Origin of the sequence: Limnohabitans sp. (genome assembly GCF_040400975.1) — a bacterium.
Lineage (GTDB): Bacteria > Pseudomonadota > Gammaproteobacteria > Burkholderiales > Burkholderiaceae_C > Limnohabitans_A.
The window spans coordinates 57,572-115,242 of sequence record NZ_JBBAPF010000005.1 but is presented as its reverse complement, the minus strand read 5'-3'; the positions used below and the strand labels follow the sequence as shown (position 1 = coordinate 115,242).

Sequence of the window (57,671 nt, the reverse complement as noted above, 5' to 3'; positions counted from 1 at the left end):
GCCAGTTGGATCTGGCCACGCTCAGCGGCTTCAAACAGGCCCAAAAAACGGGGAGCAAATTCGGCATGGTCTTCGAGCAAGTAAATCCAGGGCGCGGTGTCCACCAGCACCGTAGCCCCTTCGCTCAAGCCACCCCAAAGCGAGGCAGCAGCACGGGCACGCTTGGCCATCGCTCAGGCCCACTCTTCGCGCAACTTCGCCACTGCCGTAGCCGCACCCTGCGGCCACAAGCTGCGCCCCGAACCACGCAAGGCCAGAACACCGCCTTGCTTCAATGAGCGGGCTTGTTCCTCACGCCACTGCTCCACCGGCACCACCACCGCCACCGGTTTGCCGTGGCGCGTGATCACCGTGCTGTACCCCGCTGCCGCCTCCGAGGCGATGAGGGGCAATTGAGCGCGGGCTTGTTCGAGTCCGTATTGCGCGGTATCTGACATGGCCAACTCCCTTGATTTATGTACAGACTGTACAGAAATTTTACAGCACTTGTCAATGGGCCCTGCTCCCTCCACCAACGGTCAGTGGAAAACAAACACGCGGTTTTCAGCGCCCATTCAAAGGGTATGAAGGGTCGTTGTACCCCGGCGTGGACGGGTGCCCTGGTGTCACCAGGCTGTTGACCAAGGCTTCGTCCTCGGAGGTGATCTGCACCGCTAAAGCACCTGCATAGTCTTGCCACTGGGCCAAGGTGCGCGGGCCAGCGATCACTGCGCTCACATGGCGGTTGGCCAACACCCAAGCTGTGGCAAAGTGGGCCAAAGACACGCCTTTGCGCTTGCAATGCTGCAACAAAATTTGGGCCACTTGCAGGGACTCTTCGCGGAACTCGGTCTCCAAAATACGCTTGTCACCCCGCGCAACGCGGCTGCCTTCTTGGGGTGTTTGCCCCGGCGCATATTTGCCCGTCAACACGCCCCGCGCAATCGGGCTGTAGGGCACCACACCCAAACCATAGTGACCGCAGGCCTCCAGAATTTCCACCTCGGGCAAACGGTTGAGCAGGTTGTAATAAGGCTGACACACCACCGGGCCGGGCATGTTCATCTGGCGGGCCATGTTGACCATCTCGGCAATGCGCCACCCCCGGAAGTTGGACACACCCCAATAACGGATCTTGCCGTCGCGCAGCAAAGCCTCGATGGCCCGCAAAGGATCTTCAAGGCTCATGCCGTTGTAGTCGCGGTGCAGGTAATAAATGTCCAAGTGGTCGGTGTCCAAACGGCGCAAACTGTCTTCACAGGCACGCAACATCCAACTGCGCGAATAGCCTTGGTGGTTGGGAAAATCCGACATCGGGTTCCCGACCTTGCTGGCCAAGACCCAGTGCTGGCGCTGGCCCTTCAGGATTTGGCCCACCATCTCCTCTGACTTACCCCGCGTGTACACGTCCGCGGTGTCGATGAAGTTGCAGCCTTTTTCGTGCGCATCGGCCACGATGGCGCGCGCATCTTCCAGCGGCGTTTGGTCACCAAACATCATGGTGCCCAGGCACAGGCGTGAGACTTTCAGGGGGCTCTTGCCCAAGGTGGTCAATTGCATGTCGCATTCTCCAAAAAACAGAGATGCCGAAAGCGCCTTGGGCTCTGGTTCTCGGCACACCAAATATCTTAACCATGCGCCTTGTATTGGACTGTCCAAAACGGACACAAAAAAACCCACGCCTTACGGGCGTGGGCTTTTTTTGGAGGGCAGCTGCCGTGATGCGATCAAGCCATCGGGACAAACTGGTAACCATGGCCAGAGGGCGTGATGGAACCAAAGGCCGGGAACGGAAAGTGAAAACCACCGGCCACCATTTTTTCTTTGACCAGCATGTCAAAGATGCGGCGGCGGCTTTGGCGGGCCATCTCTGGGTTCATGTCAAACACCACAGCCCAATCGGGGTTGCGTGCAAACAAGGATGGCACATTGGTGATGTCGGCCACATAGGCAAAGGACTGACCTTCAGAGCGCGCCGTGAACAAGGTATGCCCCGGGGTGTGGCCAAAAGCGGCCACCGACTGGATGCCTGGGGCCAAGATGCTGCCGGGCTCGAACTTGACCAATTGGTCTGGAGTCAACCCAGTCAATGCACGCCTGACGGCCCCAAAGGCGCCCTGCATCTGCGCTGGCGCGGCTGCAATGCGGGCTTCATCCGTCCAGAACGCGTGCTCAGGTGCGGGCACATGCACGCGGGCGTTGGGATAAACCAAGTTGCCGTTTTTGAAGCGCAAGCCATTGATGTGGTCGCCATGAAAGTGACTGAGCACCACGTTGTTGATGTCTTCAGGCTTGAAACCCGCAGCGGCCAGGTTGCCCAGCAACTTGCCCGTTGTGGGGGGGCCGTTGTCGGCAAAGCCTGTGTCAAACAAATAGCGTTGGTTCCCGTTGATCAACAAAAACGGGGTGTACGGCACATCGATGTAATCGGTGGGCAGGTTTTGCGAAGCCAGCAGAGCCTTGACCTGGTCGAGCGGCACGGCGGGCACGAACTCCTGACCCAACGGGCGGCGCACCGCGCCATCATTCAGGGCAATGACCTCCATGGTCCCAAGTTTCATGCGCCGAAAGCCCACCGAGGGCAAGTCGGGTGCGCCGAACTGTGGCGTGTTTTGTGACCAAACGGAAGAAAAGGTCAAGGCGGTGGCACTGGCCAAGCCTGTACCCAGAAAATGGCGGCGGTTGAGCATGTGTTCTCCAAAAAGTGTGATCACCTTACGCTTTACCGGGCCCCTGACTAAAACCCATCCGATTGACCATGGTCTGAGCTCGGACATGCATCGGGGGGTCAAAGTTGAGTCCCTCACTCAGCCTTACTCTCTTAATGCCCTGTGGAGACGACCTCAAACCCCGGCATTTTCGGCGCCAATCGGCTCCAGATCTACGGGTAACTCGCTTTGATGGCCTTCATCAGGTCAGAGACAAAACGGTTGGCGGCGTTGGAACTCGCGCCAATCCAGCCAAAGCGTTGGGAAGCCGTGGGGCCTGAACCGTAAGTGCGCATACCTCGATCGATCGGCCCCGCCAACAACCCGTGCGCTGCTTCATCGTAGAACCAAAATTCCAGCGGCTGCCCTTCTGCCTGGAGTTGCTCTCCCCATTGGTAAGGCGAAAGTCCTTGCGCAGTTGGATTGATCTGAAGACTGCAGCGTTGGGCCGTGCCTGGTGCCGCGCCCTCAGCGGGCAGATTCACCAAACAGGGGTCGGTGCGCAGGTGCATCCAGTCGTCTGCCGTTCTACCGCCATAGTTGTCGATCTTACCGAACACCATTTTCAGGGGCACCCGGATCTGATCAGGCATGCCGATCCCTGCCGAAGGCGCACCCTCAGAAAACACCATGCGGACATGCGCGGGATCAACCACAGCGGCCATGTTCAGCGCCACACTGCCACCATTGGACAAACCGTGGATATAAAGGCGTGTGGTGTCAATCCGGGCGTTTTGACGGATCCATTGATAAGCGCCCTGGGTGACTTTGAAGATCATGCGCTGGCGCGATTCATTGGTGGTGCCGGTCAAAAACAGCGAAGAGCCGCGGTACTGAAAACCGTTCATCTCATAGGCATCAAACAACAAGGTGGCCACACCTCGCGCATTCATCCGGCGAACCATTTCCAGCTCGGCTGAGCCGGGTCCATTGCCCCCGTGGGCAATGATCATCAAAGGCGGCTTGTCAGCCAGCTTGTCCGCAAAAAGACCTGGCATCGACAATTGAACGGAACGGTGGCAGGGATCGAACTCGGCCAATGGTCCTCGGACCCGATGAAAGCCGGGTCGAATTTCGAGCAACTGGGCCACGCCCGCAGGCGCTGGCCGACAATCGGATTGACCTTGCGCAGAGGTCACCAAGACCATGGCTGTGAGGAAAATGCAGACCTTGAGGCGGTGAAAAGCAAAAGCCATTGAAAAGTCTCCACGAGGCAGTTATGAGCCACCCGTATAGAGGGCAGCAATCGGTCAGAGAATACAGCGCGGCACAATTGGACAAATAGATGCCGTTGATGATCGAGACCCTGTATAGGTTCAACAATGGATAGATCAATCTGGTGGTTTAGGGCCTCAACCAGAGGTCACACCCGCTGTGATCACCAACACAAACGGCCCCGAAGGGCCGATTGTGCTGTCAGCGAGGAACGGTCTTTTAAGCCGTCACGCCCTTGGCGTTCTCCACGTACTCGTCAATCTGGTTGAAGTTCAGGTACTTGTAGATCGCCGCGCCGTCTTTGTTCACGATGCCCATGGCTTCGTGGTACTCGGCAACTGTTGGGATGTGACCCAGCTTGGACGCAATGGCTGCCAACTCGGCACTGGCCAAAAACACGTTGGTGTTCTTGCCCAAGCGGTTGGGGAAGTTGCGGGTGCTGGTGGACACCACCGTGGCGCCTTCGCGCACTTGGGCTTGGTTGCCCATGCACAGCGAGCAGCCGGGCATCTCAGTCCGGGCACCGGCCGCGCCGAAGTTGGCGTAGTGGCCTTCTTTGATCAGCTCGCTCTCGTCCATCTTGGTCGGTGGGGCGACCCACAGCTTGACGGGGATGTCGCGGCTGCCGCCGAGCAGCTTGGCCGCGGCGCGGAAGTGACCAATGTTGGTCATGCACGAGCCGATGAAGGCTTCGTCGATCTTGGTGCCGGCCACTTCGGACAAGAACTTGGCATCGTCCGGGTCATTAGGGCAGCACAGGATCGGCTCCTTGATCTCGTTCATGTCGATCTCGATGACGTGAGCGTACTCGGCGTCTTTGTCGGCTTCGAGCAAGTTGGGCGCAGCCAACCAAGCTTCAACTTTCTCGATGCGGCGCTGCAGCGTGCGTTTGTCTTCGTAACCGTTGGCGATCATGTTTTGCATGAGCACGACGTTGGACTTCAGGTACTCTTCGACCGGTTCCTTGTTGAGCTTGATCGTGCAACCCGCGGCCGAGCGTTCGGCAGACGCGTCAGACAATTCAAACGCTTGCTCGACCTTGAGATTGGGCAGGCCTTCGATTTCCAGAATGCGGCCCGAGAACTCGTTGATCTTGCCGGCCTTGGCCACGGTGAGCAGGCCTTTTTTGATGGCGTACAAGGGGATCGCGTGCACCAAATCGCGCAAGGTCACGCCAGGCTGCATTTCTCCTTTGAAGCGCACCAGGATGGATTCGGGCATGTCCAAAGGCATCACGCCGGTAGCGGCACCGAAGGCCACCAAGCCGGAACCAGCGGGGAAGCTGATGCCGATGGGGAAACGGGTGTGCGAGTCGCCACCGGTACCGACGGTGTCGGGCAACAACAGGCGGTTGAGCCAGCTGTGGATCACACCATCACCGGGGCGCAAGGACACGCCGCCTCGGTTGCTCATAAAGGCGGGCAGTTCACGGTGGGTTTTGACGTCCACGGCCTTGGGGTACGCGGCGGTGTGGCAGAAGGACTGCATGACCATGTCGGCACTGAAACCCAAGCAGGCCAAGTCCTTCAACTCGTCGCGGGTCATCGGGCCAGTGGTGTCTTGTGAACCCACGGTGGTCATCTTGGGTTCGCAGTAGGTGCCTGGGCGCACGCCTTGGCCTTCTGGCAAACCCACCGCGCGACCGACCATTTTTTGGGCCAATGTGAAACCGGCCTTGGTCGATGTGGGTACGGTGGGCAGACGGAACACCGTGGAAGCGGGCAGACCCAAGAACTCACGCGCCTTGGCGGTGAGCGAGCGGCCAATGATCAGGTTGATGCGGCCGCCAGCGCGCACTTCGTCAAAAAGCACATCGCTCTTGAGTTGGAAGGTGGTGATGGTTTCGCCGTTCTTGACGATCTTGCCGTCGTAGGGCAACACGTCCACCACGTCACCCATTTCGAGTTTGCTCACATCCACTTCGATGGGCAAAGCACCAGAGTCTTCTTGGGTGTTGAAGAAGATGGGGGCGATCTTGCCGCCCAAAGTCACACCGCCGAAGCGCTTGTTCGGCACGAAAGGAATGTCTTCACCAAAGCCCCAGATGATGCTGTTGGTGGCCGACTTGCGGCTGGAACCGGTGCCGACCACGTCGCCCACATAGGACACCAGATGGCCTTTTTTCTTGAGCTCTTCGATCATGGCGATGGGGCCGCGCTTGCCGTCTTCTTCGGGCTTGAAGGGTGCGCCTTCGCGGGTGTTTTTCAACATCGCCAGGTAGTGCAGCGGAATGTCGGGGCGGCTCCAGGCGTCTGGGGCGGGCGACAAGTCATCGGTGTTGGTCTCGCCGGGCACCTTGAAGACAGTGATGGTGATTTTCTTCTCGACTTCAGGGCGGCTGGTGAACCACTCGGCCTCGGCCCAGCTTTGCATGACTTCTTTGGCCTTGGCGTTGCCGGTCTTGGCTTTTTCGGCGACGTCGTTGAAGAAGTCAAACATCAACAGTGTTTTCTTCAAAGCTTGAGCGGCTTCGGTGGCCACTTCGGCGTCGTCCAGCAATTCAATCAAAGGGTGCACGTTGTAGCCGCCCACCATGGTCCCGAGCAACTCGGTGGCCTTGGCTTTGGAGATCAAGCCCACCTTGATTTCGCCATGGGCCACAGCGGCCAAGAAAGAGGCCTTGACCTTGGCGGCGTCGTCCACACCGGGTGGCACGCGGTGGGTCATCAAATCCATCAAAAACGCTTCTTCGCCAGCAGCGGGCGCTTTGATCAACTCGATCAATTCGGCGGTTTGCTTGGCATCCAAAGGCAAGGGTGGGATGCCAAGGGCTGCGCGTTCGGCGGCGTGTTCACGATAGGCTTTCAACATGGTTTTCTCCGGTAAGTCGAGGTTTCAAGGGTTATCGTCCCAAGCCTTGGGTATCGATCAGGCTGGGCGGGGGATTGGTTTTCATGGCTTCAGCATAGGCCAACTGATCCGGGTGAGCGCACTCATCTGCCAGTCGTCGGCCCCGTTTTTGGTCCATCAACATGGATTTGTTGGCCAACTGAAGCCAAACGGCACCTGCTTTTTTGTCTTCCAAACGCAGGGCACCCGTACTGGTCTGAACGGGGAACATCCGGTATCGGAAGCCTTTGCCGTGCACATGGAAAAAACCTGGTTGTCGGGCATCGGCCTCAACGCGAACGATGGCACCCAGTTCGCAGGGCAAGTTGCCCTGATGAATTTGCTGGGCAATCAACAACTCGGGCGTCAAAGAGGGCATCCAGGCTTGTTCAGGACCTGCAGACGCCCTGTCAGGTGGTGAGGCCACAACGATGGGATTGGGCCCAGCTTGGGTGCGAGTTAGGCTTTGAGCCCAAACGGGCACGGCCAAAGCTGCCCACAAAAGAAAGCAGCGGGAAAGCCAACGCGCAGCACAATTCAGTTTCATGGGGATCCCTCAGCGCTTGAAGAAGCGAGAAAAAACACCTCAATTTCAGTTGGCAATAAACACCCTGTTTGGTGAGCGCGGGTGATCAATTGCCAAAAAAAACGGTAACTGGCTCGGTCATGCAATTGACCCCCATGGCTGATCGGGGCCCAATCTGCCGCTTGGGCTGCCAAGATGATCTGGGCGGCTTGTTCGATCTGCGCCTCACTGGGGGCCATGGCCTCCAAAATGGGACGTATTTGATCAGGGTGAATGCTCCACATCCGGGTGTAACCCAGCTCGCGGGTCGCTTTTTGGGCCGCCTTGCGGATGGCATCGGGGTTCTTGAACTCGGTCACCACGCAATGCGAGGGCACTTTGCCGTGGGCATGGCAGGCACTGGCAATCTCGAGCTTGGCGCGCAGCACCAGCGGATGGGTGAATTGCCCCTCTATGCCCATGCCGTCGGCTGGAATGGCACCACCGTGCGCGGAAACAAAATCCATCAAGCCAAAGCTGATGGACTTCACACGGGGATGGGCAGCGATGTCAAAAACTCGGTGCACGGCTGCTGGCGATTCGATCAGCACATGCAATGGCAAGTCTTGTGCGCCGGCCTGGTGCAAAGCTTGCTCGGCCTGTCGCACATCGGCCAGCGACTCGACTTTGGGCACCATGATGTGCGTTAAGCGGCCTGCGGCTTGGCCTGCAATGACCGCCATATCGGCCTGAAAACTGGGGTGATCGACGGGGTGCACCCGCACACCCACACGGGCTTCGGGCGCTGCCCCCAAGGCCAGCTCAGTGACCAAGGCGGCGTGCTCAGCTTCGCCACCCACAGGCGCGCCGTCTTCACAATCCAAGGTGACATCAAAAACGCAAGTGCCGAACTCTTGCGTCATGTCTGCTTGCAGCTGCAAGCTTTTGCGCATCCTCGCCTCTACGCCGCTGTAATGGTCACAAACCGGCAGCTGAACGCTTCCGGCTTGCGCTCCCAACAGGACGTCGCGAGGATGGCTCACTGAGAGTCTCAGAACGGCAATCAGATCAAGTGGGCGACGCCAGCTTGCTCGTCGGTCAACTCTTTCAACGTCTTGTCGATGCAGCCTTGGCTGAACGCGTCGATCTCCAGACCCTCAACCACTTTGTACTCGCCGTTTTCGCAAGTGACAGGGAAGCCGAACATGACATCTTTGGGGATGCCATACCAACCCTGCGACGGAATGCCCATGGTGACCCACTTGCCATTGGTGCCCAGAGCCCAGTCGCGCATGTGGTCAATGGCGGCGTTGGCTGCCGAGGCAGCCGAGGACAGGCCACGGGCTTCAATGATGGCCGCGCCGCGCTTGCCCACGGTGGGCAAGAACACGTTGGCGTTCCACTCCTGATCGTTGATCATGGCCTTGACCGACTCGCCCTTGATGGTGGCAAAACGGTAGTCGGCATACATGGTGGGCGAGTGGTTGCCCCAGACGCACAGTTTTTCTATGTCGGCCACGGCTTTGCCTGTCTTGGCAGCGATTTGGGACAGTGCGCGGTTGTGGTCCAGGCGCAGCATGGCAGTGAAATTGCCGGGTTTGAGGTCGGGCGCAGCCTTCATGGCGATGTAGGCGTTGGTGTTGGCAGGGTTGCCCACCACCAGAACCTTGACGTCACGCGACGCGACCGCATTCAGGGCCTTGCCTTGAGCGGTGAAAATGGCACCGTTGATGGCCAGCAACTCGGCACGCTCCATGCCAGGGCCGCGTGGGCGCGAACCGACCAACAAAGCGTAGTCCACGTCCTTGAAAGCGGTCATGGGGTCGCCATGGGCTTCCATGCCCATCAGCAATGGGAATGCGCAGTCTTCCAATTCCATCATCACGCCCTTGAGTGCTTTTTGCGGGCCTTCAACAGGCACTTCCAGCAATTGCAAGATGACGGGCTGGTCTTTGCCCAGCATTTCGCCTGAGGCGATGCGGAACAACAATGCGTAACCGATTTGACCTGCTGCGCCGGTAACGGCAACGCGGACGGGCTTTTTCATGTGGAGAACTCCGAAAGGTTGAAAACAAGGGTTGCATTCCATTGCCAACAATCGTGTCGGCAGGGCCATCCGGCGAACCAGATACACGCCTGTGAACCTGAAAGAGCTCACTGCGCAAGCAAACAGCCGCAAAGTGTACCCGCGAAAACCCCACATCGTCAATTTGTCTTATGTCTTATATAAGATATGATGCACCACCTGACTTGCATACAACACGCATGCTTGGCTTTCCCAATGAATAACCACATCACTTTGAACGAAGCACCCACTGGCGCGAGCGAACCGTCGCCAGCCACACCTGCTTTCAGCCCGCTTTACCAGCAGATCAAGGGTTTGATCTTGCAAAGCCTTCAGGCCAGCGAGTGGAAGCCCGGCGAATCCATCCCCAGCGAGATGGAGTTGGCATCGCGCTACCGCGTCAGCCAAGGCACGGTGAGAAAAGCCATCGACGAGTTGGCCAGCGACCACCTGCTGATCCGCAAGCAGGGCAAGGGCACCTTTGTCGCCACCCACGCAGAGCACCAGGTGCAGTACAGATTTTTGAAACTGGTCCCTGACCAAGGCGACCTCAACACCGAGGGACCCGCGCAACGCCACATCGTGGACTGCAAACGCCTGCGGGCCTCGGCCGAAATCTGTCGTGCTTTGTCGTTGCGCTCAGGCGACACCGTGTTGCAAGTTCGGCGCGTCCTTTCGTTTGCAAACGTGCCCACCATTCTGGAAGACTTGTGGCTGCCAGGTGCGCCCTTCAAGGGACTCACCGCCGAGAGGCTGTCGGCTTACAACGGTCCAATGTATGCCCTTTTTGAGACCGAGTTTGGCGTGCGCATGGTGCGGGCCGATGAAAAAATCAGGGCCGTTTTACCTGACAAAACCCAAAGGGAATTGCTGCATCTACCGGCCCACACCCCCCTCTTGAGCGTGGAACGCATAGCCTATACCTACAACGACACCCCAATGGAGTTGCGGCGAGGCTTTTACCGCACCGACACACACCACTACCACAACGCATTGAACTGAAACCCGCCTTTGACCTCACAAAAATGTTCAAACTGTCACTGAAATGCTCATGTCAGTTTGCTGCGTTGCAATAGAATCCAGCCGTTTGTTATCCATGTCACGAACGCGTTACACCCAGAAAGCACTCACATGACTGAACTCGCCCGCAAGCGGCCTGAATTCCGCAACATCAATGCCCTGAAAGACCTGCCTACTTACCGCCTGCCGGCTGCTGGCATTGTCTCCATCCTGCACCGCATCAGTGGCTTTTTGATGTTTGTGCTGATGCCTTTGATCATCTGGATGTTTGACAGCTCCATCACTTCTGAGATTTCTTTTGCCAAACTCTCATCGGCCTTTAGTCTGGGTATCGGCTTTGTGCCCGGATGGTTCTTCAAATTGTTGGCCCTGGCGTTGATCTGGGCTTATTTGCACCACTTCATCGCAGGTCTTCGCCACATTTACATGGACGCTTTTCATGCCGTGAGCAAGGAATTCGGCAAATCCTCTGCAGTGGTCACTTTGGTATTGAGTCTGGGCTTGACCGCCGTACTGGCCGCCAAGCTGTTTGGCTTGTACTGATTTCACGTCCACCCTCCATCACAACAAGGAATTCCAACATGTCGTCTGTGAACTACGGCTCCAAACGCATCGTGACCGGTGCTGGCTATGGCTTTCGTGACTGGCTGGCCCAACGCGTGACTGCCGCCCTGATGGCTTTGTTCACCGTGATCTTGCTGGCCCAAGTGATTTTCACCTCGGGCCCCATTGGCTACGAAGAATGGGCTGGTATTTTTGCCTCACAGTGGATGAAGGTGCTGACTTTCTCTGTGATCATTGCCCTGCTTTACCACGTCTGGGTGGGCATGCGTGACATCTGGATGGACTATGTCAAACCTTTGGCCGTGCGCCTGGTTTTGCACGTCTTCACCCTTGTCTGGCTGATCGGCTGTGCTGGCTGGTCTGTTCATGCTCTGTGGCGCCTTTGATGCGGCAGCCCTCATTTTCATTGCGCTGAAACCACACCTACCCATTTACCCATGAGCTATACCAAAGACAAAATCACCACCCGCAAGTTTGACGTCGTGATCGTCGGCGCCGGTGGTTCGGGCATGCGTGCCTCGCTGCAGCTGTCCCGTGCTGGCCTGAATGTGGCCGTCCTGTCCAAAGTGTTCCCGACACGATCACACACCGTGGCAGCCCAAGGCGGCATTGGTGCCTCGTTGGGCAACATGTCCGACGACAACTGGCACTACCATTTCTACGACACCATCAAGGGCTCCGACTGGCTCGGCGACCAGGATGCGATCGAATTCATGTGCCGCGAAGCGCCCAAGGTTGTCTATGACCTAGAGCACATGGGCATGCCGTTTGACCGCAACCCTGATGGCACGATTTACCAACGCCCCTTTGGCGGCCACACCGCCAACTACGGCGAAAAGCCTGTGCAACGCGCTTGCGCAGCCGCTGACCGAACCGGCCACGCCATGCTGCACACGCTGTACCAGCAAAACGTCGCGGCCAAAACCAGTTTCTTCGTCGAGTGGATGGCGCTTGACCTGATCCGTGACGTCGAAGGCGATGTGGTGGGCGTGACCGCCTTGGAAATGGAAACCGGTGACCTGCACGTCCTGCATGCCAAAACCGTGCTGATGGCCACCGGTGGCGCAGGCCGCATTTATGCGGCCTCCACCAACGCCTTCATCAACACCGGCGACGGCCTGGGTATGGCAGCGCGAGCGGGCATTCCTTTGGAAGACATGGAGTTCTGGCAATTCCACCCTACTGGCGTGGCCGGTGCTGGTGTGCTTTTGACCGAAGGCTGCCGTGGCGAAGGCGCCATCTTGCTCAACAGCAATGGCGAGCGCTTCATGGAGCGCTATGCGCCCACCTTGAAAGATTTGGCCCCGCGTGACTTCGTGTCCCGCTGCATGGACCAGGAAATCAAGGAGGGCCGTGGCTGCGGTCCCAACAAGGATTACGTGCTGCTCAAGTTGGACCACTTGGGCTCGGACACCATCCACAAACGCCTGCCCTCGGTTTACGAGATCGGTGTCAACTTCGCCAACGTCGACATCACCAAAGAGCCGATCCCGGTGGTGCCCACCATCCATTACCAGATGGGCGGCATCCCCACCAACATCAACGGCCAAGTTGTGACGCAAAACGCCACCGACCACAACGCCGTGGTCAACGGTTTGTACGCCGTGGGCGAATGCTCGTGCGTGTCGGTCCACGGCGCGAACCGACTGGGTACCAACTCGCTGCTCGACTTGTTGGTGTTCGGCCGCGCGGCTGGCAACCACATCGTCGATTTCGCCTCCAAAACCAAGTCGCACAAGCCTTTGCCCGCCGATGCGGCGGATTACACACTGAGCCGCTTGAATAAACTCGAAGGCCGTGGCGGTGAATACGCGCAAGACGTGGCCAACGACATGCGTGCCACCATGCAGCAACACGCAGGCGTGTTCCGCACCCAAGCCTCTATGGACGAAGGCGTGCAAAAGATCGCCGCCATCCGCGAACGCGTCAATGCCATTGGCCTGAAGGACACCTCCAAAGTGTTCAACACCGCCCGCATCGAAGCCCTGGAAGTGGACAACCTGATCGAAGCTGCGCAGTCCACCATGGTGTCTGCCGCTGCCCGCCGCGAGTGCCGCGGTGCCCACACCGTGAGCGACTACGAGCGTCCAGTGGATGACGCCGTAGCCCCATTGGGCCGCGACGACGCCAACTGGATGAAGCACACCCTTTGGCACAGCGCCGACAACAGCCTGACCTACAAGCCCGTCAAGCTCAAGCCCCTGACTGTGGACTCCGTGCCACCCAAGGTTCGCACGTTCTAAAGATTGTCTGGGCCGCTCACCCTCAGTGGCGGTCCATTACCCTATACACCAGGAGTTCTTTCATGACCCTACGCACTTTTCAGATCTACCGTTACGACCCTGACAAGGATGCCAAGCCCTACATGCAAACCATCCAGGTTGAACTGGATGGCAACGAACGCATGTTGTTGGACGCCTTGATGAAACTCAAGGCAGTGGACCCCAGCATTTCGTTCCGCCGCTCTTGCCGTGAAGGCGTGTGCGGTTCGGATGCCATGAACATCAATGGCAAAAACGGTTTGGCGTGTCTCACTAACATGAACACCTTGCCCGGCACCATCGTGTTGAAGCCCCTGCCCGGCTTGCCCGTGATCCGCGACGTGATCGTGGACATGACCCAGTTTTTCAAGCAGTACCACTCGATCAAGCCCTACCTGATCAACAGCACCATTCCGCCAGAGACCGAACGCCTGCAAAGCCCTGAGGAGCGTGACGAGTTGAACGGTCTGTACGAGTGCATTCTGTGCGCCAGCTGCTCCACCAGTTGCCCGAGCTTCTGGTGGAACCCTGACAAGTTCGTGGGCCCCGCCGGTTTGTTGCAGGCTTACCGCTTCATTGCCGACAGCCGCGACGAAGCCACCTCTGAGCGCTTGGACAATTTGGAAGACCCTTACCGTTTGTTCCGCTGTCACACCATCATGAATTGCGTCGATGTCTGCCCCAAGGGTCTGAACCCCACCAAGGCGATTGGCAAGATCAAAGAGTTGATGGTTCGCCGCGCCGTCTGATGACCGTCACCCCGATCCTGGAAGATGCGTCGCTGGTCGACGCTGACCGCCTTACCCCTTTGAGCGAGCGCTCGCTGAGTAAGCTACGCTGGCGCAGCAGACGCGGTTTGCTCGAAAATGATTTGTTCATCGAGCGCTTCTTTAACCGTTATGCACCAAGCTTGACGGTTGGTCAGGCCCGGGGCATGTACGTGCTGATGGACCTGTCTGACAACGATCTCATGGACTTGTTGCTGTGCCGAAAGGAACTGCAAACCGAGATCAGCACCGAAGAGGTGCTTGAAGTCCTGAACATGCTGAGAGCGTGAACCCTGAACGGTTCGCACCTGGAAACTTAGAGGAAACCCACTATGAAACTCGCCGATAACAAAGCCACCCTGTCGTTTTCCAATGGCAGCCCCAGCATCGACATGCCCGTGTATTCGGGCAGCATCGGCCCAGATGTCATCGACATCCGCAAGCTGTATGGCCAAAGCGGCATGTTCACCTATGACCCCGGTTTCCTGTCCACGGCTTCGTGCCAATCTGCCATCACTTACATCGACGGCGACAAAGGCGAGCTGCTGTACCGCGGCTACCCCATCGAACAGCTCGCCCACAAAGCGGACTACTTGGACACCTGCTACCTGCTGCTCAATGGCGAGCTGCCCGTCGGCCAGCAAAGCAAGGACTTCCACAAGTTGGTGAACAACCACACCATGGTCAACGAGCAGATGCAGTTTTTCCTGCGTGGCTTTCGCCGTGACGCCCACCCCATGGCCGTATTGACGGGTCTGATTGGTGCCCTGTCTGCGTTCTACCACGACAGCACCGACATCAACAACCCTGAACACCGCCACATTGCAGCGATCCGTTTGATCGCCAAAATGCCAACCCTTGTGGCCATGGCTTACAAATACGGTGTGGGTCAGCCCTACATGTACCCCCGCAACGAACTGTCGTACGCGGGCAACTTCCTGCGCATGATGTTCGGTACACCTTGCGAAGACTACGTGGTCAACCCCGTGCTCGAACGCGCGATGGACCGCATCTTCACTTTACATGCCGACCACGAACAAAACGCATCCACATCCACCGTTCGACTGTGCGGCTCCTCCGGTACCAACCCGTTTGCTGCCATCGCTGCTGGCGTAGCATGCTTGTGGGGCCCTGCCCACGGTGGTGCCAACGAAGCTTGCCTGAACATGTTGGAAGACATTCAAAAAATGGGTGGCATTTCCAAAGTGGGCGAGTTCATGGAGAAGGTCAAAGACAAAAACTCTGGTGTCAAGCTGATGGGCTTCGGTCACCGTGTCTACAAAAACTACGACCCCCGCGCCAAGTTGATGCAAGAAACTTGCGACGAAGTCCTCAAAGAATTGGGTCTGGAAAATGACCCGCTCTTCAAGCTGGCCAAGGCCTTGGAAAAAATCGCCCTGGAAGACGATTACTTCGTCAGCCGCAAGCTCTACCCCAACGTGGACTTCTACTCCGGCATCGTGCAACGCGCCATCGGCATTCCAGTGAATCTGTTCACCGGTGTCTTCGCCCTGGCCCGCACTGTGGGCTGGATTGCCCAATTGAACGAAATGATCAGCGACCCCGAGTACAAAATCGGCCGCCCACGTCAGTTGTTCACCGGCTCTCCTCGCCGCGATGTGATGCGTTGATCGGTTAACCACCGAATACCGAAAGCCCGCTTTGTGCGGGCTTTTTTTTGACATCTTGGTGTTGTCGACATCCCGATGTGGTGACACTGCCATGGCCCGGCAGGCCGATTTGCTGGCGCGAAGCGACTGATGAGGCCTGGCGGGCCATGGCGCTGGCGCCACAAGCCTGCACGATGCTTGAAGGGTCGCGCGCAAGAGTGACTTTGAAAGCCTGCGAACCGCATAAAATGGCAGGCTGCTCAGCAAGGAAACCCCATGGCCCGCACGCTTTACGACAAGATCTGGGACGAACACGTCGTCCACACCGAAGAAGACGGCACCTCCGTCTTGTACATCGACCGCCACTTGGTGCACGAAGTCACCAGCCCCCAGGCCTTCGAAGGCATACGCCAAGCGGGCCGCAAAGTCTGGCGTGTCAGCTCCATCGTGGCCACGGCCGACCACAACACCCCCACCACCGGCTGGGAGTTGGGCTACGACGGCATCACCGACCCGATCAGCAAAGAACAAATCACCACGCTGGATGCCAACATGAAGGAGTTCGGCTCTGCCGCCTTCTTCCCCTTCCTGTCCAAGCGCCAGGGCATCGTGCACGTCATTGGTCCTGAAAACGGCGCCACCCTGCCCGGCATGACGGTGGTCTGCGGCGACTCGCACACCTCCACCCACGGCGCATTCGGCGCGCTGGCCCACGGCATCGGCACCTCCGAGGTCGAGCACGTCATGGCCACCCAAACCCTGTTGGCCAAAAAAGCCAAGAACATGCTCATCAAGGTCGAGGGCAACCTGGCCAAAGGCATCACCGGCAAAGACATCGTGCTGGCCATCATCGGCAAGATCGGCACCGCGGGCGGCACCGGCTACACCATCGAATTCGCAGGCTCGGCCATCCGCAGCCTGTCCATGGAAGGCCGCATGACGGTCTGCAACATGGCCATCGAAGGCGGCGCACGCGCTGGTCTGGTCGCGGTGGACGAGAAAACCATCGAGTACGTCAAAGGCCGCTTGCTTTCGCCCACGGGTGTGGAGTGGGACCAGGCCGTGGCCTACTGGAAGACCTTGCAGTCCGACCCGGGTGCTCACTTTGACGCCGTGGTCGAGCTGGACGCCAGCGCCATCGTGCCGCAAGTCACCTGGGGCACATCGCCCGAAATGGTGCTGGGCATCGACGGCCAGACGCCCGACCCCGACAAAGAAAAAGACGACGTCAAGCGCGACGCCATCGAGCGCGCGCTGACCTACATGGGCTTGCAGCCCGGCAAAGCACTGGCCGACATCACCATCGACAAGGTCTTCATCGGGTCGTGCACCAACAGCCGCATCGAAGACATGCGCGAAGCTGCGGCCGTGGTCAAAAAGCTCGGCCAAAAAGTCGCCAAGAACGTCAAGCTGGCCATGGTCGTGCCTGGTTCGGGCTTGGTCAAAGAACAAGCCGAGCGCGAAGGCCTGCACGAGATCTTCAAGGCCGCAGGTTTTGAGTGGCGCGAGCCTGGCTGCTCCATGTGCCTGGCCATGAACGCCGACCGCTTAGAGCCCGGCGAGCGCTGCGCGTCCACCAGCAACCGCAACTTCGAAGGCCGTCAAGGCGCGGGTGGCCGCACCCATTTGGTCAGCCCCGCCATGGCTGCCGCCGCGGCCGTGCACGGCCACTTTGTTGACATCCGCAAATTCGCCTGAAGCGTTCGAGGAACCTAACATGCAGAAATTCACCCTCCTCAAAGGCATCGTGGCCCCAATGGACCGCGCCAACGTGGACACCGACGCCATCATCCCCAAGCAGTTCCTCAAGTCGATCCGCAAGACCGGCTTTGGTCCTAACTTGTTCGACGAATGGCGCTACCTGGATGTCGGTCAGCCCGGTGTGCCCGAGTCCGCCCGCAAGCCCAACCCCGATTTCGTGCTGAACCAGCCGCGCTACAAAGGCGCATCGGTGCTCTTGGCCCGCAAGAACTTCGGCTGCGGATCATCGCGTGAACACGCGCCTTGGGCCATCGACCAGTATGGCTTTCGCTGCGTGATCGCCCCCAGCTTTGCCGACATCTTCTTCAACAACTGCTTTAAAAACGGCCTGCTGCCCATCGTCTTGCCCGAGGCTGCCGTAGACCTGCTGTTCAATGAAGTGGCGGCCTTCCCCGGCTACGAACTCACGGTCGATCTGGAACGCCAAGTGGTGGTGCGCCCCCAAGGCGAAGAGATCCCCTTCGAGGTGCAGCCATTCCGCAAGTACTGCCTGCTCAACGGCCTGGATGACATTGGCTTGACCTTGCGCCACGCCGACAAGATCAAGGCCTTTGAAGCCGAACGCCTGGCCACCAAGCCCTGGTTGGCGCACACCGCCGTCAACGCCTAAAAGAACACGAGAACCCCCATGAAAATCGCAGTCCTCCCCGGTGATGGCATCGGCACCGAAATCGTCGCTGAAGCCGTCAAAGTCCTCAACACGCTCGACTTGAAGTTCGAGATGGAAACCGCCCTGGTCGGCGGCGCCGCTTATGACGCTTTTGGCCATCCCCTGCCCGAAGCCACACTCAAGCTGGCGATGCAGTCTGACGCTGTGCTGTTTGGCGCGGTGGGCGACTGGAAATACGACAAGCTCGACCGCCCGCTGCGCCCCGAGCAAGCGATTTTGGGTCTGCGCAAAAACATGGGCCTGTTCGCCAACTTCCGCCCTGCCATTTGCTACGAGCAGCTGGTGGGCGCCTCCAGCCTCAAGCCCGAGTTGATCTCGGGTCTGGACATCCTGATCATCCGCGAGCTCACGGGCGACATCTACTTTGGCCAGCCACGCGGCCGCCGCATCGCGACCGATGGCCACTTCCCTGGCGCCGAAGAAGCCTTCGACACCATGCGCTACTCCAAGCCTGAGATCGAGCGCATTGCACACGTGGCCTTCCAGGCCGCCCGCAAGCGTAAGGCCGCAGGCACTGAAGGCCGCGTGACCAGCGTCGACAAAGCCAACGTACTCGAGACCTTCCAGTTCTGGAAAGACGTGGTCACCGACGTCGGCAAAGAGTACCCCGACATTGCGCTGGACCACATGTATGTGGACAACGCCGCGATGCAGCTGGTCAAGGAACCCAAGCGCTTTGACGTGGTGGTCACCGGCAACATGTTCGGCGACATCCTGAGTGATGAAGCGTCCATGCTCACCGGGTCGATTGGCATGCTCCCCTCGGCCAGCCTGAACACCAAGAACCAAGGCCTGTACGAGCCCAGCCATGGCAGCGCCCCCGACATCGCAGGCAAAGGCGTGGCCAACCCACTGGCCACCATCTTGTCAGCCGCCATGATGCTGCGCTTCAGCCTGAACCAGCCCGAAGCCGCCCAGCGCATTGAAGCGGCTGTGCAAAAAGTGCTGGCCCAAGGCCTGCGCACTGGTGACATCTGGAGCGAAGGCACCACCAAGGTGGGCACCGCGCAAATGGGCGATGCGGTGGTTAAGGCCCTCGGCTGAGCTTGAAAAAGTCCAACCGGCTGGAAACAGCCGGTCATTAATGCATTAGCATTCATGACTTTCTAATGATGGAACTTCATGTATGGATAAACGTCAGTTCAGCGAACGCGATATCTGCACAAAGTTCATCACGCCTGCTATTCAACAAGCTGGTTGGCAGCAGCATCAATTCCGCGAAGAAGTCAGCCTCACTGCAGGCCGAGTCATGGTGCGCGGCAAATTGGCTTCGCGCATCAAAAATCCAGATGCCAAGGGCGGCCCCAAACGTGCCGATTTTGTTCTGTACGGAAGGCCCAATGTACCCATTGCTATCGTCGAGGCAAAGCAGGCCAAGTTTTCTGTTGGACACGGCATGCAGCAGGCTCTGGCTTATGCAGAAATGCTGGATGCACCTTTTGCGATCAGCAGCAATGGCGAAGGTTTCCTGATCCACGATCGCACGGGCATCACTCAACCCGCTGAACGCGAGCGCCAACTCAGCGAGTTCCCTACTCTGAATGAACTTTGGCCGCTGTACCAACAGTGGAAAGGTTTGACCAGTCCCGCATCCATCAAGCTCATCGAACAGCCTTTTTATACCGACGGCAGCGGTCGAGCGCCCCACTATTACCAGTCTGTAGCCATCAACCGTGCCATCGAAGCCATTGCATTGGGCCAACAGCGAGTGTTGTTGGTCATGGCCACAGGTACTGGCAAAACCTACACCGCCTTTCAAATCATCTGGCGCTTGTGGAAAGCCAAAGCCAAAAAGCGAATCTTGTTCTTGGCCGATCGCAATATTCTTGTGGACCAAACCATGCAACAAGACTTCGCGCCCTTTGGCGAGGTCATGCACAAAGTGACCAATCGCGAGATCAAGAAAAATTACGAGATCTACCTCGCCCTTTATCAGGCGGTGACTGGCAAGGAAGAGTGGAAACAGATTTACAAACAATTTCCTTCTGATTTTTTTGACCTGATCGTTGTCGATGAGTGCCACAGAGGCAGCGCTGCTGAAGATTCAGCTTGGCGTGAGGTGCTTGAATATTTCAGCAGTGCAACCCATCTGGGCCTGACCGCCACACCCAAAGAAACCAAAGAGGTCAGCAACACCCACTACTTTGGCGATCCTGTTTACACCTATTCCCTCAAGCAAGGCATTGAAGACGGTTTTCTAGCCCCCTACAAGGTCATCCGCATCGCAACCGATGTCGACGCGGTCGGTTACACGCCAGAAAAGGGCAAGGTCGACAAACACGGGCAAGAGGTAGCTCAACGCCAATACAACACCAAGGATTTTGACCGCACGCTGGTTCTGGAAAAGCGCACCAAGCTGGTGGCCAGCAAGGTTTGGGAGTACCTCAAAGCCACCGACCCGATGGCCAAAACCATTGTGTTCTGTGATGACCAGGACCACGCCGAACGGATGCGGCAAGAACTTGTGAAACTTATCCCGGCCGCCGCCAGCAACCGCCGCTACGTGATGCGCATCACGGGCGACGACACCGAAGGCAAAGCCCAGCTTTCTTACTTCATAGACAACGACGAGCCTTACCCCGTCATTGCGACCACCTCCAAGCTCCTGACCACCGGGGTTGATGCCAAGACCTGCAAACTCATTGTCTTGGATCAGAACATCAACTCGATGACCGAGTTCAAACAAATCATTGGCCGTGGTACTCGCCTGCGGGAGGATTACCAGAAGCTCTACTTCACCATCATGGATTTCAAAGGTGCTACGCGCTTGTTCGCTGACCCAGATTTCGATGGCGAGCCGGTGGTGATTTACGAACCCAAACCCGATGAACCCGTTGTACCGCCCGAAATTGAGCCACCAGAAGGAACCCATCCGCCCGGTGTGGCCGAACCCGATCCTCCGCCGTATGGCCCCAGCCAAGAGGGAGAGACTTCAGGGGAAGGTGGGGGAGGCACTGGTGAAGGCCGAATCAAGTACGTGCTTGATGATGTGGATGTGCGCGTGGCCGTTGAGCGTTCGCAATACCTCGACGCAGATGGCAAGCTCATCACAGAAGACTACCGGGTTTTGCTGAAAGACGACATCAAAAAGGCACTGCAAACCGAGTTCGGTTCCATGACCGATTTCCTGCGTCGATGGAACAGCACGGAGCGAAAGCAAGCCGTTTTGGAAGAACTGGCCGAACAAGGCGTACCGTTGGTAACACTTCAACAGGCCGTGGCAAACGGCAGCGAGTTGGATGTATTTGACCTGGTTGCCCATGTTGCCTTTGACCAAAAACCACTCACCCGCCGTGAGCGTGCCAACAACGTCAAAAAACGCGATGTGTTTGGCAAATATGGCGATCAGGCTCGCGCTGTACTCGAAGCCTTGCTCGACAAATTTGCCGACCACGGTGTGCAGGACATTGAAGACGCCAAAGTATTGGAATTGCCTCCTTTTGACCAATTCGGCAGCAAAACCCAAATACGGCGCGGTATTTTTGGCGGCGTTGATCAATACACTCAGGCTGTTCACGAGCTCGAACAAGCGCTTTACGACACCACCGATCAGAAGCAGGCCTGAGCATATTGCGCAGGCCAAACAATAAGAACAGAACCCCATGAATCTCAGCAGCACCATCAAATCCATTCAGGACATCATGCGCAAGGACGACGGTGTTGACGGCGACGCACAGCGCCTCGGTCAGCTCACCTGGATGCTTTTCCTCAAAGTGTTTGACCAACGCGAAGAAGAATGGGAAGACGACAACGCCAAATACAAATCGCCCTTGCCCGAGCGCTACCGCTGGCGCAACTGGGCAGCACATGTGGCTGGCGCAGAAGGGAAGAAAGCCCCGCAAAAGACCCCGACCGAAATCGTTGGCTTCATCAACAACGAACTGTTTCCCGCACTGAAAGAGCATATTGATGCGAGCAAAAGCCCGCAGCACAAGGTCATCAAACAGGTCTTTGAAGACGCCAACAACTACATGAAGTCTGGCCCCCAGATGCTGGCCGTGATTGAAAAGCTAGAAGAGGCCATCAACTTCCACGACTTCAAAACCCGCGCCAGTTTGGGTGATGTGTACGAGCAAATGCTCAACGACCTGCGTGGCGCAGGCAATGCGGGAGAGTTTTACACACCGCGTGCCATTACCGCGTTCATGGCCGATCGCGTTAACCCGCGCTTGGACATACGCGAAACCGTCATGGACCCAGCCTGCGGCACAGGCGGCTTCCTGACCGCCGCGATTGACCATTTCCGCAACCAGCTCAGCACCAAGTCCAGCGCCGAAGACAAACGCGCTATTGAAGAACTGATCTACGGCATTGAAAAAAAGCAGCTGCCCCACCTGCTGTGCACGACCAACATGCTGCTGCACGGCATTGACGTGCCCAGTCAGATCGAGCACCGCAACACGCTAGGCATTGGTTGGAACGAGTGGAGTGCCAACAACAAGATGGACTGCGTCATCACCAACCCACCCTTTGGCGGCTATGAAGACGACGGTGTAGGAAGCGACTACCCTGCAGACCTGCGCACCCGCGAAACCGCCGACATGTTCATGGCGCTCATCATCAAAAAGCTCCTCAAAGAAAACGGCCGCGCCGCTGTGGTGCTGCCCGATGGCTTCCTCTTTGGCGATGGAATCAAGGGCTCCCTGAAAAAGCTGATGTTGCGCGACTGCAAACTGCACACCATCATCCGTCTGCCCAAAGGTGTGTTTGCGCCTTACACCTCCATCAAAACCAACCTGTTGTTCTTTACCAAGGGCGCCACGGTGGACGATGGCACCGAACGATTCCATACCGACACCATTTGGTTTTACGAGCACCCTTATCCAACTGGCTACAAAAGCTATTCCAAAACCAAGCCGATCCGGCTTGAGGAATTCAAGCCCGAACAAGAGTGGTGGGGCAATGAGGCCAACGACTTTGCAGACCGCGTGGAAAACGAATATGCCTGGAAGGTCAACTTCAAAACCAAACGCGAACAGGCCGAAGCCGCCGCACAACCCCATTGGCAACGCGCCGAAGACCTGAACAACCAAGCTGCAGCTCTGGAAGGCCATGCCACCGACCTGCGCAAGAGCTTGGTGGGCACGACCGACGCCGCACATCGCGAAAAGATTGACGCCGCGATCACCGAGCTGCGAGCCGCGGCAGAACCACTGCGCCTGCAGGCGCGCGATGCCCAGGCAGCAGGCGACCGTATTTATTGGCCGATCTTCAACCTCGACATCAAAAACCCCAACGCGGCCGAGGAAGAAATCCACGACCCCGACGTGCTGCTCGAAAAGTTCAAACAGCTGCTAGGCGAAATTGAAGAAACCGAGAACCAGCTCAAAGGCGAGCTGGCTGCCGCCTTGGCCCACCACTTCAGCAGTCCAGAGGCCAACGATGCCTGACATCGTTCCCTTGCCCCCAGGTTACGCCGACTGGCTGACCAATCTCAAAACCCGCATCCACCAAGCCCAGCAACGCGCTGCACTGGCGGTTAACCGCGAGCTGGTGCTGCTGTATTGGCAAATTGGCCAAGACATCCTGGCACGTCAGGCCCAACAGGGCTGGGGGGCCAAAGTCATCGATCGGTTGGCGCAAGACCTGCGCGCCGCATTTCCAGACATGAAGGGTTTTTCACCCCGCAACCTCAAATACATGCGGGCCTTTGCTCAAGCCTGGCCAGATGCCGACTTTGTGCAAGGGGTGCTTGCACAATTGCCTTGGTACCACCATCTGGCCCTGCTGGATAAACTGCCCAGCCCCGAAGCGCGCCGGTGGTACGCAGCCAAGGCCATTGAACACAACTGGTCGCGCAATGTGCTGGTCATGCAGATCGAAACTCAGCTGCAAGAACGCAGCGGCACGGCGGTGACGAACTTTGAGGTCCAACTGCCCAAACTCGATTCCGACCTGGCACGAGAATCCCTGAAAGACCCCTACCGATTTGACTTCTTGGGTCTGAGCGAAGAAGCGCAAGAGCGTGAAATTGAACACGCCCTGGTCAAACACCTCACCGAATTCTTGCTGGAGCTGGGCGCGGGCTTTGCCTTTGTTGGTCGGCAGGTGCTGCTCAATGTGGGGGGCGACGAGTTTTTTATTGACCTGTTGTTCTACCACCTCAAGTTGCGCTGCTATGTGGTCATTGAACTCAAGGGCGGCAAGTTCAAGCCCGAACACCTGGGGCAACTGAGCTTTTACCTGACCGCCGTGGACACACAAATTAAAACCGAGCACGACAAACCCACCATTGGCTTGCTGCTGTGCAAAAGCAAAAACAAGGTGGTGGCCGAATACGCCCTGCGCGATAGTGCCCAACCCATGGGGGTGGCGGAGTACCAATTGATTGAATCTTTGCCGACAGAGCTGCAAACCAGCCTGCCCAGCATCGCACAAATCGAGCAGGCACTGGCCGGGGATGAAACAGCTGAAAAGGAACCAGCCTGATGGACGCACAAAAGTTTTTGGCGGAATTTGGGCATATTGCGAGTGCGCCCAGGGGGGTAGCCAAGTTGCGGGAGTTGATTCTTGAATTAGCTATCAGAGGCAAACTGGTTACCACTTCTGCAAGAAGTACCCACGCACAAAATTTACTCGCGGAAATAACCAGTTTTCGTATGGAGTTAATTAGCGCAGGAAAACTTCGCAGGCCAACACCGCAGCCCGAAATCGAAGAATCCGAGCTGCCCTTTATCTTGCCTGAAACCTGGGCTTTTGAGCGTTTAGGAAACGTATGTGAGATTGTTCGAGGCATCACATTTCCATCTTCGAAGAAGCAAACGAGTCGCTCATCTGACGTAGTGGCCTGCCTCCGAACTAGCAACGTCCAATCTGAAATCGACTGGGATGATTTGATTTTCATTGAGCCAGGATTCGTAGGCAGAGAGGATCAGTGGGTGCAGAAAGGGGACACCATGATCTCAATGGCCAATAGCTATGAGCTCGTTGGCAAAGTTGCGCTGGTCAGAGACGTCAGAGAGCGCGCAACATTTGGCGGATTCATTGCTGCGATACGTCCGCATGTCCTTGAGCCCGAATACCTTTATTTGTTATTGCGAAGTCCATACATGCAGGCTCAAATGCGCGTTACAGCCAGCCAAACAACGAATATTGCCAATATCTCTCTTGGTGGGATGCGGCCAATACCAACGCCAATTCCACCGAAGGAAGAGCAAACCCAAATCGTGGCCAAAGTCGATGAACTGATGGCCTTGTGCGACAAGCTGGAAACACAGCAGCAAAACCGCCGAAAAATACAAAACAACCTGCGGCAGTCCACCCTGCAAGCCGTCGCCACCAGCCAAAGCCCGCACGAACTGCAAACCAACTGGACACGACTGGCCGGTAATTTTGGCCACTTGAATGATGCGCCGGAAGATGTGGATGAAATGTTGGGAGCGTTGAAAACTTTGGCGGTACGGGGCTTGCTAGTGGATGCTTCATCTACGCCTCCGAACCTTGACTCCATCAAGGCCGATTGCGTCAAGCTGCGCGAGAAATATATTTCCGATGGGTTGATGCGTCGTCAAAAGCAGGTCGACATGGCTGATGCCGCCGAAATCTACCCTGATCATTGGGCGGTCGCAGCATTCGACGAATTGGCTGTTGTCATTGGCGGAGTCACTAAAGGTCGAAACCTTCGTGGAAGGCAGATGATCGTCTGCCCATACTTGGCGGTTGCCAACGTTCAACGTGGCTACTTCAAGTTAGAAAACTTAAAGACCATTGAAATTGCTGCTGACGAACTGGCGAAGTACCAAGTCAGTGAAGGCGATCTTCTGATCACCGAAGGCGGTGATTGGGACAAAGTGGGTCGTACGGCTATCTGGCGTGGTGGTGCAATGAACTGCTTGCATCAAAACCACGTGTTCAAAGCACGTGTCCCTAGTGCATATCTGCTCAATGACTGGATTGAATTGGTTTTTAACTCCGACATTGGACGCAACTACTTTGCCGGAGCCTCCAAGCAGACGACCAATCTCGCGTCTATCAACATGACCCAGTTGCGCAGCTTTCCAATACCGATTCCGCCTATTGACGAGCAGCGTCGAATCCTCTCGATGCTTGCCAGGCTGGGGAACCGATGCGGAGAGTGGCGGAGTCAACTCAAAAAGAAGCATTCACTTGCACGGGTTTTAGCCGATGCTGTGGTGTCAGGATTTACCGGTATAGCCATTGAAAAGGAAGAGGAACCCATGAAAGCCCCTCAAACTGAATTGATCGCCATGCTGCACTTGGATAAAACCCCCGACATCAAGGATCAAGCGCCGCTGGCCACGCTCTTGGCTCGCCACAACGGCGCAATGAGCGCCAAGGATTTGTGGCGGCGCTTTGGTGGCGAGATTGATGCCTTCTATGCGCAACTCAAAATCGAGATTGCGCACGAGTGGATTCTTGAACCCATGCCTGCAGAAGTACGTGGGGTGAGTGCCTGATATGCAATTGAAGCGCATCTGCATTCCAGCCTTTCGCAACCTGCACGATCTCGACATTGCGTTCGATACGCACTTGACACCCTCTGCCAGCGCGTCGACTGACGCCAAGCCCAAGCCCATCCGAAGTCATGCGCTGATAGGCCAGAACGGCACAGGAAAATCCAACCTGATTGAGGCGCTGATCACCATTTTTCGGGACATCGACTTGGGCAATAGAGCGTCCTTGGCCTACACGCTGGAATACAGCATTCGCGGTCATGCGGTGCGTATTGAGGCCACCGAACAGAAGACCCCTCTTGTCTGGGTAGATGGTGACAAAGTCACTCAAGACTATCTGCGCACCAACGATGATCGCTACCAATTTCCCCGCGATGAGCGCCGTGGGCCACGGCTGTTGCCCACACACGTTTTTGCGTATTACTCGGGCCGAAATGAGCGGATTGAGGTGCTATTCCAGGAGCACCAGCGCCGTTTTAACCGCCGCCAAGAAATCACTACATACGAGGTATTAGACGAACACTTATTGGAAAAATTCGCAGGCTCTGAAGCTGACATTCGCTCCATTAAAGAGGCCACACGCAGGCACGACTCTAGGTTGAAACAAGCAGGTGATGATCGCCTGCGTCGCTTGTTTTACTGTCGTGGCGGGCACAGTCAATTGGTGTTGCTGGCCTGCCTGCTGTCTGATGACCCTGTATTCAAGAAGGTTCTGAAAAATCTGCACATCGAATCGCTGGAGTCAGCGCTGTTCGTTTTGAAGGAGCCGCATCGTCTTCGTGAAAAGCGCCGAGGCGGCAAGTTCGACGACCAGGATTTGACCGAGGGCGATCCACGCTTTTGGTATGCGCGCGGCAACGTGGTGAGCGAGTTTCTCGACAAGCTATGGCAAGTTTCTTGGGCACCCATTGAGCAAGAGGCCACTAGGCAGATCGACTTCAGGGGGCGAAGCGAAAAGCAAAAGCAGCTTTATCTGTTCGTGCCCAGTCAGGAAAAATTAAAGAAACTTGGCGAGCTGGTGGGAAGCCCAGATAGCTTTTTCCGTTATGCCGAGGGCGCGTACATCGGCGACCTGATCGATGAGGTGCGCATCACAGTCAAGAAACGAGACGAATACGGTGGCAAGGTGAGCTTCACCCAACTCTCTGAAGGTGAGCTGCAAATGCTCACCGTGCTTGGTCTGATGCGCATTACCCGTGAGGACAATTGCTTGTTCTTGCTCGACGAGCCCGACACCCACCTCAACCCCATTTGGAAGCTCCGCTATTTCGACGACATCGAGGGCGTTCTTTCGCCCGATGACGCCATGGTGCAGGGTGAGTCACAAATCCTCATCACCACGCATGACCCAATGATGGTGGGCAGCCTCAAGCGTGAACAGGTTCACATTCTGAGGCGGCAAGCAGGAACAACCGTGGTTCAAACTCCGCATGAACACCCACAAGGCATGGGTGTTGCGGGCCTTTTGAAGAGTGAGTTATTCGGCTTGCCTTCAACCTTGGACCCTCAAACTTTGGACGATCTGCAACTTCGAAACGAGTTGGTTGCCAAGAAGGCCAGCGTGGGGCTGTCAGCAGAGGAAGACACAGCACTAGAGCGCTTGCGACGTTATTTAGAGGAACTGGGATTTTCTCGCGAGCACCGTGACCCGATGTATCAACTCTTTGTAGAGAAGATGTACCAGGCCAAGTCTCAGCCAATCAACAAGTTACTGACGCCGTCAGAGCTTGCAGAGCAAGAAGCATTGGCTGAGTCGATCATCAAGGAGCTTGTCAAAACTGAGCGAAAAGATGAGTTGGCCGAATTGGCTCGGCAATTGAAGCAAGGGGTGGCATAAACCATGCGCATGGTTCACGTCCCAAAAGATCTGGCTCCACCGGCAGACTGGCTGACTAAGGCTGCCGCTGCGAGTGCGGCTCTCAATAATGCGAAAACAAAAGATGAACGCGATGCTCTGATCGAGGCGAAACAAGCTATTTGGCGTGACGATCGCATCCGAAACTGGCTCCTCGGCCTGTTTCATAACAAGTGCTGGTACAGCGAGGCTCAAGAGGCCGTATCGGCTTACCACGTTGATCACTTTCGACCCAAAGGCCAGGTAACTGACGTGGGACGCATCAACCCGGAGCCGGGTTACTGGTGGCTTGCCTTCGATTGGGAGAACTACCGAATTTGTGGACAGCTCATCAACGTCAAGAAAAACGACGTATTTCCGTTAATTAATGGTCATCGAGCAACGCCTAACGACACCAACAGTATGAAACTAGAGGCTCCGGCCCTGTTGGACCCCACCACTGAGGATGCTCGCCTGATTAGCTTTGATATGGACGAGGACGGGTGTCGAGCGGTTCCCACTGGTGGTGCCGACGAAGAAGACTGTGCCCGCGTTATGACCACGATTGAGGTTATTGGGCTGAATCGCCTTGATAGGCTCAACAGCAAACGTGCTCAGGTCTGGCAAGATTGTCGAGAGAAACTTGCTAGCTACGCTGCCGCATCAGGGGAACCTCCCGCCTTGAAGAGGCTACACCGTGCTCTCATGATCACTGAGCTGAAGAAGCGAGTGGCCTACGAAAGCGAGCTGTCCTCAGTTGCTGAAGCTTGTATTAGGAAAAATGGGTCAGAGTTGGTGTGTTCGCAGGTATTTGGATAAATAGATTTCGGTTTATTTTCCGACCTAGTGCGGGAACAAGACTGCTTCGATTCAAACACTGGGGAAAATTGACCACAAACAATGCCCGGCACCTGCGAAGGTGACCGGGCTTTTTATTTCGGACGTTTCAAAAATGAATCGCGTCAGTTTTGGCCCAAGCGCACCAAGCGGCCTGGGCGGGCCTCGGTGATCTCGCCATCGCGCTGCACCTGCTCGCCCGCCACCCAGGTGGCCACATAACCTTCGGCCTTTTGCACAAAGCGCTTACCGCCTGCAGGCAAGTCGCGCACCAGTCGGGGCAGGCCCACGCTCAGGCGCTCAGGGTCGATGGCGTTCAGGTCGGCACGCATGCCCGGCGCGATCACGCCCCGGTCGGACAAGCCCAGATAGCGGGCATTGCGGCTCGTGAGCATCTCCACCGCTGTTTCAAGCGGAATACTGTCACGACCTCGGTCGCGCACCCAATGCGTGAGCATGAAAGTCGGAAAGCTGGCATCACACACCGTGCCCACATGAGCACCCGCGTCGCTCAGGCTGCTGAGCGCTCTGGGGTGGGCCAGCATGCGGCGCACCGCATCGAGCGAGCCCTCGTTGTAATTGAAGATCGGGAAATAAATCAGGCCTTCGCCAGTGCCCGCACTCAGGTGGTCGTAAATCGCCTCCAGCGGCGTGATACCCGCCTGCTTGGCACGCACCAAAAAGCTCTGCATGACCGAGGGCTCGTAATTGAGTGTGTCCTCCAGCGCAAACATGCGCCCACTGATGAGGTCAATCTTGGCCAGCAAAATGTCCACCAGCGGTGGGATGGCGCTGCCGTCTCCAGCCAATCGCTCTGACTTTTCCGACAAGATGCGGGCCTTGCGCGCCGGATCGCGCAGCGCCTGGGCGCGCTCTGGCAAGGGCAAATGCGCCACTTCTTTGTAAGACGGAAAGCCCATGAAGGGGTGAAAACTCGCGTCCAGTCCATTGAGCACGCCAATGCCCCGAACCGCCGTCTGCATGAACAGCGGCAGGCCCGCCTGCACCGCCGCTTCGACCCGCTGCTGGATCTTCAGGTACTGCTCGCCGCCCGGGTCGCGCTGCAACCAGGTCATGGACACCGGCTTGCCGCTGGCCCGCGCCAGCGCTTCCACGCTGTCGAACTCGGCGTCGAACTGGTCGGGGCCGTTGAGCAAATTGAAGTCGCTCACGATCTGCACCACACCGTGGCCCAAGCCTTCAAAGGCCTGGGCCAGGCCCGTCAATTCGTCGTTGCCTGCATTCGCGGCAGGGGTGTCCTTGCCCTCGGAGGTGCGGTGGTTGTCGCTGCGCCCGGTACTGAACCCGGCGGCGCCAGCCTGCAGGGCCTCACGCAACAGCGAACGCATGGCCTCAATGTCTTGCGCCGTAGCCTTCTCGTGGGCCAGGGCGCGTTCCTTCATCACATACATGCGCAAGGGGTCGTGCGGCACCTGCACCAAGTAGTCCAAGCTGCGCGGCGTCACGGCCAGTGCATCCATGTACTGCGGAAAGCTTTCCCAATTCCAGCGGATGCCCTCGTGCAACGCGGCGCCGGGAATGTCTTCGACGCCCTCCATCAGCTTGATCAGGTCGCCCTCGTGGCCGGGTCGCTTGGGCGCAAAACCCACACCGCAGTTGCCCATGAGCAGCGTGGTCACGCCATGGTAGATGCTGGGGGTGAAGCACTCGTCCCAGGTCACTTGCCCGTCGTAGTGGGTGTGGATGTCCACAAAACCCGGGGTGACCCACAGGCCAGTGGCGTCCACGGTTTGCATGGCGGGCTCATCCACCTGGCCCACTGCCACAATGCGGCCCCCGCGCACACCCACATCGGCCACACGGGCGGGCGCGCCCGTGCCGTCCACCACGGTGCCGTTTTTAATCAAGCAATCGAGCATCTTTTCTCTTCCAATAAAAAGCCAGTCCCAGGCCGCTGACGATGTGCCAAATGCCCCACAGGCTGGCCAGGGTGACCATGCCCAGATCGCTGCCAAACTGCAAGGCAATGATGCCCAGCGCCAGGCCAGAGTTCTGCATGCCGCCTTCGATCATGATGGCCCTGCGGTCACGCTCGCTCATGCGCATGGACTTGGCAGTGGCCCAGCCCAAAAACAGGCCACTGGCGTTGTGCAGCACCACAATCAAAAAGGTGGGCAAAAGGCCCAGCGTCAGCAGCTGCCGCTCCTTGATGAGCCCTGCCACGATGAACAAAATCAAAGCGCCCACGGCAAAGTTGCCCAAAGGTTTGCGGATGCGCTGCGTAAGCGCAGGTAACTGGTGCGAAAACAGCAAACCCAGCGCCAGCGGAATGCCCAGGACCATCAACAAACTCAGCCAAATGCCAGACGGGTCGATGGACAACTCGCGCAGCCACGACGCGGTCTCAGGGTTGGCCGCGATCATCCAGCTGAAGTTAAAGGGCGTGGCCAACAGCGCGATCAAACTGGCCACGGCCGAAATGCTGACCGACAAGGCCGTGTTGCCGCGCCCCAAGTGGGTCACCACATTGCTCAGGCTCCCACCCGGGCAGGCCGCCACCAAAATCATGGCCGCCTCGACGTTGGCGGGCAAATCCAGCGCCAAAGTGGCCAACCAGGTGCCCACCGGCAGCAAGATGAACTGGGGGATCAAGCCGCACAGCACCGCACGCGGGGCTTGAGCGACCCGCCGGAAGTCCTCGATGCGCAATTCCAGCGACACCGAAAACACCATGGTGGCGAGCACCAAACTCAAGATCAATTGCTGTGAAGTCATGCTTTTTTCCTTGCGAAAAGTATAGACAGCCGCAACACCCTGAACACAAAGGGTTTACGCGCAGGTCTACCGCCAACACCACCGCCTCGCCGTCAGGAGCACGCCAGGCCAACCGTTATAATCTCGGGCTATGTTTCACCCAGATTTGTTCTCTTTGAACCGCACCAACACCGTCCAGGTGGGTGTCGCTGTGGGTGCGACCTCCACAAAAACCACGACCATTAAGGGCTGATCCAGTCTGGTTCGTCGTGCGCCCCCCGGCCAGACGAGCCGGGCAAACAGTCTGGTCTGACACTGTTTTAAAAACTGAAAGGGCGTTGAAATGAGCAAGTTAGTAGGTTTGGTTGGCTGGCGCGGCATGGTCGGCTCGGTGCTGATGGACCGCATGATTCAGGAAAAAGATTTTGACCTGATCGAGCCCCTCTTCTTCTCCACGTCCAACGCAGGCGGCAAAGCCCCCGCGATGGCCAAGAACGAAACCACGCTGCAAGACGCTTTCAACCTCGAACAGCTCAAGCGCTGCGAGATCATCATCACCGCCCAGGGCGGCGATTACACCTCTGAAGTCTTCCCCAAGCTGCGCGCTGCCGGCTGGAATGGCCACTGGATCGACGCGGCCTCGACCCTGCGCATGGAAAAAGACGCCGTGATCATTTTGGATCCGGTCAACATGCCCGTGATCCAAAACGCACTGGCCCACGGCGGCAAGAACTGGGTGGGCGGCAACTGCACCGTCTCCTGCATGTTGATGGGCGTGGGCGCCCTCTACAAAGCTGGTTTGGTGGAGTGGATGAGCACACAGACTTACCAAGCGGCATCGGGCGGCGGCGCGCAGCATATGCGCGAACTGCTGACCCAATACGGCACGCTGAACGCCGAAGTTAAAGCCCTGCTGGACGACCCCAAGAGCGCGATTCTGGAAATTGACCGGCTGGTGGTGGCCAAGCAACGCGCACTCACAGCGTCTGAGACCGCCAACTTTGGCGTGCCACTGGGTGGCTCATTGATCCCTTGGATCGACAAAGACCTGGGTATCGGCAAAAGCCGGGACGAAGCCGGTTGGGGCATGTCCAAAGAAGAGTGGAAAGGCATGGCCGAGACCAACAAGATTTTGGGGCTCGGCGAGGCATTCAACTCTGCGGCCATTCCGGTGGACGGCTTCTGCGTACGCGTGGGCGCCATGCGCTGTCACAGCCAGGCCCTGACCTTCAAGCTGAAAAAAGACGTGCCCGTGGCCGATATCGAAGCCATGATCGCCGCCGACAACGAGTGGGTCAAACTGGTGCCCAACACCCGCGAAGCCACCATCCGTGACCTGACCCCTGTGGCCGTGACCGGCACCATGACGATTCCTGTGGGTCGTGTGCGCAAGCTGGCCATGGGCCCCGAGTACGTGGGTGCATTCACCATTGGTGACCAGCTGCTGTGGGGCGCGGCCGAACCGCTGCGCCGCATGCTGCGCATCTTGCTGGACGCCTGATCTCCCCATGATCTGCGTGTCCTGTGCACTGAACACCTGGCATGGGCTGTTCATGCGCTGGACACCACAAAGGCCTGCACGATGAGACTCGCGCTGGGTATTTGCTATTCAGGCACGGCTTACCAAGGCTGGCAAAGCCAGTCCACCGGGCTGACGATTCAGGACAAGCTTGAAAAAGCCTTGTCCAAATTTGCCGATGTGCCCCGTATCAGCACCTTGTGCGCCGGCCGCACCGACGCCGGAGTGCATGGCCTGATGCAGGTGGTGCACTTTGACACCGAGCTGGACCGAGACACCCATTCTTGGGTGCGCGGCACCAACCGTTATTTACCCTCCGACATCGCCGTGCAATGGGCGCAGGTGATGCCCGAAAGCTTTCATTGCCGGGCCAGCGCGACGGGCCGGCGTTACATCTATGTGGTGCTCGACTCGGCTGTGCGGCCCAGCTTGGAGAGCGGTCGCGTCGGCTGGGTGTACAGACCATTGGCCCACGAGGCCATGCAGCAAGCCAGCCAACACCTGCTGGGCGAACACGATTTTTCATCTTTCAGGGCCAGCAGCTGCCAGGCCTTGTCACCCATCAAAAACCTGCGCCACATCCGCATCACCCGGCACGGCGCTTATTGGCGGTTTGAGTTTGAGGGCAACGCTTTCTTGCACCACATGATCCGCAACATCATGGGTTGCTTGGTCACGATTGGCCAAGGCCAACAACCTCCCGACTGGATGCGCGAAGTCTTGTTGGCCCAAACCCGCGATGCTGCGGCCCCAACTTTTTCGCCCGATGGCCTTTACTTTGCTGGGCCAATTTACAGCCCTGAATGGGGCTTGCCCGACACCACCCCTGCTTTTGATTGGTTGCCATGAGCCTAGCCAACACTCCAACAGACATCGCCCCACAGCAACGCACGCGCATCAAGATGTGTGGTTTCACCCGCGAGGCTGATGTCTTGGCCGCCTGCGCCCTGGGTGCCGACGCCATTGGTTTTGTGCTGTACCCACCCAGTCTGCGCAGCGTGAGCATCGAACGCGCGGCCGAACTGGCCCGCCTGCTGCCTGCTTTTGTGATGCCTGTTCTGCTCTTCGTCAACGACACACCCGAGCGCATTGAGGCGGCATGTGCAGCCGTGCCCGGCGCTTTGCTGCAGTTTCATGGTGACGAATCGGCCGAGTTTTGTGCCGCCATGACGCTGCGCACAGGCCGCCCCCACCTCAAAGCCGCCCGAATCCCCCTGTCCGAGGTCCATGAATTCGACTTGCTAGAATTTGCCCACATTCATCACGCAGCCCAAGCCCTCTTGCTCGACGCCCATGTCGACGGATACGGCGGCGGCGGAAAAAAATTCCATTGGTCACTCCTGCCACCAAACGTCAATGCTCACCTCGTTTTGTCTGGTGGACTCACACCTGCAAACGTGGGCGATGGCATGCGGGCGCTGCGCACGCATGGCCTGTCTCTGGCCGTTGACGTGAGCTCGGGCATCGAAGCGGGCAAGGGCCTGAAAGATGCCGACAAGATGCGGCAGTTCGTCCAGGCGGTGCGCACCGCAGACAACGGCTTACCCCTTTAAAGCTTTCCCCGGGCTGGTCTCGATCCCCTTTGCAGCATTCAGCACTGCAAGCACCGAGCGGCTCCACCCAAACTGAGCACCACAGCATGTTTGAATACCAACAACCCGATGTCAAAGGCCATTTCGGCATCTATGGCGGCAGCTTCGTCAGCGAAACCCTGACCCACGCCATCAACGAACTCAAAGCCGCCTACGCCCAATACCAGCACGACCCGGCCTTCATCGCCGAGTTCAAGTCCGAGCTGGCGCACTTCGTGGGCCGCCCGTCACCCATTTACCACGCAGCCCGAATGAGTCGCGAAATGGGCGGGGCGCAAATCTTCTTGAAACGCGAAGACATCAACCACACCGGCGCGCACAAGATCAACAACACCATCGGCCAAGCCATGCTCGCCAAGCGCATGGGCAAGCCGCGCATCATTGCCGAGACCGGCGCTGGCCAACATGGTGTGGCCACAGCCACCATCTGCGCGCGCTACGGCCTGGAGTGCGTGGTGTACATGGGCGCTGAAGACGTCAAACGGCAAAGCCCCAACGTCTACCGCATGAAGCTCTTGGGTGCGACCGTGGTGCCAGTCGAGTCCGGCAGCAAAACCCTCAAAGATGCACTCAATGAAGCCATGCGCGACTGGGTGGCCAATGTGGACAACACTTTCTACATCATCGGCACTGTGGCGGGGCCACACCCTTACCCCATGATGGTGCGCGACTTCCAAAGCATCATCGGCGAAGAGTGCCTGACACAGATGCCCGAGATCTTCAAGAGCCTGCAAATGGCTGAGCAGCAACCTGACGCGGTGATCGCCTGCGTGGGCGGTGGCAGCAACGCCATGGGCATCTTCTACCCCTACATCCAACACGATAAAACCCGATTGATTGGCGTGGAAGCCGCAGGCGAGGGCCTGGACACGGGCAAGCACTCCGCCTCGCTGCAGCTGGGCACACCTGGCGTGCTGCACGGCAACCGCACTTACATCTTGCAAGACGAGAACGGCCAGATTACCGAAACCCACAGTGTGAGCGCGGGCCTGGACTACCCCGGCGTGGGCCCCGAGCATGCCTTCTTGAAGGACATCGGTCGCGCCGAGTACGTGGGCATCACCGACAAGGAAGCGCTCGAAGCTTTCCACTACCTGTGCCGCGCCGAGGGCATCATCCCTGCGCTCGAATCCAGCCATGCCATCGCCTACGCCATGAAACTGGCCAAAACCATGCGCCCGGACCAAAGCATTCTGGTCAACCTGTCCGGCCGTGGCGACAAGGACATCGGCACCGTGGCCGACTTGTCGAACGCCGACTTTTTCTGCCGCCCCAGCTGCCAGGGTCAGTCGGTCAAAGGTGGCGAGCAGCCCGTGAATTTTGTGAAGTGAGGACTGAATCATGAGCCGCATCGATGCCACCCTCTCCGCACTGAAATCCCAAGGCCGCAAAGCCCTGATCCCGTATGTCACGGCAGGTTTCCCCCAAAAAACCACCACCGTGCCCCTGATGCATGCCATGGCCAAAGCTGGGGCCGACATCATCGAGCTGGGGGTGCCGTTTTCTGACCCATCGGCCGACGGCCCCGTGATCCAAAAAGCCGGTGACAAAGCTTTGGCGCTCGGCATTGGCACGGTGCAGGTGCTGGCCATGGTGCGCGAGTTCCGCCAGACCAACACCACCACCCCGGTGGTGCTGATGGGTTATGCAAACCCGGTGGAGCGCTACGACCAAAAGCACGGCCCAGACAACTTCATCCGCGACGCCTCTGCTGCCGGTGTGGACGGTGTGCTGATCGTGGACTACCCGCCGGAAGAATGCGTGGAATTTGCCGCCAAGCTGCGGTCCTACGGCATGGACCTGATCTTCTTGCTGGCACCCACCAGCACGGATGAACGCATGCAACAAGTGGCCCAAGTCGCCAGCGGCTATGTGTATTACGTATCGCTCAAGGGCGTCACAGGCTCTGGTTCGCTGGACACCGATGCGGTCGAAGCCATGCTGCCCCGCATCCGCCAGCACGTCAGCGTGCCTGTCGGCGTGGGTTTTGGCATCCGCGACGCAGAAACCGCCAAGGCCATCAGCCGCGTGGCCGATGCGGTGGTGATCGGCTCACGGCTGATCCAGCTGATCGATGCTGCGCCTGCTGAGCGCATCAACGACGTGGCGGGGGAGTTCCTCTCGGGCATCCGGCAAGCGCTGGACGCCTGAGCGCAAGGGCCTGTCCCGGCTGCCGTCAGCAGGCCCACGCCTCCTTCGCCATATGAAATGAAGCCAAGCCTGTTTCAACGATAATTCGCCGCACAAGGAGAACCCCTCATGAGTTGGCTCGAAAAACTGCTCCCCCCCAAGATCCAGCACACCGACCCGGCCGATCGCCGCACGGTGCCAGAGGGCTTGTGGGTCAAGTGTCCCAGCTGCGAAACGGTGCTCTACAAGACCGACCTGGAAGAAAACCAGAACGTCTGCCCCGGTTGCTCGCACCACCTGCGCATTGGGGCCCGCACTCGCCTGAACGCTTTTCTGGACGGTGAAGGCCGTTACGAAATTGGCCAAGAAGTCGTGCCGGTGGATCCCCTCAAATTCAAGGACAGCCGCAAGTACCCCGAACGCCTGAAAGAAGCCATGGACAACACGGGCGAAACCGATGCCCTGGTGGTCATGGGTGGCTCGGTGCACAGCATCAACCTGGTGGTGGCCTGCTTCGAGTTCGACTTCATGGGCGGCTCCATGGGATCAGTGGTGGGGGAGCGTTTTGTGCGGGGCGTGGAAACCGCCATCGCGCAAAAAGTGCCCTTTGTATGCTTCACAGCCACGGGCGGTGCGCGCATGCAAGAAGGCTTGCTTTCGCTCATGCAAATGGCCAAGACCAACGCCTCCTTGACCCGCTTGGCCAAGAGGGGCCTGCCCTACATCAGCGTGTTGACCGACCCCACCATGGGCGGTGTATCGGCCGGCTTTGCCTTCTTAGGCGATGTGGTGATTGCCGAGCCCAAAGCTCTGATTGGCTTTGCTGGCCCTCGTGTGATCGAAAGCACCGTGCGCGTGACCCTGCCTGAAGGCTTCCAGCGTGCCGAGTTCTTGCAAAGCAAGGGCGCGGTGGATTTCATCTGCGACCGCCGCGAACTGCGCAAAACCATAGCCACCACACTGGCCATGTTGCAGCGCCAGTCGACAGACGCCGTTAGCTAAAGAGCACAGCACACACCCATGACAAAGGCCCTCTGTCGAGGGCTTTTGTCATGGGCTTGCTTCAACGCAAGGTCTCAGCGCAAACCGTCCATTTGCAAGCCGATCAACACAATGCCCACCATTTGCAGGGCCAAAAGCAACACCAAGGGCGACAAATCAATGCCACCCACCAGCGGCACCACACGCCGAAACGGGCGCAACACAGGCTCAATCAGCCTGGTCACGAAATCGTTCAAGGGCGATTGTGGGCTGACCCACGACATGACCGCATACACCAGCACCAGAGCACTCAGTCCCGACACCACCAACTGAATCAAACTCAATAAGCTGAACCAAGGCAGCAAAAGCCATGGTGCATGCCCACCCGACATCAGCCACAACAAGGACACTTGCGCTAACTTGATCAACCAAGCGCCAGCCAAGCTGGACAAATCCCAAGCCGACCAAGACGGAATCACCTTGCGCAAAGGCAACACCAGCCAATCGCTCAATGCAAACACGAATCGGCCCACGGGTTGGTGAAACGAAATCCGTTGGCGCTGCATGAGTAAACGCAGCAAGCAAGTGCCTGCCAACAAGCCTGCCACCACGTCCAAGACCAGACTGACCATTTGAAACCACATCGATTTTTCTCCTGCTCGTGCGATGATACCCAGATGCCTTCAAGCCCCTCCCCAGACAAGCCGAGCCCGATGGAACTGCCCCTTTTCCCATTGGGCACGGTGCTGTTTCCCGGTGCTTTGTTACCCCTGCAACTGTTTGAGTTGCGCTATCTGCAAATGATCGGTGCCTGTGAGCGCCACGGCACCGACTTTGCCGTGGTCACCCTCACCCAAGGCCGTGAAGTTCACCGCCCCGGGGACAGCGCCGAGCAGTTTGAAGCTCTGGGCACGCGGGTGCACATCGAGCGCATTGAACGACCCCAAGCAGGGCTGGTCCGGGTTTGGTGCCGAGGGGAAGAAAAAATCAGCATTCAGAACACGCAGCAACGCAGCGATGGCTTGTGGACGGGCCAAGTGCATGCCCTGCCCCCTGAACCGTCTGTACAAGTGCCCGAAGACCTGCAGCACCTGTCGGCACAAATGCACGAGGCACTGACCCAGCTGAGCGCTCAGCCCAGCCTTGTACCCCATTGGGCCGAGGCTTGGCGGCTGCAAGACTGCAGCTGGCTGTCCCACCGCTGGGCTGAGCTGCTGCCCTTGCCGCTGCAGATGAAGTACCGCTTGTTTGCCCTGCAAGAGCCCTTGATGCGCCTGGAGTTGATCGGCGACATGGTGGTCCCCTCTGCGCCTCCCTCTCAACGATGACCGCGACTGGCGACTCCAGCCCCAATCCCCCCGCAAACTCATAAAATAACGGGTTTTGCGCTCTGGCGCAGCCTCTCTTTCTTTTCGCAATCCAGGTTCAAACCCTCCCTGAGCCCAACCACCGCCCGCCATGTCCGACACGAACGCCACAGCCGCAGCCGCACCAGCCCTACAAGATGAAAACCAGCTGATCGCCGAGCGCCGCGAAAAACTCAAGGCCATGCGCCAGGCGCAGGCCGACGGCAAGGGCGTCGCCTTTCCCAACGACTTCAAGCCCGAGCACCACGCGGCCAACCTGCATCAAGCGCACGGCGAGAAAGCCGCTGAAGAACTGAACGGCGAAGGCGTGGCCAAGACCACCGCCAAAGTCGCGGGCCGCATGATGCTCAAACGCGTGATGGGCAAGGCCAGCTTTGCCACACTGCAAGACGCCACCGGCCGCATCCAGGTCTATGTGACCCGCGACGACGTGGGCGAAGACCTGTACGCGCTGTTCAAGCACTGGGACTTGGGCGACATCGTGGGCGTCGAAGGCCATTTGTTCAAAACCCGCACGGGCGAGTTGTCGATCCACGCCACCAGCATCCGCATGCTCACCAAGAGCCTGCGCCCCATGCCCGACAAATTCCACGGCGTGGCCGACCAGGAAGTCAAGTACCGCCAGCGTTACGTGGACCTGATGACCGACGAATCTGCCCGCAAGCGCTTTGCAGCACGTAGCAAGGCCGTGAGCGGCATTCGCGAGTTCATGGTCCAGCACGGCTTTTTGGAAGTCGAAACGCCCATGCTGCACCCCATTCCCGGTGGTGCCAACGCCAAGCCCTTTGTCACGCACCACAACGCGCTGGACCAGGAGATGTTTTTGCGCATCGCGCCCGAGCTGTACCTGAAGCGTCTGTTGGTGGGCGGCTTTGAGCGCGTGTTCGAGATCAACCGCAACTTCCGCAACGAAGGCATCTCGGTGCGCCACAACCCCGAGTTCACCATGATGGAGTTCTACGCAGCGTACTGGAATTACCAGGACCTGATGGGCTTTACCGAAAGCCTGATCCGCGACGCGGCCATGACGGCTGCAGGCACGCTGGATTTGACCTACAACGGCAAGCCGGTGGACCTGAACAAGCCGTTTGCCCGCATGACGATCCGCGAAGCCATCGTCAAACACACCGAAGCCGGTGACAACGTGGACAAGGCCGAATGGTTGATCAACGCCCTTAAGAAGTTGGGCATGAGCGAAGCCAAGGACAAGCTGTCCACCCGCAGCTTGGCCAGCTTGCAGGTGTTTTACTTTGAAGAAACCGTCGAAGACAAGCTCTGGGAGCCGACCTTCATCATGGAGCACCCGACCGAGATCAGCCCGCTGGCCCGCGCCAACGACACCCGCCCCGAAGTGACCGAGCGCTTTGAGCTCTACATCACGGGCCGCGAATTCGGCAATGGCTTCAGTGAGCTGAACGACGCCGAAGACCAGGCCGCACGCTTCCAAGCCCAAGTCGCCGCTAAAGACGACGGCGACGACGAAGCCATGTACTACGACCACGACTTTGTGCGTGCCCTCGAATACGGCATGCCGCCTGCCGGCGGCTGCGGCATCGGCATCGACCGCTTGATGATGTTGCTGACCGACAGCGCGAGCATCCGCGATGTGATCCTGTTCCCGGCCCTGCGGCACGTGCAGGAGTAAAAGCGATTCAGCCATCGGGCAGGGCCATGTCAGAGATCAACCGCCTCTACCAGTACAAAACCCTCCTGAGCTCGCGGCGCGTCATGAGCCGTGAAGACCTGCTTCAAAAGCTGGAAATTTCGCTGGCCACCTTCAAGCGGGACATCGCCAAACTCAGAGACCAGCTGAACACGCCCATTGTGTTTGACCGCGATCTGGGCGGCTACCGACTTGAGCAAACAGACGGCACCGAGTTACCGGGCATGTGGTTCAGCCAGGACGAGATGCTCGCCCTCATGACCATCCAGAGCATGATCGTGCAGCTGGAACCCGGCTTGCTCGGCCCCAAGCTCAAACCCTTTCAAAAGCGGCTGGACGACATGCTGGCCAGCCAAGGGCTCGATGCCGCCACACTCACCCAGCGCGTGCGGGCAGTGCACGCGGGCAAACGCCGCTTGCCCCTGACCAGCTTTGAAACCTTGGCGAAAGCCACCTTGGAACGCAAGCAGGTCCAAGTGGTTCACTTGAATCGCCAAAACGGCGAAACCGTGCTGCGCGATATCTCGCCTCAGCAATTGGTGCACTACCGGGACAACTGGTATGTGGACGCTTGGTGCCACCTGCGTGGTGGCTTGCGCAGCTTTTCTGTGGATGCCATCACAAGCGCCAAGCTGTTGGAAAAACCCACCAAAAACATCGACCTGATCGCCATGCGCGAGCAACTGGATGGTGGCTACGGCATCTTTGGCGGCATGCCCAAAGCCTGGGCACAGCTGCGATTCTCAAAAATCCGGGCCGCATGGGTGCAAAACGAAATTTGGCACCCGGAACAAAAAAGCCAGCGCTTGAGCGATGGCCGCTACGAACTCGTTATCCCCTATGCCGACGAGCGTGAACTGCTGGGTGACATCCTTCGTTTTGGGGCTGATGTTGAGGTGCTAGGCCCGCCAAGGTTGCGCGAACAAGTCCAGGCCGAGGTCCGCAAGCTCGCCGAACTATACGGACGCTGAGGCCAGCTCTGACACGCTCAAGCCCTTGGCCATCAGGGCCGATACATACACATTCCGCAAAAACTCACTGGCGACACACACCCGAATGCATTCCAGGTGCGGCGCAATGGCCGCTGAAGCAGCCAACACCTTGGCGGTGATCTCTGCGGCCAACTCAGGTGGAAAAGCAAAAACCCCTGTGCCTATCGCAGGCATGGCCAGGGCGCGGATGTCGTTGTGGTGGGCGGCTTTCAGGGCTGCCTCTATCGCCTGCTCCAAAATTTGTTCGGCGTTGTCATGGTTGGTGTACGAAGCCGCCCGCACATGAATCACCCACAGGTTGGGCAGCTTGAACCCCGGAGTGACCAAGTAAGCACCAAAAGCCAAGGGAGCAAAAGGCTTGCAATACTCCTCCAGCTTGGGGCCAGCAGCGGTATGAATCGCCCCCGCCACACCCGAGCCCAAACGCAAATTGGCATTAGCACTGTTGACCACCGCCTCCATGTCGGGTTGTTTGACGATGTTGCCAACGATGACTTCGATCTTCATGATTTCTCTCCTGCTTTACCCTCATCATGAATTCACTCAGGCTCATAGGGAGAGCCCTCCCCATCAGACAACTAACGGGCGGCGCAAATCATCAAATCGATCCTTTCCCTAGCTTAACTACGATCTCCGAGAGGACTTGCCCAAACCCGGCGCACCACCCTGGAGTGGTGGCGCACCAGGCAATAGAGTTGACGCGCCAAATAGACCATGGGCTGTTTCAGGGTTATTAGTGCGTTTTGCCTGCCGTTTGATTCTTCTTGATTCTTTAGCTATTTCTTCTGCGAGCGACGCCAACGAACCAGCATCAGAGAGCATGAGGTTGAGTGCTTCGAGAGAAGATTTCCCTGTCGCCTTGGCTCTGTTGCGAGCCTCAATCTTGATCGCAACAGAAAGATCTAATCGTCCAAACTCCTCCAGAACTTCACGCTTGAATCGGAGGATTTGAGAATCGACACTTTCTTTTTTTGATCGCGATTTCATACTAAGCACACGTGAATCAGTGCAATGAGTTAGATCTTTATCTGCTCAGCTTTTTGAAAGGCAAGCTCCATTGCAGTCGGTATTTTTTTATCCTTAACCACGGCAAATGGTTGAGTACCTGGCTGAGGTTTTTTGGGCTTAACCGCATTCACTTTTAAGTGCTTTGCGTCAATAACAAATTTTTTTGATTTTTCGTTTTTTCTTCTGCATCTGGGGGTGCCGATTTTCTAAACTGCTCTGGAATAAATTTGATCGCAGAACTAGTGGCTTGAAATTCGACAGGTAACGCATCATCACCGCTGAACTGTACGGTCGTGACCAAAAAATTCTTACCCGATTCGTCGTTCTTTTTAATCAAATACGGAGCTCTAACATTTAGACCATTTTCTCTACAAAAGAGCTTAAGTTCAGCATGGTCATATAAGCCCTCAAGCACAAATACGCCAACTCCCACAAGAGGTGCCGGATGGATTGCAGTGCATATGAACGGCAACCACTCGGAAGGCTTCAACTCATTGCGACCAACTGAAAATGGCTCTACTTTCTCAACTGCTTTCGCTGCATTGAGCGTGCAAGGATGCTTAGGCCATGGTTTACCGAGGTGATCAAAAAAAAACTCTACCTCCCTCTGGAGACTGGTAAAAATAAACACCGGTTTTGCAAATTGGACACTTGGCATTAGGGTTAACAAAAGCTCGTGCTTCCTGCCGGTAACGAATGCGGACCAGATCAGAATATTTTGTCAGCCCATTCCCCTGCTCAGAAAATCCGCGACCACCGCTTAGTGTCCCCTCGCCACCCCACCCACAAGTGCAACTCGGAGAATGGTTCCAGGCGTTACACATTTCCGAACCGATCCCGATGGAAAGCCAGATACGGCCCATGAGCCGGAGCCACCCAGCGCAACTTGAGCGCACCGTCCAACCCCAACAGATGACGGTCTGGCGAGGAGAGCTGCGGGCTCACCAGCAAATCACCCGCATCGCTGAAAGTGATCAGGAATTTGTCGAACAGGGCATCCAGATTCGCGCTGAGCAAAAAGCCATTGAACACATCCAGCCGCTCGGCATCGGTGGCGCAGTCGGCCCAGGGCTTGGCGTGGCTGGCGCGCAGTGCCGGGGCCAAGGTCAAACCTGTGACGGCACAAGCACCGCCCCAATAGTCGAGCATGGCCTGGCGGTAACGGTCTTGGCCCACACGCTGGCGCACCAAGCGCTGCACCTCGGTGCTCAGGCTGTCGGCAGTAGGCAGCGCGGCCAAGGCCTGCTGCACTTGGGCATCAAAATCCACCGCTGCCTGATTGGGCAGGGACTGGGCCAGCACAGCTGCCCGGTGCAGCCACTGGGCCAATTGAGCATCGGTGGCGGCCACGTAGGCATCGCCCGCACGGGGCCAGTCGGCAAAGCTGCGGGCCAGTTCGGACGGCAAAGTGGCCGGACCTTGCACAAGGGCCATGGCATAGCCCTGCTGAGCCCAAGAAACCTCGGCTTTGGCCGGGTGTCGGGCCGAGCCCAAAGTCACGGCAGTGCCCGTTTCAGACACGGTGTGTTCAAAACCGTGGTCGTGACCTGCTTTTTCGATGAGAGCGCGCTTGAGAGATGTCATATGTCCGGCAAAAACCCTCGTTTATTTTGATCCACAAGAACCTGACCAACGTGAAATTTTGAAAAAAACCATAAAAATCAATGCCTTATCGAAATTGAATGATCCGCAAATGATCCGCAAATGATCCGCAAATGATCCGCAAATGATCCGCAAATGATCCGAATCCGGCAGCTTGAGGGTCACTCTGGCTCCACATACACGGTGCTTTTCCCCTGTCCGCGCATGACAATTTGCCCCGCAGCCAGCATTCTTTGCAACAGCCGCTTGACCTGCCCGTCCGTAAGCCGGCACAGTTCCATCACCTCTGCCCGCTTGATCTGCCCGTGCTGACGGATGTAGCTTAGCAACATCTGCTCGTGCTGAATGGGCCCAAACCCTACTTGCCGGGTGTACGCCGCCTTGTCGCTCACCACCGAATACACGGCCGCCGTCAAGGTGTAGCTGCGGCCACGGGTGTTGCCGTGCGCCTCTACCAAACCGGCTTCGGTCAGCGCCTCCAGCGTGCGCTTGGCGCTGGCCGCGTCGCGCTGAATGTGCTTGGCCAGCGCGTCGGCTGGCAAGCGCTTGAACTCACGCAACGCGGCCAGGGCGATCAGTGAATCAATAGGCAGCTCGGCGTTGCGGTTGCGCTCGGCATCAACCACCATGCGCCTGAACGCCACATCGGCGGGCACCGTGGGCAGGCTCAGCACCACGTTGTGCAAGTCGGTGCGGCCATAGTCTGGCGCGGGGCGACCAAACTTCAGCATGCCGCGGTAAATGGTGTCCACGCCGCGTCCAGAACGCTCCACCACGCCAATACGCTTCATGGCATCGGCCAAGGCGCGGTTGCGAGGGCGTGGCTCGGTCACCAGCAGATTGGCAAGCGTCACGCCATCCACCAAGCCGCCAGGGTTGCTGATCACCAAGGCGTCGTCCTCCAGCCGCACATGCACCGCGCCCATGCGGTGGTAGTCGCGGTGAATCAGGGCATTGGCCACCGCCTCGCGAAACGCGGCCATGTCTACCAAGGGCACAGGCACACGAAACAAGCCCACCTGCAACTCCTGCTCGGGGTTGTAGGGGCGAAAGTTGGTCTCCAGCCAATCCAGCGCTTTAAGCAATGGAAAACGCCGAAACTCGTTGAACCGCACCGCCTGCTGCGCCAGCACCTGAAACGCCAGCTCGTGGGTGGCCACGCGCTGCTGCAGCACCGACTCGCGCCCAATCAACAACAAACCCGTCAGCGTAGGCACGCGGGTGCCATCGGCCAAACGCTGCGTAAAGCCCAGCGCACCATCCATGGCCTCGTCGTCCAGCTCCAACAGCACACGGTCGCCGCCGTATTGCTGCACCGCTTGGCGCAGGCGCTCGCGCTCCAGCGGGTCAAAGTCGGCCAGGGTGCTGCCCGCCACAGGCTGGGCCGACACATCCACCAAGCCAAAACTGCTGGCGCGGCTGATGCGCTCGTGTGGCAGCATGGGCACGCACTCGGGCGTGCCGTCGTGCTTGATGCGGCGGCGCACATACACACCCGCCTGCGTGGCCACCTCGCTCTGCGCTTTGGGCACAGAGATTTTGGCCACAGACACACCGCCCACTTGCAGCGCCTCTACCCTCACCTGCAAAGCGGGCGAGGTGCGCGCCGCCGCCATGCCCGCCAAACCCGTCAGAGCCATGTGCTCGGCATGCAGGCCCGTGGCTTGCCCGTCGTCCTCCACCCCCAGCCACAGCTCGCCGCCCTCGGTGTTGGCCAGGCACACCAAGGCCTCGACCAGGTCGGCATCCGACAGGCGTTTGCGGTCGCTTTTGAACTCGACGGTGAGGGATTCGGAGGCGGGAATCAAGCGTCGTCTTTCATTGCTGGTATGGCCTTTTCCTTATGCCAACAACTCTCTCAGGTATAGGCTCGCTGGATTCATTACCTTTCTTTTGTAAGGCTTGTCCGGTTGGGTTTTCCCCAGTTTTTCAAGTTTCGGGACGGTCGTCGTTTTATTGATCAAAGCGGGTTTCCCCCCGTAAAGGATCACGTATCGCTCTTCATCTGGTGAAAGAACGTGACCATGAAACTCCTTGAGCAAACCCAAGGCATAGCGAACAAATTGGCGAGTACTCCTGAACTGCGTCTCATAGCCCTTGGCACTTTCTGACTTCAGGTCAATATAAAGAACGGTCAACTTTCCCTCTCGCCTGATCATCACCACGCAGTCACAAGCGCGGTGATGATCATGTGTCTTACCAACAGTCAGTAGCGGCGACATCAAGCGCTCTTTGCCCACAGCGCGCCCCTTGTCAGGATCAAAGCTGAACCAATCACCGTTAGATGCAACAAGAGTGACTTTTCTCAACTTTGCCAAGACATCCTGCTCGTCGATCAGCACATGCGTATGCTGATCCCCACGATGGGTGCAGCAGGAAAGCGATGAATGTAAAGCGTCGAGTTCAGCACTGAGGGCCATCAAAGTTCGCCCCCGTACAGGATCTCGCTTTGAATAGTGTTCATGGTCTCAATGGTGTCATCGAAGGTTTCAACCTCGATACCCCGGTCCGCATGGATATTGGCCAGCCTCAACGTCCTGATCTTGCTGCTTCGAGCCGCACCAGAAAGCTTCACACTCTCTAAAGCGGTTATATAAAGCCGAACTCGATTCGGATTAATCAACTCATTGTCAGCATAGCCATGCTGATTCTGGACAGCGCGTGTGTGCGCCGTCTGTTGGTTGAGCATGATCAATGTGTTGATCTCTTTCACCAAATAGTCGCTGTGGGTGGTAATGAAAACTTTGATGCCAGCGTTGACCATCTTGGCGACCAAACGCGCAAAGGCCCGCTGATTTTTGGGGTGCAAATTGAGTTCAGGCTCGTCCAGTATGAACAAGTCACCCGGCTCTGCTTTGCAGCGCAGGTAAAAACCTACATCCAGAAGAGCACGTATCGAGCTTGATGCCTCGTTCATGGTGAAGCGTTGCTTGGCCGCACCTTTGGCCTGAAAAAACAACTGATTCTTCACGACCTTGTAGCTGCCACCGATGATCGCGTCGAAGGACTGGAGTAACTCAGGATTGTCTTCAGCTAGTTTGCCCGTTCGCTTATCAATATCCTCCAGTTGACGGATGAACTCGACGTTATCCTCCACCGGCCAAGCGTAATCCGCATCCATGGCGGCCTTGATCACGGTCTTGAAAGGATTACTTTTAAACTCTTTCGGGTCAACCTGGTGAAGCGCCTTGATCATGCGCGTGCGGGCCATGTCCAACTCCTTGCGGAAAATGGCAACACCTGTCCGCTCGGCACTGGCGATATGGACACTCGGCAAATGGTCTGCAAACACGATGTCTGCAATCGCCTCTGCGATGAACTCGGTCAACCCACCAAATGGCAGCTTCAACACCTCTGGATCGGCAACCAACACTTCCAACATGGCGCTGCCAGCGCTTTTATTCAGTGTTGCCAACACTTTTCCACTGGGCCCTGACTGGACACTGTGCTGATAGGTTTTACTGAGCAGATCAAGATGCAAATCTGAGCTAGGCACACATACCGTGTGTTCGAAAACACTGCTGTCTGTGGCGAATGCACGCGGTAGCCTTTTAACGTAGTGCTTACCCATGCGTTTGAGGTAATCGTTGACCTTATCCTCAAACATCTGCATCAAATCAATACGGTACTCACTTGCGTCTTTGAGCAATTGATCAATCTCGGGCTCGATCAAGCTCCTGAGAATGTCACGCCAGTCTCGAATGAAACCATACACCGCATAAGTGGCATAAGTTTTACCCGTATTGTTCTCGCCGCAGATCAAGGTCAGATCGGACAATTTCAAATCCACTCGATCCAAGAGTCCTAGTTTTTCAAAATGGAAGTGCATCAGTGCAAATCTCCTGTTTGTGTCAGTCTATCCCACGCCTCTAGCACCAAGCGCTGCGTCCTGAATTCACCAAACTCACGCAGCTCGCCGTTTTTGAGGACGCGGAAGGTCTCAGAGGGGTAGTCGTCGCCCATGACGTCGGCGGGGTCGAGGATGTAGCGCAGTTCGTCGCGGGTGAGGCCGTAGAGGCGGGCGTAGTAGGCGTCGAGTTCGGCGCGCAATTGGGCGCGGCGCTCGGGGTTGAAGGAGAATGGTGGGCCGCTGTGGCCGAGGTCTTGGGCCCAGGCGGCCAGGTCGTGGGAGGTGTAGGTCAACTCCAGCACACGGGGGACGATGTATTCCAAGTCGGCTTCGGTGTAACGGTCGGGCGACAAAACTGGTAACTGCTTCGGTATGAAGAAATTGAAATTGACACCACCAATTTTTTGTCTCGCGACAAAGTCAAACACAAGACTAGTAACGTTAACGATAAACAAAGCAATCAACGACGTTTTGATGCCTGCGCTAAATTGAAGCAAATGACAGCTGTTGCCCATTCCCGATAGCGGAACTACAGACCCAATTACGCTTCGCTCATTTGTAGCGTTCGTGATGCCACGCCACCCGAAAATCCACTTTGGGCTGCGGCGCTTCAGCCACACATCCACTACGCCCAGCAGAGCATCCAAGCGTTCGTGTTCAGTCGACCGCGCTACGTCAGAACTCATCCAGCTTTTCACATCGTCTATCTCGTGTTGCGAAATCGGCACGCCGCGATCCTCTTCGCTCCAAGTGGCAAAGACTTTGGCGGCTGACTTGCCTTCGACACCTGCAGCACGCAGGGTTGCTGCCAGCGACGGGTAGCGCTCTTCAAGCGCATTTTGCGCACCTTGCAGGACTTGGGCGAATTCGTTTTTGGTCAGGCTGTCCGCGGTGGCATCATGCGCCATGGTCTGGCGCATGAACTGTCCTACCAGCCAGCTGGCCACGGCAAATTCAAGGGATTTAGGCAGTGGAATGTTGGCGCTGTTCGCCCCTTCGGAGTGCGTGAGCAACCACGCCTTAGCCAAACGTGCGGGAACATTGGCAACACGGACCAGCACTTCACGCTCGTCCACCCAGTAGCGCGGGCGGGCGGTTTGGGCAGGATCTTGCTTTTCGGCCAGCGTCATGTCACGACTGTCACCACCCTCTGTGTAGGTGGCCCAGCGGTGATCAAACTGGTGGATGAGCTTGGCCTCAAACAGCGGCAACACTCCTGGTGCAGGGTGGTTGACGAACTTATTACTGTCGGTGTTCATCATGAACATCAGCATGAACTTCAAGCCCCACGGATTGACCTCTGACACGATCTCTGTGGCCTCACGCCAAAGCACAGGAACATTTCGGTAAATCATCTTGGTCAGCTCAGCGTCTTGGTTCGACCTAAAAACAGGGCAGGCACCAGTGTTTGGGTTCAGCAGCTCGAAATCGTTCTTCGAAAGTCTGAAAATTCGCCTTGTGTCAGAGAGCTGGCTCACATTTGTGAGAAAACACCCGAAAGAAGCCTCTGTTGATTCACCCAGTGTCAACAAACAAAATTTGTAGCTCCTGTGGACACCAGGAAAAATAGCAGCTGAATTTTCAAAGTCAAAAAAACTCACCAAATTGCCATCAGCAATCTTGTTGAAAAGATGCTGACTGAAGGAGTCCGTGGCGATACCGGAAGGTACGACCACACCAGAACGTCCTGCGCTGCGCTTCAAGTCCAGGAATAGTTCTGCGAAAAGGTAGGCCAGATTCAGTCGCCCAAACCCTGAAGTGGGAAAGCGTCCGCTGATATGAATAAAAGCTTGAGAGGCCTCGGTACGTCTGACCGCACCTTTATAGGCCGTATGTAGGACGGGGTTGTTAAGCCGAAGTAGCTCGATCATCTTGTCTCGAGCCGCCATGTGCTGCGCATTAGCAATTTCTGGGGCACGGGTAGCAAAAAACTCCTGAGGGTCCAGCTGAAGCATTTCCCACGGCGGATTGCCCAACAAACAGTCGAAGACGCCAGATGCAAAGACTTGAGGAAAAGCCAAGGGCCAGTGAAACACATAGGCCTCTTTGCACGCTTGGATCGCAGCCATCACCTGCAGGTGATGGGCCTCGTCTTTCTCTTCAAGGCCAAACTCGTTGATGAGCGTTGCTGTTGTGGGCACCTGCAGTTCTGTGGCGAGTGTTTTGGGCAACAGATATGCGGCCACAAACAAGTCCGCCGCACGGGCCAGGTTGGTGTTGTGACTCTGCTGCAAAAACTGGCGGTATGCCTCTTCCTTGGCAGTCAGCTGTTCTGGCGTTTCGCTGGCCATGGATTCAATGACTCGCAAAAGCTCAAGCCCGCCCTGGTTTGTAAACTTCAAGGACAGTTGCCCAGAGTCCCTTTCGCGTTGAATCTGTCGAAGTGCAGCTGTGTTGATTTTGGACAAGTTTTTACAGACTTCTTTGTCGTCGTCGGTCAACTGTTTGAAAGCGTCACTAGCGATACCGTTTTCGAGTGCTTTGAGGTCGGTCAAGCCCAAGAGCGCATCGCCCACTTGCAGGTGGTGGTCCAAAAAGCTCAGCGGCCTGCCCTCTTCAAAGCCTTCGAGCCACAGCGCGGTGCGGGCCAATTCAATGGCCATGGGGTTGCGGTCCACACCATAGATGCAACGGGCAATGACTTCGCGCAGGGCGTGGCGGTAGGCGGCGGGGGTGACCACGCCGTCGTCTGACCGAAGCGCGGCCAGGCGCTCGGCCAGTTTTCGGGCGGCGGCCAGCAAAAAGTGGCCGCTGCCGCAAGCCGGGTCGCACACCTTGATGCTTAGCAGTGCGTCCACTGGGTTGTCTGGCTGGGCGGCAATGCGCTGGTCAATGACGGGCACCAGGGCGGACTGGATGAGTTCTTGCACCAGGCTGTCGGGGGTGTAGTAGCTGCCGGTCAGCTTGCGTTCATTGCCTGCGGTGCTGCCCTCGCTGGTCAGGCCCACGAAGCCAAACGTGCGGGCGGGCAGGTCCACTTCGGGCACCAGTTCGAGCAGGCTTTCGTACACGCTGCCCAGCTCTTCCACGCCCATGTTGCGGTAGTCGATGGGGGCCAGGCTACCGCCCGCTTGCGCGGTCCAGCGCATGCTTTGCATGGTGGCCAGCAGGTGCGCGTTGCTCAGTTCGGCCACATCCAGCGCGGGGCATTGGCTGGTGCTGAACAAGCCGCCCAAGGCGGGCAGGCCTAAGCGGGGCTCGCCATGGTTGAGGCCTTTGAACACGATGCGCATGCTTTGCCACAGGTCGTCAAAGCGGTTGCGGGCACGGCGGCGCAGGGCCATGTCGCGCAGGCGGGCCAAGGCATAGCCTTGGGTGTAGGCCGCGTTGGTTTGGCCATTGGCGTCTTTGAGCAGGCCGCGCTCTTCGATGCTGAAAACGAAGATGAGGCGGTAAATGAGCCGCAGCAGCTGGGCGAAGTAGGCTTCTTTGGTCAGCTCACCGTTTTGCAGGGCCAGGCGCAGTGCGTCGTTGGCGGAGTGCTGCAAAAAGCCGTTGCCAAAGGTGAGCAGCGCTTGCGTGACGCCCAAGCGCAGGCCGTTGCGCACACGGGTGCCCTCTTCTTGCCCGGCTTCGCGCCAGGCCTCCCACACCACGGGTGCGTGGGCTTGGCTGTCGCTGGTGGCTTGCAGGCCTGCGCGGCTGGCGTGCAGCAAGCGCCAGGCGTAGGCAAATTCGGCATAGCGCTGGCCGCTGAGCAGATCGGCCATGTCGATGTCGAGGTAGCTGGGTCGGGTGAGCGTGGCGGCGTCGCGCAACAGGCGAATGGTTTTGCCGTTGGTGACCAGGCCCCATTGGTGGTCGGGGCTGGCGTTGAGCAGTTCTTGCATCAACTGGAAAGGGGACTTTTTGCGGGTGCCACTGGCCGAGCCGTCGGCATGGCGCACGCCGTAGCGCGGGTCGGCTTCGTCTAGGCCCAAGCTGTGCGGGGCAATGACGATGGGTAGCTGTGCGCCCAGGCCGTTGCTGGCGATGTGGGTGACGGTGTAATGCCGGTCGCCCACGGTGATGCCGGTGCTTGCCCCCACGGCGGGGTAGCCCAAGGCGTCACGCAGCAGCTCGGTCACAAAGGTGGCGGTGGCGTGCGCGGCATCCAGGTCGGCGCGTTCCATTTGCTTTTCAAAATGCTTCCACTGGGCGGATGCGATTTGAAAGGCGCGGCTGTATTCGTCTTTTTGCTTCAGCCCTTTGGGGATGCCGTAGTCGGCATCGGCTTGCAGGCGGGCGGTGCCGAGGGCGGCTTTTTCGAGCACGTCGGGCAAGAACAAGCCACCTTCCAGGCGAAGGGTGGGCAGGTTCAGGGTGGCTAGCTTGTGGCGGGTGACGCGTTTCATGTTCTTGTTCTTTTCAGATCACAGCAATTCGGGCAGCAACACATAGACGCCGATCACATCCACCGGCAAGCAGGGGGTGACGCTGTATTGACCCACGTCACGGGCGGCTTCGCGGACGCGGCGGTGGTCTTCTAACAATGCTTGGGCACGTTCTTTGGCCAATTGACCAAGGTATTCTTGATTGGCCTGCGCAAAGTCCAGCGATTGCTGGATCTCGCGGGTGATCAGCTCACGCGGCAAGTTGCTGGTGGGTGTGCTTTGCAGCAACTGAGACACGCCCTCGTCGCTGAGCCAAACCGGGTTGGTGCGGCCCTGAACAGCCACGGCCACGGTTTCTTCGGCCATCATTTGGTAGGGCTCTTTGCGGCGCACGTAGCTGAGCTGGTGGCGCAAACGCAGCAAGTACACCGTGGTGACCACCTGCACGGCATCGGTCTCGGTGGCAGCGCAACGGGCGGTGATGCTGGTTTCGCCCTGCAAGGCGGTTTCGATCAGGTGGTCGGCCAGCACGGTCACCAGCGGGTGGCTTCGGTGCAGTTCGGCAAAGTCGATCAGCAAGCCTTTGGTATCGCCCTCTTTGACCAAACCTTCATCATCCAGGCGTTGACGCAGGGCCTCAGGCAAGTGGACCGTGGGCAACTTGAAGGACTGGCGACGGGCTGTTTCCAGCGGAGCGTTCAAGCGGGCGCAGGCGCTTTGCACAAAGCGCTGCACATCGTCTTGGGTGCCGAGGGCTTGTTGCTGCTTTTGCCATTCGGGCATGACTTCGTCGGGCCGAATGGCACGCTGGGCAAACACGGTGCGGTTGGCTTTGGCTTTTTCGAGTGCGTCGGTCCACTGCGCTTGCAGTGGAGCCAAAATTTCTTCGGCTTCTTCAAAACCCAAACCCATTTGGCGGCTTTCGGCGCTGACACGCTTCATGAGCGCGGCCTTGACCATGGCTTGGTTGATGCGGGTTTTGTCCTCGGGCATGGGCACGAGCACGCCCAGCTCTTTTTGGATGGCTTCGCCTTTGCGCAAGATGACGTTGAGCACAAAGCCATCGACTGGGTTGTCTTGGCCGTAGAGCATGGTGCAACGCACTTCGGGGGCCTGCTGGCCAAAGCGGTCTACCCTGCCCTCGCGCTGTTCGTGCCGCGTCGGGTTCCAGGCCAGGTCGTAATGCACCACTGCGGTGAACAGGTGCTGCAAGTTGATGCCCTCAGACAAACAGTCGGTGGCCACCAAAATGCGCGTGTCGCCGTCTTCCATGTTCTCCACCCGATCACGGCGCTCTTCGGGGCTGAGCTCACCAGTGACCGATAAGACAGTGGCTTGTTTGAAGTGTTTGCGCAGTTCATCGGCCACGTAATGGGCCGTAGCCACGTAGCGGCAGAACACAACGGGATGAAAGCCATCTTTAACCAAACCATCGAGGTGGGCGATGAGGTTGGCGAGTTTGGGGTCGCCCGACTTGCCGCTCAGGCGCTTGGCGTCTTCAATCAGGGCTAGCAGTCGCTGGGCATCTTGCAGTTGCGGGCTGAGCTGACCGGCGGGCTCCAGATCGGTGCCGGCCATGTCGTCGGCTTCGCCGTCGTGCAGGCGGTCGTCTTCCAGCAGGTCTTCGCCATCGGCTTCCAGCGCGGTGCCGGTTTTACCTTCAAGTCGGGTAGTCAGCGCTTTGACGGCAGCGGCGGGTGACGAAGCCACACAGCGCAACAGGGCCAAGGTGGCGTACCAAATCAGGCGGGCTTGGCCGGTTTGCTGCCCCTCCACCGATTCGGCCATTTCGCGGCAGTAGGTTTGTACGTTGTCAAAGAATGCACCCCAGTCGCCCGTGAGCTTGTAGGTTTGCTCGGTCTTCATGCGCCGGGCAAAGCCACGCAGGTCTTGGGTTTGGGCTTGCCATTCCACAATGTCTTTGCGTCGGCGCTGCACAAAGTGTCGCGCCAACAATTGGCGCAAGGGGTCTTGTGCCGAGGTCCGGTTTTGCAGCTGCGCAAAGTCGGGGTTGAGTAAGGACAGCAGGTTGTAAAACGCGGTTTCGTCACCCGAGTGCGGCGTAGCCGTGAGCAAGAGCAAGTGGCGGGCATCGTCTTTGGCCAAGCGCTGCAACAACTCAAAACGCAGTTGCTTGCCTGCGCCGCTGCTGGCACAGGTGTGGGCTTCGTCCACGATGATGCATTCGGGGGCAATGGACAAAAAGTGTTCGCGGTGGCGTTCGCTCTTGATGTAGTCCAGGCTGACGACAACGATGGGGTAATGGTCAAACAGGCTGACGCCGTGGGGCAGCTCGCGCTCCACACGACTGGCACTGGCCGAAGTGAGGGCCACGGCTTGAAGGTTGAAGCGACTGAGCAGTTCGCTTTGCCATTGCTCCACCAAGTGCGGGGGGCACAAAACGGCAAAGCGGGTGATTTCGCCACGGTCCATCAACTCGCGCACGATGAGGCCAGCCTCCACCGTTTTACCGATACCCACGTCGTCGGCAATCAGCAAGCGCACCGTGGTCAGGCGCAAGGCCATGAGCAATGGCACCAGCTGATACGCACGGGGTTCCACAGCAATGTTGCCAAACGAGCGGAAAGGACCACCGCCAGCACGTAGCTTGAGGCGAAGGGCGTCTCGCATGAGCAAGGCAGCCGCATGGTTACCGGGTTGGTTGGCATCTGGCCAAGGGAATGTGGCAGGCACCACAGGCGTGAATTCCAGCTCAGGAATCAGGGCGATGGTGTCTTCGTCTGACCCGCCCAAGGGGCGCAGGCGCAGCAGACTGGTGGCTTCGTCAAACGAGGAGTCTGCCTGAACGACCCATTCGCGCCCACGGGCGCGAACCAGGTTGCCGGGTTGGAAGTGTGCGGTGGCTGTGGTCATGGGGTGTTCTGATTTCCAGGGCCAAACACTTGGGTGTTGGCGGCAAACTGTTCGGACCATTGGGCGGGGTCGGACATGACCAGCACGTCACGGCCTTTGTCGCGGAGGTGGCCAACGATGTCGTCACTGACTGCGCTGAGGAAGACCACTGTTCTGGCCGATTTGTAGAAAGCATCAGCAACAGCGTTGGTGCCTGAGATAGGCACATTCACATCTGAGGGCATGGCGAAACCACCTGTCTGCAAGGCTTGTTGCCAGTGGCTGAGCAAACTTGTCACGGCTGCATCACTGATGGGAGCAAGGGTTATGGGCAAAGTGGATGCGCCTTGCGGCGCAGGCACCACTTGCGCATTGGCCAATGCCACCAAAATCTTGAGAGCATCGTCATTGCGGCGGTTGATGTTGTCGTGGTCCGGTTGGTTGAAATAAGACAACAGACATTGGTAACAGCCCGCTTCGCAAATGTGATGACCGTTTTTGTCCAGTTGCTCCAGGGCGGGCAGTTCATCAAACGTCCACGGGCCTGTGGGCGCGTTGTAGTGCAACAGCTTGAGGGCCGATGCAGCCACTTGGGCAAGGGCTTGGGGTTCGGTGGCCAAGCGTGTGAGCACACCTGCACCGCCCTCCGCTGCCTCGTAGAACATGATGGCTTGCCGGTTGTCTTGCGTGGGCAGGGCTTCGGCCACCAACTCAGATTCTTCGATCTGGTAGGTCATCTCGATGCCGCGCTTGAGGGCGGCTTGCAAGGTGGCCATGGTTTCCAAGTCCAGGGTTTGCTTTGCAGGCTGAAGGATCAGGATGTTGCGGTAGTCCTCTACGAACGGAACGATTTGCTGGTTGGGCACCTTGTCGAGCAAGTTGTCTTCAGCTTCGTTGGCTTCGGTTGCACCTGGTTCGTCTTTTTTGCTCCACTGCCCCGTGACGGGATTGATGTAGAAGCCCAGTTGGTTTTTGTCTTTGCGGCGACGCCAGCCCCGGTTGATGCGCCAAATGAGCGCGGCGGGGGCGTAGGTGAGTTCGGCCAGGGGTGCCTCGTTGGCATCTGAGCTCGGCTGGACGATGGTTTTGACTTTGGAGATTTGACCATTGGGGCCGGGCAAAAACTTGTATGTGGTTTGAAGCTCAAAGCCTTGACGCTGACGGTCTTCGTCGTTGATGGAAATGCGCTCGACGGCCATGGTCTCGACCGTTTCGATGCGGTAAAGGTTTTTGACCCAATCGTTGTCGGTCAACAAGGCATCGCAGTTTTCGCAGCGGTCAACGATGGGGTCACTGCCACCGAGCTGACTCATGTGGGCATAGCCACAGGCACTGCAAACACGGCTGGTAACGGTAGCCAGAGAGCTGTTGCCCGAGATGTGGTCGGTGTTGCCGACGTTGAGCTTGGCACGCACTACACGGTACATGCGGCCTTGGTGGTAAATGAGGCTGCGCGGGCCAAACTCGGACAGAGCAAGAAAGCGTGGTCGGCTGACCATGCTGCCGTCGTCGTCCTTGCCCCCTGCACCGCCTTTGGCGGGAATCCACGCCATGAGGGGCAAACGCGGGAAGTTGTAGCCGGGCAAAAAGCCTTGGCTGGCCAGGTAGCGGTAGGTGTAGAAGTCGTTGTTTTGGGCGTTGCCGGTTTTGAGCAGCAAAGCGTATTGCTTGGCGGCATCGCCGTAACGGCGCTGTGAGTTGAGTTTCTCAGCGTTGCTGCTGGTGTAGCTTTGGCTGACGGTGTTGGCCATGTCCATTTGCTTGCGCGTGGCCTCGACCAGGGTGCGCCAACGCTGGAAGGCTTCTGAAAAGTCCTTCGGTGCTTTATCAATGGTGTTTTTCGCATGTTCGGGCGAATACCATGGGCTGCTTTGGACTTCTGTCACCACCTGCTTCATGAAGGCCTGTGCGCTTTGGGCAGCCCGTTGGTTCACTTCGGGCGAATTGATTTTTTGCCACAAAGCGTCTTTGAGGGGCTGGTCTATTTTGTCCAGCTCCAGCATGGGTGCGATGCTGGTGTCGAGCTGGACTTGTGCTGCTGAGAGCC

General features: G+C 57.8%; 47 protein-coding genes (1 of these 47 cut by a window edge). 25 read left to right on the top strand and 22 right to left on the bottom strand.

Annotated elements, in window-relative coordinates; genetic code table 11:
• The 9 genes from ABWQ00_RS05360 to ABWQ00_RS05320 all read right to left on the bottom strand — a co-directional run.
• On the bottom strand, positions 1–170 hold the beginning of the coding sequence (locus tag ABWQ00_RS05360) for a type II toxin-antitoxin system VapC family toxin (protein WP_353237645.1). Its footprint begins 280 nt before the window's first position; the window shows 170 of its 450 coding nt (coding positions 1–170); the start codon lies at positions 168–170; the stop codon falls past the left edge of the window.
• Between the two features lie 3 nt (positions 171–173).
• The gene (locus ABWQ00_RS05355) at positions 174–437 is read right to left on the bottom strand and encodes a type II toxin-antitoxin system Phd/YefM family antitoxin (protein WP_353237644.1); all 264 of its coding nucleotides are present in this window, start codon (positions 435–437) and stop codon (positions 174–176) included.
• 106 nt (positions 438–543) lie between these two features.
• Positions 544–1,539: an aldo/keto reductase gene (locus ABWQ00_RS05350; protein WP_353237643.1), complete on the bottom strand. Its 996-nt coding sequence runs from the start codon at positions 1,537–1,539 to the stop codon at positions 544–546.
• Between the two features lie 167 nt (positions 1,540–1,706).
• Positions 1,707–2,669 carry an MBL fold metallo-hydrolase gene (locus ABWQ00_RS05345; RefSeq protein ID WP_353237642.1) on the bottom strand — a complete coding sequence of 321 codons (963 nt, stop codon included), beginning with the start codon at positions 2,667–2,669 and terminating at the stop codon, positions 1,707–1,709.
• A 191-nt stretch (positions 2,670–2,860) separates the two neighbouring features.
• Positions 2,861–3,883, bottom strand: a complete 1,023-nt coding sequence (locus ABWQ00_RS05340; protein WP_353237641.1) for an alpha/beta hydrolase family protein — start codon at positions 3,881–3,883, stop codon at positions 2,861–2,863.
• 238 nt (positions 3,884–4,121) lie between these two features.
• Positions 4,122–6,713 carry a bifunctional aconitate hydratase 2/2-methylisocitrate dehydratase gene (acnB, locus tag ABWQ00_RS05335; RefSeq protein WP_353237640.1) on the bottom strand — a complete coding sequence of 864 codons (2,592 nt, stop codon included), beginning with the start codon at positions 6,711–6,713 and terminating at the stop codon, positions 4,122–4,124.
• 31 nt (positions 6,714–6,744) lie between these two features.
• The gene (locus ABWQ00_RS05330) at positions 6,745–7,278 is read right to left on the bottom strand and encodes a hypothetical protein (protein WP_353237639.1); all 534 of its coding nucleotides are present in this window, start codon (positions 7,276–7,278) and stop codon (positions 6,745–6,747) included.
• Complete coding sequence (locus ABWQ00_RS05325; RefSeq protein WP_353237638.1) at positions 7,275–8,189, bottom strand: HpcH/HpaI aldolase/citrate lyase family protein; 915 nt, start codon at positions 8,187–8,189, stop codon at positions 7,275–7,277. The genes ABWQ00_RS05330 and ABWQ00_RS05325 overlap by 4 nt, the downstream gene beginning before the upstream one ends.
• A 110-nt stretch (positions 8,190–8,299) precedes the next feature.
• Positions 8,300–9,283, bottom strand: coding sequence for a malate dehydrogenase (locus tag ABWQ00_RS05320; RefSeq protein WP_353237637.1), 984 nt, complete (start codon positions 9,281–9,283; stop codon positions 8,300–8,302).
• 234 nt (positions 9,284–9,517) lie between these two features.
• Between ABWQ00_RS05320 and ABWQ00_RS05315 the strand changes: the two genes are divergently transcribed.
• From ABWQ00_RS05315 to ABWQ00_RS05240, 16 genes are all read left to right on the top strand, one after another.
• Positions 9,518–10,303 carry a GntR family transcriptional regulator gene (locus ABWQ00_RS05315; protein ID WP_353237636.1) on the top strand — a complete coding sequence of 262 codons (786 nt, stop codon included), beginning with the start codon at positions 9,518–9,520 and terminating at the stop codon, positions 10,301–10,303.
• Positions 10,304–10,432: 129 nt separating this feature from the next.
• A complete protein-coding gene (gene sdhC / locus ABWQ00_RS05310; RefSeq protein WP_353237635.1) occupies positions 10,433–10,864 on the top strand; it encodes a succinate dehydrogenase, cytochrome b556 subunit in 432 nt (143 codons plus the stop codon).
• 38 nt (positions 10,865–10,902) lie between these two features.
• Positions 10,903–11,271 carry a succinate dehydrogenase, hydrophobic membrane anchor protein gene (gene sdhD / locus ABWQ00_RS05305; RefSeq protein WP_353237634.1) on the top strand — a complete coding sequence of 123 codons (369 nt, stop codon included), beginning with the start codon at positions 10,903–10,905 and terminating at the stop codon, positions 11,269–11,271.
• Positions 11,272–11,322: 51 nt separating this feature from the next.
• Positions 11,323–13,128: a succinate dehydrogenase flavoprotein subunit gene (gene sdhA, locus ABWQ00_RS05300; protein WP_353237633.1), complete on the top strand. Its 1,806-nt coding sequence runs from the start codon at positions 11,323–11,325 to the stop codon at positions 13,126–13,128.
• A gap of 62 nt (positions 13,129–13,190) precedes the next feature.
• Positions 13,191–13,895, top strand: coding sequence for a succinate dehydrogenase iron-sulfur subunit (locus tag ABWQ00_RS05295; protein WP_353237632.1), 705 nt, complete (start codon positions 13,191–13,193; stop codon positions 13,893–13,895).
• Positions 13,895–14,203, top strand: coding sequence for an FAD assembly factor SdhE (locus tag ABWQ00_RS05290; protein ID WP_353237631.1), 309 nt, complete (start codon positions 13,895–13,897; stop codon positions 14,201–14,203). Before ABWQ00_RS05295 ends, ABWQ00_RS05290 begins: the two co-directional genes overlap by 1 nt.
• Positions 14,204–14,245: 42 nt before the next feature.
• Positions 14,246–15,544 (top strand): citrate synthase, encoded by a 1,299-nt coding sequence (gene gltA, locus ABWQ00_RS05285; RefSeq protein ID WP_353237630.1) that lies wholly within the window; start codon positions 14,246–14,248, stop codon positions 15,542–15,544.
• 255 nt (positions 15,545–15,799) lie between these two features.
• Positions 15,800–17,221 carry a 3-isopropylmalate dehydratase large subunit gene (gene leuC / locus ABWQ00_RS05280; protein ID WP_353237629.1) on the top strand — a complete coding sequence of 474 codons (1,422 nt, stop codon included), beginning with the start codon at positions 15,800–15,802 and terminating at the stop codon, positions 17,219–17,221.
• A 19-nt stretch (positions 17,222–17,240) separates the two neighbouring features.
• Positions 17,241–17,894 carry a 3-isopropylmalate dehydratase small subunit gene (leuD, locus tag ABWQ00_RS05275; RefSeq protein ID WP_353237628.1) on the top strand — a complete coding sequence of 218 codons (654 nt, stop codon included), beginning with the start codon at positions 17,241–17,243 and terminating at the stop codon, positions 17,892–17,894.
• 18 nt (positions 17,895–17,912) lie between these two features.
• Positions 17,913–18,998, top strand: a complete 1,086-nt coding sequence (gene leuB / locus ABWQ00_RS05270; RefSeq protein ID WP_353237627.1) for a 3-isopropylmalate dehydrogenase — start codon at positions 17,913–17,915, stop codon at positions 18,996–18,998.
• Between the two features lie 82 nt (positions 18,999–19,080).
• On the top strand, positions 19,081–21,519 hold the full coding sequence (gene hsdR, locus ABWQ00_RS05265; RefSeq protein WP_353237626.1) for an EcoAI/FtnUII family type I restriction enzme subunit R: 2,439 nt from the start codon (positions 19,081–19,083) through the stop codon (positions 21,517–21,519).
• A 37-nt stretch (positions 21,520–21,556) separates the two neighbouring features.
• On the top strand, positions 21,557–23,344 hold the full coding sequence (locus ABWQ00_RS05260) for a class I SAM-dependent DNA methyltransferase (protein WP_353237625.1): 1,788 nt from the start codon (positions 21,557–21,559) through the stop codon (positions 23,342–23,344).
• Positions 23,337–24,383 carry a PDDEXK nuclease domain-containing protein gene (locus tag ABWQ00_RS05255; RefSeq protein WP_353237624.1) on the top strand — a complete coding sequence of 349 codons (1,047 nt, stop codon included), beginning with the start codon at positions 23,337–23,339 and terminating at the stop codon, positions 24,381–24,383. The genes ABWQ00_RS05260 and ABWQ00_RS05255 overlap by 8 nt, the downstream gene beginning before the upstream one ends.
• The gene (locus ABWQ00_RS05250; RefSeq protein ID WP_353237623.1) at positions 24,383–26,371 is read left to right on the top strand and encodes a restriction endonuclease subunit S; all 1,989 of its coding nucleotides are present in this window, start codon (positions 24,383–24,385) and stop codon (positions 26,369–26,371) included. Before ABWQ00_RS05255 ends, ABWQ00_RS05250 begins: the two co-directional genes overlap by 1 nt.
• A 1-nt stretch (position 26,372) precedes the next feature.
• Positions 26,373–28,205 carry an AAA family ATPase gene (locus ABWQ00_RS05245; protein ID WP_353237622.1) on the top strand — a complete coding sequence of 611 codons (1,833 nt, stop codon included), beginning with the start codon at positions 26,373–26,375 and terminating at the stop codon, positions 28,203–28,205.
• 3 nt (positions 28,206–28,208) lie between these two features.
• Positions 28,209–29,021 (top strand): HNH endonuclease family protein, encoded by an 813-nt coding sequence (locus ABWQ00_RS05240; protein ID WP_353237621.1) that lies wholly within the window; start codon positions 28,209–28,211, stop codon positions 29,019–29,021.
• Positions 29,022–29,164: 143 nt separating this feature from the next.
• Here ABWQ00_RS05240 and ABWQ00_RS05235 read toward each other — a convergent pair whose 3' ends face one another.
• Positions 29,165–30,919 (bottom strand): N-acyl-D-amino-acid deacylase family protein, encoded by a 1,755-nt coding sequence (locus ABWQ00_RS05235; RefSeq protein ID WP_353237620.1) that lies wholly within the window; start codon positions 30,917–30,919, stop codon positions 29,165–29,167.
• Positions 30,900–31,775, bottom strand: coding sequence for a bile acid:sodium symporter family protein (locus ABWQ00_RS05230; protein ID WP_353237619.1), 876 nt, complete (start codon positions 31,773–31,775; stop codon positions 30,900–30,902). Before ABWQ00_RS05230 ends, ABWQ00_RS05235 begins: the two co-directional genes overlap by 20 nt.
• 322 nt (positions 31,776–32,097) lie before the next feature.
• On the opposite strand from ABWQ00_RS05230, the gene asd reads away from it, so the two are divergent.
• The 6 genes from asd (at position 32,098) to accD (ending at position 37,997) form a co-directional block, all read left to right on the top strand.
• The gene (asd, locus tag ABWQ00_RS05225) at positions 32,098–33,255 is read left to right on the top strand and encodes an aspartate-semialdehyde dehydrogenase (RefSeq protein WP_353237618.1); all 1,158 of its coding nucleotides are present in this window, start codon (positions 32,098–32,100) and stop codon (positions 33,253–33,255) included.
• 81 nt (positions 33,256–33,336) lie between these two features.
• Positions 33,337–34,122, top strand: a complete 786-nt coding sequence (gene truA / locus ABWQ00_RS05220) for a tRNA pseudouridine(38-40) synthase TruA (protein ID WP_353237617.1) — start codon at positions 33,337–33,339, stop codon at positions 34,120–34,122.
• Positions 34,119–34,826: a phosphoribosylanthranilate isomerase gene (locus ABWQ00_RS05215; RefSeq protein ID WP_353237616.1), complete on the top strand. Its 708-nt coding sequence runs from the start codon at positions 34,119–34,121 to the stop codon at positions 34,824–34,826. Before truA ends, ABWQ00_RS05215 begins: the two co-directional genes overlap by 4 nt.
• 86 nt (positions 34,827–34,912) lie before the next feature.
• Positions 34,913–36,196, top strand: coding sequence for a tryptophan synthase subunit beta (gene trpB, locus ABWQ00_RS05210; RefSeq protein WP_353237615.1), 1,284 nt, complete (start codon positions 34,913–34,915; stop codon positions 36,194–36,196).
• Between the two features lie 10 nt (positions 36,197–36,206).
• Positions 36,207–37,016, top strand: a complete 810-nt coding sequence (gene trpA / locus ABWQ00_RS05205; protein ID WP_353237614.1) for a tryptophan synthase subunit alpha — start codon at positions 36,207–36,209, stop codon at positions 37,014–37,016.
• A 108-nt stretch (positions 37,017–37,124) separates the two neighbouring features.
• On the top strand, positions 37,125–37,997 hold the full coding sequence (accD, locus tag ABWQ00_RS05200) for an acetyl-CoA carboxylase, carboxyltransferase subunit beta (protein ID WP_353237613.1): 873 nt from the start codon (positions 37,125–37,127) through the stop codon (positions 37,995–37,997).
• Between the two features lie 74 nt (positions 37,998–38,071).
• Here the strand turns inward: accD and ABWQ00_RS05195 are convergent, their stop codons facing one another.
• Positions 38,072–38,620: a YggT family protein gene (locus ABWQ00_RS05195; RefSeq protein ID WP_353237612.1), complete on the bottom strand. Its 549-nt coding sequence runs from the start codon at positions 38,618–38,620 to the stop codon at positions 38,072–38,074.
• A 69-nt stretch (positions 38,621–38,689) separates the two neighbouring features.
• On the opposite strand from ABWQ00_RS05195, the gene ABWQ00_RS05190 reads away from it, so the two are divergent.
• The 3 genes from ABWQ00_RS05190 (at position 38,690) to ABWQ00_RS05180 (ending at position 41,977) form a co-directional block, all read left to right on the top strand.
• Positions 38,690–39,304 carry an LON peptidase substrate-binding domain-containing protein gene (locus ABWQ00_RS05190; protein ID WP_353237611.1) on the top strand — a complete coding sequence of 205 codons (615 nt, stop codon included), beginning with the start codon at positions 38,690–38,692 and terminating at the stop codon, positions 39,302–39,304.
• 130 nt (positions 39,305–39,434) lie between these two features.
• Positions 39,435–40,988: a lysine--tRNA ligase gene (gene lysS / locus ABWQ00_RS05185; RefSeq protein ID WP_353237610.1), complete on the top strand. Its 1,554-nt coding sequence runs from the start codon at positions 39,435–39,437 to the stop codon at positions 40,986–40,988.
• Between the two features lie 26 nt (positions 40,989–41,014).
• Positions 41,015–41,977, top strand: coding sequence for a helix-turn-helix transcriptional regulator (locus ABWQ00_RS05180; protein WP_353237609.1), 963 nt, complete (start codon positions 41,015–41,017; stop codon positions 41,975–41,977).
• On the opposite strand, the gene ABWQ00_RS05175 is transcribed toward ABWQ00_RS05180, so the two are convergent.
• The 10 genes from ABWQ00_RS05175 to ABWQ00_RS05130 form a co-directional block, all read right to left on the bottom strand.
• Positions 41,963–42,505: a macro domain-containing protein gene (locus ABWQ00_RS05175; protein ID WP_353237608.1), complete on the bottom strand. Its 543-nt coding sequence runs from the start codon at positions 42,503–42,505 to the stop codon at positions 41,963–41,965. The two genes, ABWQ00_RS05180 and ABWQ00_RS05175, sit on opposite strands and share 15 nt — an antisense overlap.
• 117 nt (positions 42,506–42,622) lie before the next feature.
• Positions 42,623–42,985, bottom strand: coding sequence for a hypothetical protein (locus ABWQ00_RS05170; RefSeq protein WP_353237607.1), 363 nt, complete (start codon positions 42,983–42,985; stop codon positions 42,623–42,625).
• A gap of 154 nt (positions 42,986–43,139) precedes the next feature.
• Positions 43,140–43,664: a hypothetical protein gene (locus ABWQ00_RS05165; RefSeq protein WP_353237606.1), complete on the bottom strand. Its 525-nt coding sequence runs from the start codon at positions 43,662–43,664 to the stop codon at positions 43,140–43,142.
• A gap of 158 nt (positions 43,665–43,822) precedes the next feature.
• A complete protein-coding gene (locus tag ABWQ00_RS05160) occupies positions 43,823–44,590 on the bottom strand; it encodes an HNH endonuclease (RefSeq protein WP_353237605.1) in 768 nt (255 codons plus the stop codon).
• Between the two features lie 179 nt (positions 44,591–44,769).
• Positions 44,770–46,416, bottom strand: a complete 1,647-nt coding sequence (locus tag ABWQ00_RS05155; protein ID WP_353237604.1) for a DNA glycosylase AlkZ-like family protein — start codon at positions 46,414–46,416, stop codon at positions 44,770–44,772.
• A gap of 33 nt (positions 46,417–46,449) precedes the next feature.
• On the bottom strand, positions 46,450–47,028 hold the full coding sequence (locus tag ABWQ00_RS05150) for a hypothetical protein (protein ID WP_353237603.1): 579 nt from the start codon (positions 47,026–47,028) through the stop codon (positions 46,450–46,452).
• Positions 47,028–48,437, bottom strand: a complete 1,410-nt coding sequence (locus tag ABWQ00_RS05145; RefSeq protein ID WP_353237602.1) for an AAA family ATPase — start codon at positions 48,435–48,437, stop codon at positions 47,028–47,030. The genes ABWQ00_RS05150 and ABWQ00_RS05145 overlap by 1 nt, the downstream gene beginning before the upstream one ends.
• The gene (locus ABWQ00_RS05140) at positions 48,437–52,792 is read right to left on the bottom strand and encodes an Eco57I restriction-modification methylase domain-containing protein (RefSeq protein ID WP_353237601.1); all 4,356 of its coding nucleotides are present in this window, start codon (positions 52,790–52,792) and stop codon (positions 48,437–48,439) included. The genes ABWQ00_RS05145 and ABWQ00_RS05140 overlap by 1 nt, the downstream gene beginning before the upstream one ends.
• 18 nt (positions 52,793–52,810) lie before the next feature.
• Entirely contained in the window at positions 52,811–55,645 is a 2,835-nt protein-coding gene (locus tag ABWQ00_RS05135) for a DUF8741 domain-containing protein (RefSeq protein ID WP_353237600.1), read from the bottom strand.
• The coding region (locus tag ABWQ00_RS05130; RefSeq protein ID WP_353237599.1) for an MrfA Zn-binding domain-containing protein at positions 55,642–57,671 on the bottom strand (2,030 nt) is incomplete at its 5' end. The genes ABWQ00_RS05135 and ABWQ00_RS05130, both read right to left, overlap by 4 nt.

Excerpts from the sequence above, each read along its gene's own strand:
- ABWQ00_RS05355 (WP_353237644.1), bottom strand. The coding sequence starts at position 437 with ATGTCAGATACCGCGCAATACGGACTCGAACAAGCCCGCGCTCAATTG.
- ABWQ00_RS05350 (WP_353237643.1), bottom strand. The coding sequence starts at position 1,539 with ATGCAATTGACCACCTTGGGCAAGAGCCCCCTGAAAGTCTCACGCCTG.
- ABWQ00_RS05345 (WP_353237642.1), bottom strand. The coding sequence starts at position 2,669 with ATGCTCAACCGCCGCCATTTTCTGGGTACAGGCTTGGCCAGTGCCACC.
- ABWQ00_RS05340 (WP_353237641.1), bottom strand. The coding sequence starts at position 3,883 with ATGGCTTTTGCTTTTCACCGCCTCAAGGTCTGCATTTTCCTCACAGCC.
- acnB (WP_353237640.1), bottom strand. The coding sequence starts at position 6,713 with ATGTTGAAAGCCTATCGTGAACACGCCGCCGAACGCGCAGCCCTTGGC.
- ABWQ00_RS05330 (WP_353237639.1), bottom strand. The coding sequence starts at position 7,278 with ATGAAACTGAATTGTGCTGCGCGTTGGCTTTCCCGCTGCTTTCTTTTG.
- ABWQ00_RS05325 (WP_353237638.1), bottom strand. The coding sequence starts at position 8,189 with ATGCGCAAAAGCTTGCAGCTGCAAGCAGACATGACGCAAGAGTTCGGC.
- ABWQ00_RS05320 (WP_353237637.1), bottom strand. The coding sequence starts at position 9,283 with ATGAAAAAGCCCGTCCGCGTTGCCGTTACCGGCGCAGCAGGTCAAATC.
- ABWQ00_RS05315 (WP_353237636.1), top strand. The coding sequence starts at position 9,518 with ATGAATAACCACATCACTTTGAACGAAGCACCCACTGGCGCGAGCGAA.
- sdhC (WP_353237635.1), top strand. The coding sequence starts at position 10,433 with ATGACTGAACTCGCCCGCAAGCGGCCTGAATTCCGCAACATCAATGCC.
- sdhD (WP_353237634.1), top strand. The coding sequence starts at position 10,903 with ATGTCGTCTGTGAACTACGGCTCCAAACGCATCGTGACCGGTGCTGGC.
- sdhA (WP_353237633.1), top strand. The coding sequence starts at position 11,323 with ATGAGCTATACCAAAGACAAAATCACCACCCGCAAGTTTGACGTCGTG.
- ABWQ00_RS05295 (WP_353237632.1), top strand. The coding sequence starts at position 13,191 with ATGACCCTACGCACTTTTCAGATCTACCGTTACGACCCTGACAAGGAT.
- ABWQ00_RS05290 (WP_353237631.1), top strand. The coding sequence starts at position 13,895 with ATGACCGTCACCCCGATCCTGGAAGATGCGTCGCTGGTCGACGCTGAC.
- gltA (WP_353237630.1), top strand. The coding sequence starts at position 14,246 with ATGAAACTCGCCGATAACAAAGCCACCCTGTCGTTTTCCAATGGCAGC.
- leuC (WP_353237629.1), top strand. The coding sequence starts at position 15,800 with ATGGCCCGCACGCTTTACGACAAGATCTGGGACGAACACGTCGTCCAC.
- leuD (WP_353237628.1), top strand. The coding sequence starts at position 17,241 with ATGCAGAAATTCACCCTCCTCAAAGGCATCGTGGCCCCAATGGACCGC.
- leuB (WP_353237627.1), top strand. The coding sequence starts at position 17,913 with ATGAAAATCGCAGTCCTCCCCGGTGATGGCATCGGCACCGAAATCGTC.
- hsdR (WP_353237626.1), top strand. The coding sequence starts at position 19,081 with ATGGATAAACGTCAGTTCAGCGAACGCGATATCTGCACAAAGTTCATC.
- ABWQ00_RS05260 (WP_353237625.1), top strand. The coding sequence starts at position 21,557 with ATGAATCTCAGCAGCACCATCAAATCCATTCAGGACATCATGCGCAAG.
- ABWQ00_RS05255 (WP_353237624.1), top strand. The coding sequence starts at position 23,337 with ATGCCTGACATCGTTCCCTTGCCCCCAGGTTACGCCGACTGGCTGACC.
- ABWQ00_RS05250 (WP_353237623.1), top strand. The coding sequence starts at position 24,383 with ATGGACGCACAAAAGTTTTTGGCGGAATTTGGGCATATTGCGAGTGCG.
- ABWQ00_RS05245 (WP_353237622.1), top strand. The coding sequence starts at position 26,373 with ATGCAATTGAAGCGCATCTGCATTCCAGCCTTTCGCAACCTGCACGAT.
- ABWQ00_RS05240 (WP_353237621.1), top strand. The coding sequence starts at position 28,209 with ATGCGCATGGTTCACGTCCCAAAAGATCTGGCTCCACCGGCAGACTGG.
- ABWQ00_RS05235 (WP_353237620.1), bottom strand. The coding sequence starts at position 30,919 with ATGCTCGATTGCTTGATTAAAAACGGCACCGTGGTGGACGGCACGGGC.
- ABWQ00_RS05230 (WP_353237619.1), bottom strand. The coding sequence starts at position 31,775 with ATGACTTCACAGCAATTGATCTTGAGTTTGGTGCTCGCCACCATGGTG.
- asd (WP_353237618.1), top strand. The coding sequence starts at position 32,098 with ATGAGCAAGTTAGTAGGTTTGGTTGGCTGGCGCGGCATGGTCGGCTCG.
- truA (WP_353237617.1), top strand. The coding sequence starts at position 33,337 with ATGAGACTCGCGCTGGGTATTTGCTATTCAGGCACGGCTTACCAAGGC.
- ABWQ00_RS05215 (WP_353237616.1), top strand. The coding sequence starts at position 34,119 with ATGAGCCTAGCCAACACTCCAACAGACATCGCCCCACAGCAACGCACG.
- trpB (WP_353237615.1), top strand. The coding sequence starts at position 34,913 with ATGTTTGAATACCAACAACCCGATGTCAAAGGCCATTTCGGCATCTAT.
- trpA (WP_353237614.1), top strand. The coding sequence starts at position 36,207 with ATGAGCCGCATCGATGCCACCCTCTCCGCACTGAAATCCCAAGGCCGC.
- accD (WP_353237613.1), top strand. The coding sequence starts at position 37,125 with ATGAGTTGGCTCGAAAAACTGCTCCCCCCCAAGATCCAGCACACCGAC.
- ABWQ00_RS05195 (WP_353237612.1), bottom strand. The coding sequence starts at position 38,620 with ATGTGGTTTCAAATGGTCAGTCTGGTCTTGGACGTGGTGGCAGGCTTG.
- ABWQ00_RS05190 (WP_353237611.1), top strand. The coding sequence starts at position 38,690 with ATGGAACTGCCCCTTTTCCCATTGGGCACGGTGCTGTTTCCCGGTGCT.
- lysS (WP_353237610.1), top strand. The coding sequence starts at position 39,435 with ATGTCCGACACGAACGCCACAGCCGCAGCCGCACCAGCCCTACAAGAT.
- ABWQ00_RS05180 (WP_353237609.1), top strand. The coding sequence starts at position 41,015 with ATGTCAGAGATCAACCGCCTCTACCAGTACAAAACCCTCCTGAGCTCG.
- ABWQ00_RS05175 (WP_353237608.1), bottom strand. The coding sequence starts at position 42,505 with ATGAAGATCGAAGTCATCGTTGGCAACATCGTCAAACAACCCGACATG.
- ABWQ00_RS05170 (WP_353237607.1), bottom strand. The coding sequence starts at position 42,985 with ATGAAATCGCGATCAAAAAAAGAAAGTGTCGATTCTCAAATCCTCCGA.
- ABWQ00_RS05165 (WP_353237606.1), bottom strand. The coding sequence starts at position 43,664 with ATGCCAAGTGTCCAATTTGCAAAACCGGTGTTTATTTTTACCAGTCTC.
- ABWQ00_RS05160 (WP_353237605.1), bottom strand. The coding sequence starts at position 44,590 with ATGACATCTCTCAAGCGCGCTCTCATCGAAAAAGCAGGTCACGACCAC.
- ABWQ00_RS05150 (WP_353237603.1), bottom strand. The coding sequence starts at position 47,028 with ATGGCCCTCAGTGCTGAACTCGACGCTTTACATTCATCGCTTTCCTGC.
- ABWQ00_RS05145 (WP_353237602.1), bottom strand. The coding sequence starts at position 48,437 with ATGCACTTCCATTTTGAAAAACTAGGACTCTTGGATCGAGTGGATTTG.
- ABWQ00_RS05140 (WP_353237601.1), bottom strand. The coding sequence starts at position 52,792 with ATGAAACGCGTCACCCGCCACAAGCTAGCCACCCTGAACCTGCCCACC.
- ABWQ00_RS05135 (WP_353237600.1), bottom strand. The coding sequence starts at position 55,645 with ATGACCACAGCCACCGCACACTTCCAACCCGGCAACCTGGTTCGCGCC.